Raw genomic sequence first — 54,633 nt, forward strand, 5'->3', positions numbered from 1 at the left:
GGTCTTCGAGGATGACAGCTTCGATTTCGTCGTCGCCTCGCATGTGATCGAGCATGTCCAGAACCCGACCGTGTTCTTCCAGGAGCTGATGCGCATCTGCAAGCCGGGCGGGCTGGCCTATATCGAGTCGCCCTCGGACAATGCCGCCCTGGTCAAGAGCGATCCGGACTACCGCAACAGGAACTTCTTCTCCTTCTGGGACGATCCCACCCATGTCCGGCCCTGGAGCCCGGCGGCCTTCTACCGGCTGGCGCTGTCCTTCGGCTGCGAGCTGCAGGACAGCCGGTATATCGGCGGGATCGCCGACAAGGTCGTGCTGCCCTTCGCGCGGGCGGCCAAGGCGGCCGGGATCATGGCGGGGGATATCACGCCCTATGTCTGGCGGGCGAACCGCTGGGCCTGCTACGGCGCCTTCCGCAAGCCCGAGGGGATGCGCGGCGCGCCGGGCTACGGCTATGTCTCGCTGAAACCGGACTGAGCCCTCCGGGAGGGGACAGGGACCAGCCGGACCGCGTGCATGCGAGTCTTGGGGGGAACTCTTCTTGCCGCCCGACTGGTCCCATCCTCGCCGGCGGCCGGAACCGCCGGCAGAGCTCGGGTTTTGGGACTTGGGGTCCGAGCCGCGCCATGAGCGCGACCGGCAGCAGCGGCCTGGGCCGCTGAGCGCGCGGGCGGCGTATCGGCACCGCCCGCACGCGGGGGATTACGCTTCGGCCAGCTCCGCCGCGGGCACTTCGGCCAGCAGCAGGCGCCAGCCGGCCGCGGTCGCGGCTTCGGCAAAGGCAGCGCGGCCCAGGGGGACGGGGGCGCTGCGGCCTTCGGCCAGGGCGAGGATCGCCTCGCGCCAGGCGGCCGGGGTCTGTTCCGCCACGGCGATCGCGCCGGCGGCGGCATGGTCGCAGAGCCCGTCGACCGGCGCGGCCAGCAGCGGACGGCCCGCGGCCATCGCCTCCAGCGCGACCAGGCCATAGGGCTCCCAGCGGGACGGCATGGCCACGGCATCCGCCCCGGCCAGCGCCGTGGCGACATCCTCGGCGAAGCCCTTGAAGACGATCCGCGGATCGCCCGCGGCGATCTCCTCGAGGCGGGCGCGCTCGGGCCCGTCGCCGATCAGGTGCAGGCGCAGCTCGGGGCCGGGCACTTCGCGGAAGGCGCGCAGCAGCAGGTCGAAGCCCTTCTGGCGGTCGAAGCGGCCGATCGCGGCCAGCACCCGCAGCGGGCCCTCGGGCCGCGGCAGCGCGCGGAACGGCGCGAGATCGACGCAGGGCGGGATCACGGTCAGCGCCTCGGGCGCGACCAGGCCGCGCCGCTCCAGCCAGCGGCCCTGGGTGCCGCTGACCGCCACGACCTGGTCGAAGAGCGCATAGGCGGTCTTCAGCAGCGTGCGGAAGCGGCGGCGCGAGCGGACGTTATGCGCGGTGAACCCGGCCGAGTAGCTGTGCTCGACATGGATCAGCCGCCGGTCGGCCGTGCGGGCGCGCAGCGCGATCAGCCCGGGCAGGCCGCGCCAGCTGATGGCCAGGTGCGAGACGATCACGTCGGCGCCCGAGAGGTCGGTGGCCGCCGGACGGCTGCGCGAGACGTGGCGGATCTCGTGCCGGGCGAGGCGGGACATCGCCGGATCGGCGGCGATGAAGTCGAGATAGCGGGTGACGCCGCCGGGATTGCGGTCATCGACGAGGTGGAGGACGGTCTGCATCGGCTTTCTCCTCGGGTTCCGGCTCAGCGGCTGCGGTGGCGGACGGGGACGGGCTGGAGCGCGGCGATCGCGCCGGGCCCGGCCAGGGACAGGAACAGGGCCGCCGCGGCGGTGACGGCGGTCTTGACGGGTTCCTCGGCCAGCGGCCGCAGCGAGGCGGCGAAGGACCGGGCGAGAAGCGCGCGCGCCTGGGTGGCGTCGCCGGCGCTGACCGCGCGGCGCGCCAGGTAGCGCAGCTGGTAGGCGCGGGCGGCCGGGGCGCGGCGGGCGAAGAAGTCCGGCGCGGCGGGCTCCAGCTTGGCGACCATGCGCTCCCAGGCGTCGAACTGGCGGCCGGTTGCCGCCGAGAGGCCGCCGCCGGCGATGCGGTAGCAGGTCAGCAGCCCGGGCACGCCCTCGATTTCCCAGTCGGTGGTCAGCGCCAGGCGCAGCCAGCACTCGATGTCCTCGGACTGGCGGAAGCTCTCGTCGAACCACCAGTCGCGCAGGGTCTCGTCCGCCGGGCGGAAGGCGATCGCGTCGAGCGCCTCGCGGCGCAGCACCGGCGCCGAGCCGTTGCCGACCGGGTTGCGCAGGAAGACATGCGCGGCGGTGATGCCCGCGAGGCGCGGCCGCTGGGCGCTGCGCAGCCGGGTGCCGGTCTCGTCGATCAGCGCCGAGCCGGAGAAGCTGAGCCCGACCTCGGGGCGCGTCTCGAGATGGCGGACATGCGCGGCCAGCTTGCCCGGGCGCCAAAGGTCGTCGGCATCGCAGAAGCCGATATAGCGTCCGCGCGCGGCGGCGATGCCGCTGTTGCGGGCACCGGCCAGGCCGCGGTTCGGCTGCTGCACCAGGCGGATGCGGCGGTCGCCGAAGGCGCGCGCGATGGCGGCGGTGCGGTCGGTGGAGCCGTCGTCGACAACGACGATCTCGTAATCGGAGAAGGTCTGCGCGAGCAGGCTCGACAGGGTTTCGGGCAGCGTCGCGGCAGCGTTGTAGGCGGGCACGACGATCGAAGCGATAGGCATGGTCATGTCTCCTGTCAGGATGCGAAGAGGCTGCGCCGGAGGCGCCGCGGGAGCAGCGGCGCCAGAAGGGCGCCGGAGAGGGTCAGGAGCCCGCGGCGGGGCTCCGAGAGGAAGCCGGCCGGGCTGGCGAAGAAGCCGCGCAGCGCCAGGCGGAGGGCCTCGCCATTCGGGGCGTCGATCCTCAGCGCGCGCCGCGCCAGGTAGCGGAAATGCACCGCCTCGTCCTTCCGGCGCGGGCGGAAGCCCAGCTCGGCGGCGCTGCGCAGGGCCGCCTCGCGCCCGGCGCGCATACGCGCCAGCTCCGAGGAGAGGCCGGTCGGCGAATTGCGGTACTTCACCAGAACCGCGTCGATCCCCTCGGCCCGGTGGCCGGTCCCGGCCAGCCGGATCAGCCATTCGAGGTCCTCGTTATGGACCATCCGCGTGTCGAAGCCGCCAGTGGCGCGGAAGACCGCGCGGCGCACGGCCAGGTTCGACATGGTGCAGACCGGGTTCTCGCCCAGCAGCATGCCGACCTCGAGCGGACCGGCGGGCAGCGAGGAGACCGTGCCGGTCTCTTCGCCGTCGTAGAAGGCGACCCGGCCGAAGCAGGCGTCGAGGCCGGGATCGGCGAAGGCCTCCGCGCAGGCGGCGAGCTTTTCCGGCGTCCAGAGGTCGTCGGCGTCGCAGAAGGCGAGGAAGTCGCCATCGGCCTCGGCGGCGGCTGCGTTGCGCGCGGCGCTCGGTCCGCGGCCGCGGCGGGCCACCTGGCGGAAGCGCGGATCGATCCGGGCGGCGGCGGCGATGATCTCGCCGGTCGCGTCGGTGGAGCCGTCATCGACAATCAGGCATTCCCAGTCGGCCAGGGTCTGGGCGCGGAAGCTCTCCAGCGTCTCGGCGAGCGTTCCGGCGGCGTTGAAGGCGGGGACGATGATCGAGAAGCGCGGCATGTCAGATTGCCTTTGCACGGAGGGGACGGAAGGCCGAGGCCAGCACCGGCAGCGCGGCGGCGACCTGGATCACGGTGGAGATGGCGAGGTAGCCCCAGGCGATGGCGGCGACGCCCGAAGAGGCCAGCAGCGCGGCATTCGCGGTCAGCGCCACCGACAGCAGCGCGGTCAGCGCCAGCTCGTCCTGCGGCCGGTCCTCGGCGCGCAGCCACTGGGCGGCCCCCTGCCACAGCACCGCGGGGATGGCGGCCAGGCAGAGCACGGAGACCACGGTCTCGATCCCGTCCCAGCCCTCGCCGAAGAGCAGCGGCACGTAATAGGGCGCGGCCAGGGCCTGCAGGATCACCGCCGGGGCGATCACGCAGAGGCTCAGCGTCACCGCCTGGCGCAGCGCCTGGGCGCGGTCGGGCGCCTGGCACAGATGCGGGAAGAGCGCGGTGGAGAAGGCCTGGGCGAAGGAGGCCGCGAGGCCCAGCCCGGCATTGAAGGCCATGAAGTAGAACCCCAGCGCCTCCGGTCCCAGCATTGCGCCGACCACCAGCTTGTCGGTCTGCGGCGCGGCGGCGCGGATCACCTCGGTGCCCAGCACGGCGCGGCCGTAGCGCAGGAAGGGAGCGAGCGGCGCGGGGCGCACCCGGCGGTCGGGCCGCCAGGGATGCAGCCGGCGCATCGCCAGCAGCCAGATCGGCGCGGCCAGCAGGCGCGGCAGCACCAGCGCCATCGGCCCGGGCATCGTGAAGGCCAGCGCGGCCGAGAGCAGGTTGGCGCCGACGACCTGGCCCGCCGCGATGGCGGCGGTCTCGCGCATCTTGCCGGCCCGCATCGCCAGCGCGCATTGCACCAGCCCCTCGGGCATGAAGAGGTACTCGCCCGCCAGGATCACGACGAGCATCGCCAGATGCGCGTTGCCGGTGGCAAGCCAGATGCCCAGGGCGACCGCGGCCTGCAGCGCGAAGAGCCCGCCGCACCAGAGGCGGAACAGGGTCTGCGCGGTGCGGCAGGTGGCTTCCAGCTCGTCCTCCGGGGCGGCGATGATGCGCTGGCCCACGCCGTTCTCGGTCAGGGCCTTGAGGATGTCGGCGGCGGCGATGGCCGCGGCGGCGATGCCGATCGCGCTGGCATCCATGGTCCGCGCCACCGCGACCACCACGAAGAGCCGCGAGGCCTTTGCCGCGACGCCCGACAGGCAGTAGGCTGCCAGGTGGCTGCCGAAGGAGCCGGGCCGCAGGCGGCATGCGATGCGGGACATGGTCGTGGGCGCGGTCATGGCTGCGGTCCTTTCGTGAGATTGCGTTTCGGGGCGGTGCTGCGGGGTGAAATTGCTGAACATGGTAATATCGCAGGCGGCGCGCCAAATCCGCTGCGCGGTGGGAGGGTGCAATGGCGCAACAGATCACGGACCTATCCGAACGGATTGCCGCGCTCCCCGCTGGGAGAGTGGACGGCCGGGTCCGGGCGGCGCTATCCAGTGGGGAGCGAGACGAAAAGAAGTGAAGATGTGAGCAGCCAGTCGAGCGGCCAGTTGAGCGGAAGGAGCCCCGAGCCTTGCCGGAGCGTCGCAGCACAGTAGGTGCCAGGGTCCTGGCGCTGTCTCTTCTCGCGGCCTGCTCCGCGCCGCGCGGCGCGCAGAATATCGAGCATGCCGATGCCGGGGCCGCCTATCAGGCGCAGTACCGCCAGTTCGAGGGCGTGCCGAAGGATTCCGTACCGGTGCTGCGCGCGCCCGCGCTGAATGCCCGCGCCTGCCGGGCGCCTGCCTCCGCGGCCGATGGCGGCGCGGCGGCGGCGGGCGGCAAGACCGTCCATGCCGGCGTGCCTGCCGCGCTTGCGGGCGAGGCGCTGTCGCGCGGCGACCTGCTGGATTTCCGCCTGCCCGAGGAAGACACCTTCACCGGCGAATACGTTGTCTCGCGCGACGGCTTCCTGAAACTGCCCTACCTGCCGCCGGTCCCCGCCCAGGGCCGCAGCACCGAAGCGGTGCGCGCCGATATCGAGGCGGCGCTGATCGATGGTGGCTTCTACCAGGTGCCCCCGGTCGCCTCGCTCCTGCTGATCGACTACGCGCCGATCCGGGTGACGGTCTCGGGCGCGGTCTTCGAGCCGCAGCCGCTGGAGATCGGCGGCGTGCCGGGCGACCAGGTGGACAGCCGCCGCCAGGCGGCGCTTGGCGCCTCGACGGAGGCGCGCAACCTCTCGGTCGCGCTGCGCAATGCCGGCGGCATCCGCCCCGATGCGGATCTGTCCTCGGTGCGGATCACCCGCGGCGGGCGCACCTATGCGGTCGATCTCGGCGGCATCACCCGCGGCCGCGCCTTCGACGACGTGATGCTGATCGCCGGCGACGCGGTGCATGTGCCCTCGCGCGGCTGCTTCCAGGACGAGCTGATGGCGCCGAGCCCGGTCAGCCCGCCCGGGATCTCGGTCTACCTGTCGAATGTCACCGTGCCCGCCACCGGCAATGCCGCCTCCGCCATCGGCCAGGAGGTCCGCCAGTATCCCTACGGCACGCGCTTCATGCAGGCGGTGGTGAACACCAACTGCGTCGGCGGCTCGCGCGCGACCAGCGCCGACCGCTATGCGGCGCTGTTCTCGCGCAATCCGGTGACCGATGTCTCGGTGGTGATCGACCGGCCCGTCGAGGTGATGCGCACCCGCGCTGACCGCGATGACTACGATCCCTATCTGCTGCCGGGCGACTCCATCGCCTGCTATGACAGCAGCGTCACCAATATCCGCGATGTCCTGCAGATCCTCGGCCTCGCCGGGGCGGTGGCGGTGCTGGCGCCCTGAGGCCCGGCAGGCTGCCGACAGGGGATTCCGCGGCGGTGCCGTTCGGGAAATCGGTCCGGATTCGGCAAAGGCAGGCCGGAGGATCGAAAGAGCATCGCCGCCTCCGGGACCATTTTGCGGATTTGCCCCGGCCCCTTTTGCCCCCGTCCCCTGTCGCCGAAAGGGCTATTTCGGCGCGCGGCGGGCGGCAGCCGCCTCAGGCGGCCAGCCGCTGCATCTGCGCCTCGCCCGCGGCGCGGCTGTCGGCCCAGAGCGCGGGAAGCGCTTCCAGCTCGGCGGGCGGGATCGGCCGCCCGGTCTTGGCCGAGGTCTCGATCCGCGCCAGCGCGCCGCGCAGCGCCGCCATGCCGAAGGTCGCGCAGCTGCCCGCGCAGCTATGCGCCGTCGCGGCAAGATCGGGCGAATCCGGCGCCATCCCGGCCAGCGTGTCGATCGTTCCGTCGGTCTCTGCCACGAAGCGCTCGAAGAGCTGGGCGGCGGCTGCCGCGCCGAGCTGGCTGCAGAGCGCGCCCAGCTGGCCCGCGTCGATCACCGGCTCCGCGACCGGTTCCGCGGCGGCGGGAACGCCGGAGAAGCCGCCCTCGGAAATCTCGGCCAGGGTGGCGGCCAGCGACTGGCGGTCGATCGGCTTCGACAGGCAATGCGCCATCCCCGCCTCGCGGAAGCGCGCGATCTCGGCGGGCAGCGCATGGGCGGTCACGGCGACGATCGGCACATTGGCCGAGGCGCCGCCGCCGGTGCGGATCCGCCGGGTCGCCTCGGGCCCGTCCATCACCGGCATCGAGATGTCCATCAGGATCGCGTCGAAGCGGTGCGCCGCGGCCCATTCCACCCCGGCGCCGCCATCGACCGCCTCGGTCACGCGGTGGCCGTCGGCCTCCAGCATCTGGCGGACGACGAAGCGGTTGATCTCGTTGTCCTCCACCACCAGCAGGTCGAGCGACCGTCCCGGCGAGGGGCGGAGCGCCACTTCCTCGGCCGGCCGCAGCGGCAGCTCGCGCAGCGGCGTGATCGGGACGCGCAGCCAGAACAGGCTGCCCTCGCCCGGCTCGCTCTCGGCGCCGATCTCGCCGCCAAGCAGCTCCGCCAGTCGGCGGGAGATGCCCAGCCCCAGGCCGGTGCCGCCGGCCTGGCGGGCATAGGAGGAGTCGAGCGTCTCGAAATCGTTGAAGATCCGCTCCAGATTGGCGGCCGAGATGCCGATGCCGGTATCGATGACGCGGATTTCGAGGATGCCGCCGCCGGGGCCGGTGATCTCGGCCTCGATATCGACGCTGCCGCCGCGGGTGAACTTGACGGAGTTGCCGACCAGGTTCAGCAGGATCTGGCGCAGCCGCCGGGGATCGCCGCTTGCGCCCTCGAGCGGCACGCTCGCCCAGTCCCAGCCGAGCGTGTTGCCATTGGCCGCGGCCAGCGGCGCGGCGGTCTCGACCACGCCGTCGAGCAGCCGGCTGATCGAGAAGGGCCGGTTCTCCGGCTCCATCTTGCCGGCCTCGAATTTCGCCAGGTCGAGCACGTCGTTGACCAGCGCCAGCAGGCTGCGCCCCGAGCTCTGCATCCGGTCGAGCAGCTCGCTCTGCCTCTCGGTCATCGCATGGTCGCGCAGCAGCTCCATCGAGCCGAGCAGCCCGTTGAGCGGCGTGCGCATCTCGTGGCTCATCACCGCCAGGAATTCCGCCTTGGTCCGCTCGCCCGCCAGCGCGCGGTCGCGCGCCTCGGTCAGCTCGGCCTCGGCCTCCTTGCGCCGGGTGATGTCGCGGATCAGCGCCACGAAGAAGTTGCCGCCCTCCTGCTCGGCGCGGTCGACCGAGAATTCCACCGGGACCGGGCGGCCCATGCTGTCGACGGCCGTCACCTCGATCTGCCGCTCGTTCGGCTCGGGGCGGCGGTCCTCGGAGAGGAAGTGCAGGCGGTTGCGGTTCAGGTCGTCGGCGGTGTCGGGCGGGAAGAGCAGCTCCACCGCGCGGCGGCCGCGCGCCTCGGAGCGGAAATAGCCGAAGATGCGCTCGGCGGCGGGGTTGAACTCCTCGATCCGCCCGGCGGCATCGGCGACGATGATCGCGTCATGCGAGGTCTCGACGATCATCCGCATCCGCGCCGCGGTCTGCTGCATCGCGCGGGTTCGGTCCTCGGCCATGCGGCCGAGCACGAAGAGCGTGGCGGCCATCACCGCCATCCCGCTGAGAAGCACGCCCAGCACCGCCGCGACCAGGGTCAGCGAGCGCGTCAGGTCGGTGCGTCGCTGGTCCGAGACCGCCGCGAAGATGGAGAGCCCGGCGATCGAGACGGTGCGCACCTGGTGCTCGACGGCATCCGCGTCCCTGACGAGATCGGGCAGGGAGGCCGCAAGCGCGGCATCGCCGGAATCGACTGCGGCGGCGGTGCGTTCGAGGAAGGCGGCGACCTTGGCCTGGGCGGCGGCGAATTCGGGATCCTCGCGCAGCTCGTAGAAGATCTCGCCGGTCTCAAGCGTCGTCATCCGGCTGTAGAAGATGTCGAAGCGGCGGCGGACGGCGCCGACATCGGCGCGGCCCGTCGCGGCACGCTCCAAGGTCCGCTGGAATCTCAGGAATTCCACGTCGGCCTGGGAGAAGGTCCATTGCAGGTTGTCGGAATTGGCGGTCGAGAGCTCGTCGATCTCGCGCAGGATCACGCCGGCCAGGCCAGCGACGAGTCCGATGCACAGCACCAGCGACAGTGCCGTGAGACCGGTCCATAGCCGGGACCGTGTCCGCTGCCTGCCGAGAGCGTCGGCCAGAGCATCGTCCTCCTCAACAGCCATTTCGACAGTACTTTTCTACTTCAGGACTTCGATCCTGTCGAGCTGCCAAATGCTGCGCGCATAGATCAGCTCGGACTGGAATGCGGGGTCGGAATCAAACGGGTAGATGATCCAGAGCGGGCCCTTGCCGCGCAGCGACATGGTGCTGCCGTTATGCAGGTAGGCGATGATCGGGCCGCCCTTCTCCCAGTCCTCCGAGGGGATCTCGACGGCATAGTCGTTGACCGCCGTGGCCTTGACGGCGCTGCCACTGGCGCCGACGGCTTCCAGCAGCGCGGCCAGCGGCACGCCGGTGAAGGTCTGCACGCCCTCGGTCCAGGTGGTGGTGGTCTCGATCTTCTCGACGGGCATGCCCTGGAGCATCGCCATGTCGAATTCCGCAGCGCCATTGGCGTTTGTCTGGGTGATCTGGCCGGTGACGCGCAGCACGATATCGTCTTCCGGAGAGGGCAGTTCGCCGGAGATGGCAGGGCTCAGGCCGAGGCAGAGCGCGGCCAGGACGGCGGAAGCGAAGCGGGTGCGGGTCATACGGGACTCCTTATCCTTGCACCGATATTTCTAGCACGGCCCCCGCCGGGAGGGCGGGAGGCATTGGCACAGACCGGCTATCCTTTCGGGTAGGACCGGTCCGGTGGGGGCGGACGGCGCCGTCAGTAGGCGCCGCGGCCGCCCAGGACCGCACGGGCGGTCATGCCGATCAGCAGCAGGTCGAGCAGCAGCGACCGGGCGGAAATCTGCGCCAGATCCATGTCGATCATCTTGTCGAAGCCGATTTCGGCCCGGCCCGAGACCTGCCAGAGGCCGGTCAGCCCCGGGCGCACGGCCAGCCGGCCGCGGGCGCGGCCGTCATAGGCGGCCACCTCTTCGGGCAGGGCGGGGCGGGGGCCGACGATCGACATCTCGCCGCGCAGCACATTGAGGATCTGCGGCAGCTCGTCGATCGAGTAGCGCCGCAGGAGCCGCCCGACGCGGGTGATCCGCGGATCGTGGCGGGCCTTGAAGCAGATGCCCTCGCGGTCCGACTGCGCCAGCAGCGCCGCGCGGCGCGCCTCGGCATCGGCATGCATGGAGCGGAACTTGAACATGGTGAAGTCCCGGCCGTCGCGGCCGACGCGGGTCTGGCGGAAGAAGACCGGGCCGCGGCTTTCGACGCGGATTGCGGCGGCGACCAGGAGGCCCAGCGGCAGCGCCGCGGCCAGGGCCGTCCCGGCGATGGCGATGTCGAGCCCGCGGCGCACCATCTCGCTGCGGTCGGCGCGGCCGGCGGCATGGCGGGCGGCGCGCGCCAGGAAGGCGGCATTGCCGGCCAGGTAGCGGCGCGCCAGGCGGCGCGGCTCGCCGGCCAGGCGCCAGGCCCATTCCAGCCGCGCCTTGCGCAGGGCCTCCGGGGCGCGGCGGACGCGGCCGGAGAGGAAGTCGAAGAGCGCGCCCACCCCCATCAGGATGCGGGCCCGCAGGCGGCGGGCATTGCGCGCCAGCCACAGGTCCTGGAACGGCACGCCGAGCGCGGCCAGCACGATGTCGGCGCCGCTGCGGTTGATCTCGTCGATCGCGTCCGCCTCGTCGCGCATGCCCTCGTAGCCGTCGCGGGTGCCGGCGATGCGCAGCCCCGGAATGTCGCGGCAGAGCCGGTCCGCGGCGTCGCGGGCCACGCCCGGAGCGGCGCCGAGCAGGAAGACGGTCATGCCGCGCTCTGCCGCCTCGCGCAGCAGGGCGGGGACGAAATCGGTGCCGTTGAGGTTCTCCTTCAGGCGCAGCCCCTGCATCCGCCCGGCCAGCTCGACGCCGATGCCGTCGGGCAGCAGCAGGTCGGCGGTCTCCAGCGCGTCGGCATAGCCGGGATCGCGGGCACGGACATTGCAGCAATGCGCGTTCACGAAGGCGACGCGGCTACGCCGTCCGGGGCGCAGCAGGTGGGCGATCACCGAAGCACCGGCATCCGAAACCAGATCCAGGTCGAGAATCCGGGCAGTTCCAAGCGATGCGGGCAGCGCCGGAGCGATGGCTGCGGGCATGGGGAAATCGGCGGAAAGACGGCTGGCGTAAGTCATCGGTTTCGGTCCTGCGTTAAAATCTGGCGGCAGACATGCGACAACGAGGCATCTTTGCTCAATGCCGCGACAGGACAGAAACAGCGCCCGGGCGGATCGCGGCGGCGCCATCCGCCCGGAGCCGAGACGGCGCGGATAGTCCTTTCTATCCAAAAGGATAGGAGATACTATCCGGACGGGTGCAGGAACGCACCGCTGCTGCGAGAGGGCCAAGTGAGGGAAAAACGCAGCAGGTGTGGCCACTTGCGCATTCGCCAGCTTGAGGCGGCCCCGAAAATCGTTAACATCTGATCGGACGCATTTTGCGTCTGCGGGCACATTCTACGGAGCCGGACATGCGCATTCTCATCGCCGATGATCACGACCTGCTGAGGGACACGCTTGTCATGTTCCTGTCGCAGGAGCACGGGATGGAGGCGGAGACGGCCCGCAATTTCGGCGAGGCCATCGAAATGGCGGAACAGCGCGAAGGCTACGACCTGGTTCTGCTCGACTATTCGATGCCGGGGATGGACGGGCTGGCGGGGCTCGACCGCATGCGCGCGGCGCCCGGTGCCACCCATGTGGCGATCATTTCCGGCACGGCGAGCCGCGACATCGCCGAAGAGGCGCTGGCCCGCGGCGCGGCCGGCTTCCTGCCGAAGACGCTCTCGGCGAAGTCGCTGGTCAACGCGATCCGCTTCATGGCGATGGGCGAGCAGTACGCGCCGCTCGACTTCATGCGCGGCGGCGGCGAGGAGGAGGCGGCCAATCCGCTCTCCGACCAGCTCTCGCGGCGCGAGATGGAGGTGCTCGAGGGGCTGACCCAGGGCAAGTCCAACAAGGAGATCGCCCGCGATCTCGACCTGCGCGAGCCGACGGTGAAGCTGCACATGAAGACGCTCTACCGCAAGATCGGCGCCTCGAACCGCACCCAGGCGGCGATGATCGCCAAGGAAGCCGGGCTCTTCTGACCGGCGCCGCCGGGGCGGGGGCACCTCTCGCGCCGGCTTGTCCCGCCTCCCGGAGCCGGAACGGCCCGCCAGCCTCTGGCGCGAGGCCCTGCCTTGGCGTTGGACAGGGGATCGGTCCCCGCCATAACAGAGCTGCCGCCGTCGGCCGTGATGTCCCGGACCGGCCGCCCGTGCAGGCGGGGGCGCGGGCACTGGGGACAATCGCGCTCATTGCCGCCGTGGACGGATGCCCCTAGACCGCCCGGGACCATCCGGGAGCCCGCCGCATGAAACTCCGTCCTGCACGACCGTCCGACGCGCCGGTCCTCGCCGCCATTTCCATCGAGGTCTGGCTCGGCACCTATATCCGCCGCGGCGTCAGTCCCGTCTTCGCCGAATTCGCGCTGAGCGAATTCACCGCGACCCGGTTCGCCGGCCTGCTCGCGGATCCGGACGAGCATGTGACCGTCTCCGAGAACGAGGACGGTCCCGACGGGTTCATCCGCCTCAGCCGCGGGCGCCCCGCTCCGGTGCCGGGCTGCTCCGACATGGAGATATCGACGCTCTACGTCCAGCCGCGCCATCATGGCAGGGGGCTCGGGCGGGCGCTCCTGCGTGCGGGGCTGGCGCATGCGCGGGAGGCGGGGGCGCCGGACGTCTGGCTGGCCACCAATTCCGAAAACGCCCCGGCGATCGGCTTCTACCTGAGGCAGGGATTCGAGCGGGTCGGGACCACCGCGTTCCGCATCGGCGGCGAGGCCTATCCCAACGACGTCTTCCGCTATCCGCTCATCCGCAAGGCGGGCCGGTAGCAGGCGGCTGAAACGCCCTGTGCCGGACCGGGAAGGCGGTCCCGGACCGTCAAGACGGTGCTGGAAAAGGAGTCCAGGGCGGAGCCGTGGAGGAAACCGTCCCGGATCCGGTCGGGAATGCTGCCCGAGTTGGGCAAGTCTCGCTGCCCACGGAAATTTCCCCGATTTCGCCTCGAGCTCCGCGGCCAGCCGGATTTTTTCACCGCCCTGCCGAGGGGGCTGCCATGTCCGGCACGGGCCGCGGCTGGACTCGGACCGATGGCCGCCCCGGTCTCCTTTTCCCGCGGCCGGCTGCCGGCGGCGGGGCGGACAGCCCGCGCCATGACCGTCGGGAAGAGGGCGCAGGCTCTCCCTCCGCAGGGCGCGGGTATCCGTCCGTATAGGGGCGCTGGCCCTATTTCCCCGGGGCCATCCCCCGGCGCGGACGCGCGGGCGGAGCGTCTGCGATAGGGAAGGGCGCACCGTTCCCCCAGCCCCGAGGATCGCCCGACATGCCCCGCCTGCCGAAGCTCTTCCGCCACAAGCCCGCCCAGATCTCCCCCGTCCGGCTGCTGCGCGGCGGGCGGCTGCTCGACCGCGGGCGGCTGCCGCGCTATGCGCTGATCTTCCTCCTGGGCTCCGCCGCGCTCTGGGCGCCGATCGGGCTCTACCTGGCGAAGGCGCCGCTGCGCTACCGCACCCAGATGTCGCTGATCCTGCCGGGCTCGGGCGCCTCGGCCTCGGTCAACCTGGACCGCATCGGCCAGGCCTCCTCCTCCTCCAGCTCGCCTTTCGCCAGCTCCTCGGTCAGCCCGACCGAGACCTACAAGCGCCTGCTCGGCGCCGAGCGCATCCTCGATGCCGCCGCCCTTTCGGTCGGCGTCGCGCCGGAGGCCTTCGGCAAGCCGCGGGTGGAGCTGGTCGACCAGACCGGGCTGATCCATGTCTCGCTGACCGATGGCAGCGCCGAGGGCGCGAAGGCCCGGGGCGACGCGCTGCTTGCCGCCTTCTTCACCGAGATCGAGGCGTTGCGCAGCGACGAGATCTCCATGCGCGAGATTAGCGCGGGCGACGCCATTTCCGAATACCGCACCTCGGTGCAGACCACGCGAGCCGAGATCTCGGCGCTGCAGCGCGCCACCGGGCTGGTCTCGGGCGAGCAGTACCGCGCGCTGGCGGCGGAGACCGATGCGCTTGGCGAAAGGCTGCGCGATCTCGCGGCGACGCTGGCGGAGAAGACCGAAGCGGTGCGCGCACTGCAATCCGCGCTGCGCACCACGCCCGCGCTGGCGGCGGCGGCGCTGCGGCTGCATGCGGATACCGAATTTGCCGCGCTGGCCACCCGCATGGCCGAGCAGGCCGCCGAGCTGTCGCAGGTCCAGGCGCAGTTCGGCGCCCGCCATCCGCTGGTGACCACCGCGCAGGGCGGCTTCGAGGCGGCGCAGCGCGAGACCATGCTGCGCGCCGCAGTGCTGACCGGGCTCGACCGCGACGCGCTCGGCGGGCTCGACCTGTCGCATGTCGGCAACCGCGCGGCGCTCCTGAGCGACCTGGTGACGGCCGAGGCCGAGCGCGCCGGGCTCGCAGCCGAGGTGGCGGCGATGTCCGAGCGGCTCGAGCGCGCCGAGGCGCGCCGCCGCGAATTGCTGGAGCCCGCCGCCCGGCTCGAGGATCTGCAGCGCGACTTCTCCGTGGCCGAGGCAGTCTTCGCCTCCGCGATGGCGCGCAGCCAGGCGACCAAGACCGATCTCTATGCCTCCTATCCGCTGGTGCAGGTGCTCGAGGATCCCTCGCTGCCCGATGCGCCCTCCTCGCCGAACCGGCTGATGGCCTTTGCCGCGGGCGTGGCGGGGACGATGTTCCTGGGCTTCGGCCTCTTCCTCGGCTGGGTGCGCCGCCCGCTGATCGACCGGCTGCTGGCCAGCGCGCCCGAGCGCGCCCCGGCCCCGATCCTGGCGGCCGCGGAATGAGCGCCGCCGCCGTCTCCCTCGCCCCGGCCGCTCCGGCGGCCGCGCCCCTGGTCCCGGCCAACCCGGCCGAGGCCATGGCCTTCGCCGCGCTGCGCTGGACCTGGCCCTTCTACTTCGTCGGCGCGCTCTACCTGGTCGGGCCGGTGCTCGGCTGGTGCCTGGCGGCGCTGGCGGTGCTCTCGCTCTATCTCGGCCCGGCGATCCGGGCCGACCTGCGCCCCACGGGGCCGGTGCCGCCGGTGGTCTGGGGCTGGTTCATCGGCATGGCGGCGATGCTGGTCGCGCTCTGGGCGGGCCATGCCGACTGGGGGCTCGGGACCAAGCAGACGATCAAGTCCTCGATCGGCTGGGCCAAGGGCTGGGCGCTGCTGGCGCTGTTTCCGCTGGCCGGCGCCGTGCTGCCGATCCGGCGCGAGATCCTGGTGCGCGGCCAATGCGTCGTCGGGCTCTGGACGCTGGCGCTGACGCCGATCCTTTTCGCCGCGCCGCAGCTCGGCCTGCCCGAGCGGATCTTCACCTCGCCCCTGAAGGCGGTGGGCGGGCCCGGGCCGGAATACTTCTCGGTCTTCCTCTTCACCTGGGATCCGGGCAGCTGGACGCCGCGCTGGCAGTTCTACGCCCCCTGGTCGCCCTTCGCCGCGCTCCTCGGCGTGCTGCAGGTCTGCTTCGCGCTGGAAGAGCGCAACATCCGCTGGCGCTCCATCGGCGTGGCCGCGGGGGTGACGATGATCCTGCTCTCGAAGTCGCGCATGGGGCTCGTCGGGCTCGTCGCCTGCACCGCCGGGCCGCGGCTGATGCCGCTGATCCTGCGCGGCTGGGCCTGGCAGGCGCTGGCCGCGGTGGCCGCCTCCTTCGCGGTGATCGGCTCGGCCGTGGGCGGGGCGGCGCTGGATGCGGTGGCCGCCTTCAAGGGCGCCCGCGCCGACAGCACCCGGGTGCGCGAAACGCTGCAGCGGATCGCGGGCGAGCGCTGGCAGGCCGAGGCGTTCTGGACCGGGCACGGCACCGTGCATCCCGGCCCGCATGTGGTCGAGTACATGCCGATCGGCAGCCATCACACCTGGTGGGGCCTGCTCTTCGTCAAGGGCGTGGCGGGCTTCGCCGCGCTTCTGGTGCCGCTCGTCTGGCAGACGCTGCTGGCGCTGACGGATGCGGCGCGGGGCCCGCGCGGGCGGCTGCCGCTCAGCGTGATGATGACGATCGTGCTGCTGTCCTTCGGCGAGAACCTGGAGATCGAGGCCTACATGCTCTGGCCCGGGCTGATCCTGCTGGGCATCCATGCCCGCGAGCTGGCGGCCCGCGGCTGAGCTGTCGCCGCCTCCGCCGCGCGATCTTCTATTCAAACCGCGCGGCGCCTCTCCTAGAGTGGGGCGGAAGAGCAGGGACAGCAGGAAGGCCGATGCCGCGCAGGAAAGTTCACGACCCGGTGGCAGAGGCCGCGCTCCGGACGCTGTCGCCGATCGCCAAGACGGCCGACATGCCCCTGAGCGACAAGGCCTACGAGGAAATCCTCCGCCTGATCGTCTCCGGCGCGGTGAAGCCCGGGCAGAGCCTGCCGACCGAGGCCGAGTTCTGCGCCGCCTTCGCGGTGTCGCGCACGGTGGTGCGCGAGGCGATGTCGCGGCTGAAGACCGACGGGGTGATCTCCTCCTCGCCGGGCAGGAAATGCGAAGTGCTCAAGCAGCCCGCGCGCGAGGTGCTCAGCGCGCCCGAGGCGGTCTCGGTCGCCGAGGTGCAGCGCTTTCTCGAATACCGCGAGCTGATCGAGCGCGAGGCGGCCGCGCTGGCCGCGCGCCGTGCCGAGCCCTCGGATCTGAAGCGGTTGCGCAAGGCCCATGCCGACCAGCAGGCCGCCTTCGCCGCGAATGACGTGGATGTCCGGCACGACCTGGAATTCCACTACGCGGTGCTGCGCGCGGCGCATAACAACTTCCTGTGGGATTCGATGGCGGCGCTGCGGCGCACCTATGCCGGGGCGATGACCTATGCCCGCCAGACCATGCCGAAGAACTTCGCGGCGCGCTCCGAGCGGGTGATGGAAGAGCATGCCGCCATCCTGCGCGCGATCGAGGCCCGCGATGCCGAGGCGGCGCGCAACTACATGGCCTATCACCTGCAGCGCGGCAAGGAGCGCATCTTCGCCCATGAGCGCGATCCGGCCCTGACGGGCGGCGGCGGCTGAGACCCGCCGCCACCGCCCTGGGAGGCGGGCTCAGCCAGGGAGCTGGCGGAACCCGTCATGGAGCAGCTGCCCCGGCCCCATCTCGGCCATGGACAGCAGTCCCATCATGCCCAGATCGGCGCGCAGCTGCGTGCGCATCAATCCGATGGCGTGGGCGACCCCGGCCTCGCCGCCGAGCGCCGAAGCATAGTTCATCGGCCGCCCGAGAAAGACGAAATCCGCGCCGAGCCCGAAGGCCTTGAGGATGTCGGTGCCGCGGCGGATGCCGCTGTCGAGCATCAGGGGCATGCCGCCCGAGACGGCCTTCGCCGCCGCCAGCACCCTGAGCGGCGAGATCGCGTAGTCGAGCTGGCGGCCGCCATGGCTCGACAGCACCACCGCGTCGCAGCCTGCCTCGCGCGCCAGCGCCACGTCGCCGGGATGCAGCAGCCCCTTGAGCACCAGCCGCCCCTTCCAGCGCGCGCGGACGCGGTGGAGCATGTCCCAGTCGAGGAACTCGCGCCCCGAGAAGTCGCGCACCGCCTGACGCGACAGCAGCGGCGCCCCGCGCCCCGGCCCGGCATTCTCGAAATGCGGATTGCCGTGGCGCAGGAAGGTCCGCAGGAAGGTGCCCGCGGCCCAGGCCGGATGGGTCAGCCCGTCGAGCAGAAGCGACAGGTTCGGCTTCAGCGGCGTCTTGTAGCCGGTGCGCAGGTTGTTCTCGCGGCTGGGCACCACGGCAGTGTCGACGGTGACGACCAGCGTGCCGATCCCGGCGCGCTCCACCCGGGCGAGCAGGGCGAGGATCTCCTCCTCCTCGCGCGGCAGGTAGGCCTGGTACCAGACCCTCGGCGCTGCGGCGCGGATCTCCTCCAGCGGAATGAGGCTGGCGGCGCTGATCACCATCGGGATCCCGGCCGCCTCGGCGGCGCGGGCGAGCGAGAGGTCGCCGCGGTAGCCGGTCAGGGCCGAGACCCCCATCGGCGCGATGCCGAAGGGCATCTCCCAGCGCTCGCCCATCAGTTCGGTCGCCAGCGAGCGCGAGGAGACATCGACAAGGATCCGCGGCACCAGCCCGATCTCTTCGAAGGCCGCGCGCGCGTCGCCGCGCGAGGCATTGGTCTCGGCGCCGCCCTCGACATAGCCGAAGATCGGCCGTGGCAGGAAGCGGCGGGCGGCGGGCTCCAGATCCTCGAGCGAGTAGATGCGGCGCATCCGGCGCGGCAGCCTGGGCGGCGGCGGCGGCGCCTCCTTCGCGGCGGGCAGCGGCATGGCCGGGGTGTCGTCTGTGGCGATGCTCATGCGGGGCGTCTCCGTCTTGCGGCCTGCCAGAGGTTGAGAAGGATCACCGCCGCGCAGGCCAGCGTGCAGGCCGCCGCCACCGGCTGGGTCAGGAAGGGCGTCAGCGTGCCGTCGGAATAGATCATCGCGCGGCGCAGGTTCTGCTCGAGGATCGGGCCGAGGACGAAGCCCAGCACCATCGGCGCCAGCGGGAAGTTCATCTTCTCCAGCCCGAAGCCGAGCAGCCCGACGCCCAGCATGATCCAGATGTCGAAGGCCCGGCTGTCCGCGCCGTATGCGCCGATCACCGACAGGACCAGCAGCACCGGCACCAGGAAGCGCTTGGGCGTCAGGAGCACCCGCGGGAAGATGCGGATGGTCGTCAGCTGCACGATCAGCACCATCAGCGCCGAGATCAGGAAGGCGGCATAGATTGCCGTGATCACGTCGGGCTGGTTGCGGAACAGCAGCGGTCCCGGCTGCAGCCCGTGGATCTGGAAGCCGCCGATCAGCATCGCGGTGACGGCGTCGCCGGGGATCCCAAGCGTCAGCAGCGGCAGCAGCGCGCCGCCGATCGAGGCGTTATTCGCGGATTCCGAGGCATAGATGCCCTCGACCGCGCCGGTGCCGAAGCGCTCGGGCGTCTTCGAGCGCTTGCGCGCCGCGGCATAGGCCACGAGGTTCGAGGCGCCGCCGCCGATCCCGGGCAGCACGCCGATCCCGGTGCCGATCAGCGAGGAGCGCAGGATGTTCCCGGCATTGGCGCGCAGTTCGGCGAAGGTGACGCCGATGCCGCGCTCGGTCACGTCGAGCTTCGGCCGGTTCGGCGGGCTCAGCGCCTCGGTGATCAGCTGCGGGATGGCGAAGAGGCCGATCATGAAGGGCACGAGCCCGATCCCCGCCATCATGTCCATCTGCCCGAAGGTGAAGCGCGGCGTGCCGTCGATCGGCGCGAAGCCGATCAGCGACAGCGCAAGGCCCAGGAGCGCGGCCAGCAGCCCCTTGACCATGTTGCGCCCGGCCAGCGCGCCGACCAGCGTCAGCGCCAGCGCGGTCATGGCGGTGTATTCGAACGGCCCGAAGCGCACCGCGACGCGGCTGATCGCCGGGGCGAAGGCGATCAGGATCGCCAGGCTGATCACCCCGCCGATGAAGGAGGCGACGATGCCGGTGCCGAGCGCCTTCACGGCCTTGCCCTGGCGCGCCAGCGGGAAGGCGTCGAAGGTGGTGGCGACCGAAGAGGGCGTGCCGGGGATGCGCATCAGCGCCGCCGAGACCAGCCCGCCCGAGATGCCGCCGACATAGGCGGCGATCAGCACCGCGAGCCCGGCCGCGGGCGACAGCACATAGGTCAGGGGCAGCATGATGACCACGGCCATCATCGCGTTCAGCCCGGGCAGCGCGCCGAAGCACAGCCCGATGGCGGCGGCGCCGAACATCAGCAGGAGCTGCAGCGGATGCAGGAGCGCCGCGAAGCTTTCGGCAAATTGCAGGAACATGGGTCAGGGTCCTTTCGCGCGGTCAGACCAGCACGCCGGGCAGGTAGACGCCCAGCACGGTCTGCAGCAGGAAGCCGAGGACAAGCGCCACTCCGGCGCCGGTCGCGGCCGCAACCGCGATGGCGCGCGGTCCGCGCGGCCCGAAGCAGAGGATGGCGGCGGTCAGGAAGCCCGCGGTGGAGAGGGTGAAGCCGATCCGCGAGAAGAGCAGCGCATAGCAGAGCGCGGCGGCAACCAGCCCGGCAATCGCGGGCAGGGGCAGCGCGGACGGGGTCGCGGGGGCAGGCGGCTCTTCGCCGGAGGCGGCGCGCGGCGCGGGGGCCAGCGCCAGCAGGACCGACAGCGCCAGCATCAGCCCGCCGACCAGCCGCGGCATCAGCAAGGGGCCCGGATCGCCCGCCATGTCGATGGTGCCGAGCGTGCGGTTGGACAGGATCAGGACCAGCGCCACGCCGAAGAAGGCGAGCGCGGCGAAACGGTTGGGGTTCATGACGGACCTCGCCGGAAGGCAGGGGGACCGGCCGGGCGGATGGGCCCGCCGGTCCGCCCCGTCAGTTGATCATGGAGTCGACGAAGCTGAATTCCTTCGCCACGAAATCCGCCGTCTCGTCGGGCGACAGGATATAGGGCGTCTGGCGGATGCGGTTCATCTCCTCGGCGAATTTCGGATCGGCGGCGATGGCCTGCATCGTGGCGGCGATCTTCGACATCGGCCCCTCGGCGATGCCCGGCGGGCCGTAGAGCTCCAGCGTCAGAGGGAAGTCGATATCGACGCCCTGGGACTGCGCCGTCGGCCAGTCGGGCGCGAAGGGGTCGGGCTTGGCGGTCGGCACGGCCAGCACCTTGATATCGCCCGATTCCACATATTGCTGCGCGGTGGCGACGCTCATCGAAGAGACCTGGACCTGCTCGCCGATCAGCGCGGCCAGCCGCTCGGCCTCGGGACCGGCATCGACGACTTTCAGCGTCCCGCCCGAGGCCTTGACCAGCGCGTCGCCCTTGACCTGGGTGGTACCGCCCATCTGGGAGGCCAGCATCACCTCGCCGGGATGGGTGCGGGCATGCTCGAAGAGCTCGGGCAGGGTGCTGAAGGGCGCGTCGGCGCGGGCGACATAGACGTCATTCGCCTGGCTCAGCGTCGAGATCGGGGTGAAGTCCTCGTAGGTGAAGGGCGAGCGGCCGAAGAGATGCGCGGCATGCAGCATCGCGTGGAAGATCAGCAGCGTGCTGCCATCCGGCCGGGCCGACGCCACGCTCTGCAGCGCGACCACGCCGCCGCCGCCGGTCTGGTTGACCACGGAGACGGTGACGCCCGCGGCGCGCTCCAGCGCGCGGGCGAAGGTGCGTGCCGAGGAATCGGTGATCCCGCCCGGCGAGGCCGGCACCAGGATCTGCACCCGCTTCACCGGCCAGGCCGCCTCATCGGCCCGGACGGGCAGGGCTTGTGCCGCGGCAATCGCCGTCATTCCCGCAAGCAGCTGTCGTCTGTGCATGGTTTCTCCTCCCTTGGAAAACGCGCTTCGCCGGTCCGCGGCCGGGCTCCCTCCTCCTGGGATTCCGGCCCGGCCGCTCCGGCCAGTATGATGTTTTTCTATAATGTCATAAATTATACCCGCAGGACAAGCCCGTCCTGCACGGGTTTGCACGCCCGCGCCTTCACGAGCCCGTCAGGGGGCAGAACAGTTAAGTATATTCAGGTGGTTGCGGGGAGTTCTGGTCACGAGTCCTGACACATTTTCCGCGGAAAAGGGCCGCTTCATGGCGCGGATCCGGGGTCGGCCGTGATCCCTCCGCCGCCCGCGACGGGCAACGGAACGAATAATGTCCGCCATTTTAGAATCTCTGCCGGTGACTCAGGGAAGCGGCGCTGCGGCGGAGAAATCGGGCTCGATGCGGATCAGCTCGGCCGGGGCGCCGACCCGCAGCGTGCCGCGCCCGGCAAGCGCCGGGATCTGCGCGGCGGGCAGGCGGGTGGCGGCGGCCAGCGCGGCCCCGGGCGGCAGGCCGGCCTCGCGGACCAGTCGGCCGACCGCATGGACCATCTGCAGATCTGCCCCCGCCAGCGTGCCGTCGGCCAGGGTCAGCCGCCCGTCCCGCCGCGCGATCCAGCGGCCGTTCAGGGTGAAGCCCGCCTCCCCGGTCCCCGCCGGCGCCATCGCGTCGGTGACGAGGAAGAGCGTCCCGGGCCCCTGCTTGGCGGCGAAGGCCAGGCGCAGCATCTGCGGATGGACATGCACCCCGTCGGCGATGATCCCGGCCGAGAGCTCCGGCAGCGACAGCGCGGCGCCTGCGAGCCCCGGCGCGCGATGGCCGAGCTGGCTCATCGCGTTGAAGAGATGCGTCGCCATCCGCGCCCCGGCGGCGGCATAGCGGCAGGCCGTGTCGTAATCCGCGTCGCTATGGCCGAGCGAGACGACCGCTCCGGCCGCGACCAGCCGCGCCACCTGCGCCTCGCTCGCCGATTCCGGGGCGAGCGTGACCAGAAGTGCGGGCAGCTCGGCAGCGGCCCGGCAGTAGAGCTCCAGATCGGCGTCTTCCATCGGCCGGATCAGCGCGGGATCATGCGCGCCCTTGCGCGACAGCGCCAGATGCGGCCCCTCGAGATGCAGCCCAGCGATCCCTTCGATGCCCGCGGCTACGGCCTCGCCGACGGCCGCGATGGCGCGGCGGGTTATATCGGGGCTGTCGGTAATCAGCGTCGGCAGGATCGAAGTGCTGCCCAGCCGGCGATGCGCGGCGGCCATGACGGCGAGGGTCCCGGTGCTGGGGTCGTCGTTGAACTGCCGCCCGCCGCCGCCATTGACCTGCAGGTCGACGAAGCCCGGCGACAGGATCCCGCCCGCCAGATCCAAACGCTCGCCTGCGGGCAGCGGGCCGTCGCCGATCGCGGCGATGCGGCCCGCCTCGACCGCCACCCAGCCCTCGGGGATCAGCCGCGTGCCGTCGAAGACCGGTCCTCCGGCCAGGATGCGGCGGGTCATGCGCGTCGTCCCTGCTGTTGCCCGGCCAGTTCGCGGGCGATGGCCAGCGCGCCGTCGAGCGGCGTGCCCGCGGGCTCGCGGAGCCCGGCCTGCAGACCGTCCGGAAGGTAGGGCGCGAAGGCCGGGCCGATCCCGCCGGTGAGGCAGAGCGGATCGCCGGGGCGGTGGCCGAGCGCGGCAAGCACTCGGGCGATGTGGCCTGCGCCCTCAGCGAGGATGCCCGCCGCGACCGGGTCGCCCTCGGCGGCGCGGGCGGTGACCTCGGGGGCGAGGCTGCCGAGCGCGGCGGGGCCTGCCCCGGCGGCGAAGGCGACGATCCCTGCGGACCCGCCGAGCCGCTGCATCAGGCCTTCGGTCAGTCCGCTCGGCGCGGTCAGCCCGTCGGCGGCATCGAGCGTGCGCGAGAGCGCGCGGCGGCCGGTCCAGGCGGCGGAGGCCTCGTCGCCGAGGATCGCGCCCCAGCCGCCGGCCAGCCGGATGCCCTCGGCACTGCGCCGCGCCAGGAAGGAGCCGGTGCCGCAATGCGCCAGCCCGCCCATGGCGCTGCCGAGCGCGCCGCGCACCGCGGCCGGGCGGTCATCCTCGACGGCGAGGACCGGGCAGGGCAGCTCTGCCGCGATCCTGCCGCCGAGCCCGGAGGAAAGGCAGCCCGCCAGCCCCAGATAGGCCGGGATCTCCGCCAGCGCGGCGGCGGGCAGCCCGGCGGCGTCGGCCAGATCGCCCAGCCCGGCGCGGAGCCGCGCGAGCGCGCCATGCGGGTCCGAGACGAGATTGGCCGGGCCGGTCTCCACCGTCACCCGGCCGTCGAGGCTCAGCCGGCAGCGCGTGCCGCCGCCATCGACCGCGATCACCGCGGGGCTCATCGCGCGGGGCTCCGGGTCATACCGTCTCCGTCACCTTGCGCAGGTTGCGCGGCGCGTCGGGATCGGTGCCGCGCATCTCCGCCAGCGCCTCGACCATGGCGTAGAAGGAGGCGATCCGCGCCACCCCGTCGGTCAGCGGATGGCCGGTCTCGACATGGGGCAGGGCGACCGCCTCGCGCACCAGCCCGGTGGTGGCGAAAACCTGCCCGCCCATCCCGGCCAGCCGGTCGGCGACCTCGGCCAGCCCCGGCGCAGCGGCGTCGCCCGCGGCGAGGCAGAGCACCGGATAGCCCTCGCCGACCAGCGCCACCGGGCCGTGCATCACCTCGGCCGAGGAATAGCTCTCCGCCTGGATCTGGACGACCTCCTTGAACTTGAGCGCCGCCTCCTGGGCGATGGCGTAGCAGGGGCCGCGGCCCAGGACGAAAAGCGCCGGCGCCTCGGCCACGGCTTCGCGGAAGCCGGGCCAGGTCTCGGCCACGGCGGTCTCCAGCGCCTCGGGCAGCCGCAGGAGCGCGGCATCGAGCGCGGCATTGCCGGTCCAGCGCGCCAGGATCATGAGCCCGGCAAGCACCGAATTGACGAAGGTCTTGGTGGCGGCGACGGCCAGCTCGGGCCCGGCGAGGATGTCGACCGCATGGTCGGAGGCGCGCGCCAGCGGCGAGTCGGCGGTGTTGGTCAGCGCCAGGCTCAGCGCGCCGCCGCGGCGCGCGGCGCTGGCCAGCTCGACGATGTCCGGGCTCTGGCCGGATTGCGACACAGCGAGGCAGGCCCCGCCCGCGAGCTTCAGCGGCGCGCGGTAGACCGAGGCGATCGAGGGGCCGACCGAGGCGACGGGGCGGCCGGTCTCGATCTCGATGGCGTATTTGAGGAAGCTGCAGGCATGGTCCGAGGTGCCGCGGGCGACGGTCACGAGGAAGGCGGGGTCGCGCTCGGCCAGCGCGGCGGCCGCGGCCTCGAGCGGCGCGCGGCCCTCGTCGAGCAGCCGCTGCGCCGCTGCGGGGATGTCGCGGATTTCCTGCCGCATCTGGCGGGTAGGGGGGGTCATGTCGGTCTCCGGTCTGCTCCGGGTCATGCCCGGTCAAGGGTGTCAGGCGGCGCTGAGCCGCGCAAGGTCGATGCGGCGGGGAAGGGCGGTGCCATCCTCGCGGAAGAGATGGGCGGCGCCCGGATCGAAGCCGAATTCGGCCGGCTGGCCCGGCTTCAGCCCGAAGCCGCCGGTGACGACCGCGCAGATCGGCTGGCCGTTCTCCAGGCTGCCATGGACGACGCTCTGGTTGCCGAGTTGCTCGACCACGTCTGGCAGGACGGCGAAGCGCAGCGCGCCCTGGCCGAGCTTCAGCTCGTCGGGGCGGATGCCCAGTTCCAGCGCCTCGCCGGGCTGCGCGGTGCCGTCGACCGGCAATTCCGCGCTGCCGCCGGCGGCGAGGTCGACCGTGACGCCGCCCGGGCCGCAGGCGGTGGCCGTGGCGGGCAGGAAGTTCATGTTCGGATTGCCGAGGAAGCCCGCGACGAAGCGGTTGGCGGGGCGGTGGAACAGCTCCAGCGGGCTGCCGGTCTGCTCCACCACGCCGCCGCGCAGCACGACGATCCGGTCGGCCATGGTCATCGCCTCTACCTGGTCATGGGTGACATAGACCATGGTGGCGCCCAGCCGGGCATGGAGCCGCGTCAGCTCCACCCGCATCTCGGCGCGCAGCGCGGCGTCGAGATTCGACAGCGGCTCGTCGAAGAGGAAGACCGCCGGTTCGCGCACGATGGCGCGGCCGATGGCGACGCGCTGGCGCTGCCCGCCCGAAAGCGCGGCGGGCTTGTGCGACAGCCGCTCGGTCAGCTTCAGGATCGCCGCCGCCTCCTCGACCCGCCGGCGGATCTCGGCCTCGGGCAGTTTCGAGACCCGCAGCGGAAAGGCGATGTTCTCGAAGACGGTCATGTGCGGATAGAGCGCGTAGGACTGGAAGACCATCGCGATGCCGCGGTCGACCGGGGCGGTGTCATTGACCACCCGCCCGTCGATCAGCAGCTCGCCCGAGGAGATCTCCTCCAGCCCGGCGATCATCCGCAGCATGGTGGACTTCCCGCAGCCCGAGGGGCCGACGAAGACGGTGAATTCGCCGTCTGCGATGCTCAGGTCGGTCGGGCGGATCACCTCGTGATGGCCGAAGAACTTGGTGATGGCCCTGAAATCGAGCTGTCCCATCAGTGGTCTCCCATGGCGGCTGCGGGGATGGGGGCGAGCGCGGCGTCGAAGGCGGCCCAGATCGGCGCCATGTCGACGAGGCGGCCCTCGGTGCGGGCGATGTCCATGGCCAGCGCGGCAAGCCCCGCCTCGAGCGCGTCGGTGACGGAGAGCGGCAGCTCGGGCAGGCGGCCCTCGACATGGGCGAGGATGTCGCGCGCCATGGCGGCATCGGCGCCGTAATGGCCCTCCTCCGCGCCCGAGCCGATGGCGGCCTCGTCGGCGACCCGCGCGCCGGTGTCCGACAGGGTCACGCGGAAGCTGTTGCGGATGAAATCGCCCTCGGCCATGCCGTCGGTGCCGATCACGCAGAAGCGGCGGAACTGGTCGGGGACGTTCAGGTTCGTGTGGAAGGCCAGCGTCGCGCCATTGGCGTATTCGACCAGCGCGGTCTGGTAGTCGATGATGTCCGCCTCGCCCGAGAAGGCGTCCCCGATCCCGTTCCAGCGCGGCAGCTTCTCGTCCAGATAGGCCGGCGGCGTGGACGGGCGGCGGGCGGGCAGGTACTTCTTGCGGCCGCCGAAGCTGGCGATCCGCATCGGCCGCGCGCCCGCCACCCCCTGGTAGAGGTCGATGTCGTGGCAGCATTTCTCCAGCATGAAGCCGCCGGTCATCGCGGTGGAGCGGCGCCAGTCGCGCATGAAGAACGACCCGTGGAAGGGGCCGATATGCTCGGAGGCCTCGATCGACATCACCTCGCCGATATGGCCCTCGGCCTGCGCCCGGCGCAGCGCGCGGTAGAGCGCCGAATAGCGCAGCACCAGCCCGACCATGATCCGCCGCCGGCCGTCATGGGCGGCGATCAGCCGGGCGAGCTCCATCGTCTCCTCGACCGAGATCACCACCGGCTTCTCGGCGAAGATGAAGGGCACGTCGCTTTCCAGCGCGATCCGCAGATGCTCCAGATGCAGGTGGTTGGGCGAGCCGATCATCACCATGTCCGGCTTTTCGGCGGCCAGCATCCCGGCCGGATCGGCATAGCGGCGCGGGCTGTCGCCGAGCGCCTCGATCGCCCCGAGATGGGTGGTGTCGGGGTCGCAGACCGCGCCGAAGCGCAGATCCGGCGCCGCGGCGCGGAATTCGGGCGCGATCGAGGCGATGCGGTGCCCCAGCCCGATGATGGAAACGTTGAGGCCGGTCATTTGGAGGCTCCTGCGGTCAGGCCTTCGATGAACTTCCGCTGGAAGATCAGGTAGACGATGATGATCGGGAAGATGACGATCACCGCCCCGGCGGTCAGGACCGGGATGTTGACCGTGTAGCGGCCCTGGAAGAACAGCATCCCCAGGGGCATGGTGCGCAGCGCGTCGTCATTGACGAGCACCAGCGGGATCAGGAACTCGTTCCAGGTCCAGATGAAGAGGAAGAGGCCCAGGGACGAGATGGCGGGCCCCATCAGCGGCAGGATCACCTTGCGCAGGATCATGCCGCGCGGCGCGCCGTCGATCCGCGCCGCCTCGAGGATGTCGCGGGGCAGCTGCTGCATCGCCGAGGCCATGAAGAGCGTCGCGAAGGGGACCGACATGGCGATCTGCGGCAGGATCAGCGCGGCATAGGTGTTCAGCAGCCCCAGCCAGCGCATCTCGTAGTAGAGCGGGATGATATAGGCCTCGCCCGGCACCATCATGCCCAGCGTCAGCATCACGAAGAGCGTCTTCTTGAACGGGAAGCTGAGGAAGGCGAAGGCGAAGCCGGTCAGCAGGCCCAGCAGGACGCCGATGCCCACGACCGGGATCACGACGATCACCGAGTTCCAGAAATAGACGCCGAAATGGCCGTCGACCCAGGCCGAGACGTAGTTTTCGAAATGCGGCCGGTCGGGCAGCACGAAGGCGCCGCGGAACAGGTCCTGCTTGGATTTCAGCGAGGTCAGCAGCAAGAGGCCGAAGGGGAAGACGGTCATCAGGGTGAAGCCCCACATGACCAGCCGGAAGGTGGCCGCCTGCGCGGCGCGGGAGGAGATCGCGGCCATGATTCAGGCGCCGTCCCGCGGCCGGATGGTGCGGTGGATGACGTAGTTCACCGCGAAGATCAGAAGGGCGCCGATGATGGCGACCGCCGCGGCATAGCCGTAGCGGCTGAGCTGGAAGCCGAGCTGGTACATGTAGATATTGGGCACGAGGGTTGCGTTCGCGGGGCCGCCGCGGGTCATGGTGAAGATCAGGTCGAAGCTCTTGATCGAGGCGATGATGGTCAGCAGAAGCACGATGCGGATCTCGGGCAGCAGGAGCGGGAAGGTGATGCGGCGGAACACATAGCCCGGCTTCGCGCCGTCGACGCGGGCGGCCTCGAAGATCGAGGGGTCGATGCGCTGCATGCCGGTGAGGAAGATCACCATGCAGAAGCCGAAATAGTACCAGACCGCGACCATCCCCACCGCGGGCAGCGCCCAGGTGAAATCGCCGAGCCACGGCAGCGCCAGCGCGCCCAGGCCGATCGCCTTGAGCCCCTGGTTGATCGGCCCGAAGGCGGGGTTGTAGAGCCATTGCCAGACGATGCCGATCACCGCCGAGGGCATGATGTAGGGCATGAAGAGCAGCGTCCGGATCGCCAGCTGCTCGCGCGAGCGGATCGAGGAGACCATCGCCGCCAGCGCCATGCCGACGATCAGCGGGATCAGGCAGTAGAAGGCCATCAGCATCGCGTTGTTCTTCAGCGAGGTGAAGAAGCGCGCATCGCCGAACAGCTCCGCGTAATTGCCGAGGCCCACCCATTCGGGGCGGCTGACGCCGTTCCAGGAGGTGAAGCTGAGCCCCACCGCCGAGAGGATCGGCACGAAGACGAAGGCCGCGTAGATCAGGAGGCCGGGCAGGACGAAGACGAGGTTCTTGCGGACCGGCCCGTCGAGGACGGAACTTTTCATGGCACTTTCCTGGCTGTCCGCGGCCGGAGGGGACCGGCCGCGGCATCGGGGGAGGGCGCGGCAGGCGCGCCCGGGTCAGTTCATCGTGGCGAGGTAGGACTCGTAATCGGCCTCCAGCAGCGCCAGGAACTCCGCCGGGGTCTGGCGGCCGGCCAGCAGCAGCGGCGTGTTGTCGTCGATGGTCTTCAGCATGGTCGGCGTCGACCAGTCCGGATAGTGGCCGATCGCGTCATTGGCGTTCAGCGCGTTCCACACGCCGATGCCTTCCTCCAGCAGGCCCGACAGCTCCAGCCCGTGATCCTCGGGCAGCGAGGTCGAGGGCAGGTAGCCCGCCGCCGCCCAGGCCTTGGCCGCGTCCTCGTTGACCATGTGGTTGATGAAGGACCCGGCCAGATCCTGCGTCTCCTGGTCCGCGGCCAGCGAGGTGATCGCCCAGGCCAGGTCGACGCCGCCGACCGACAGCGGATGCGCGACGCCCTCGGGCGCGGGCACGGCCATGAAATGGATGTCGGGATTCATCTGCATGTCGCCGAAATACCAGGTGCCCGAGGTCAGGAAGGCCGCCTGGCCCGCGATGAAGAGCTGCACCGCGTCATCGCCGGAAATGCCCTGGAAGCCGTCGAAGAAATAGCCGCCCGTGGCCCAGTCCTGCATCAGCGTTGCCGCCGTGAGGTTGCCCTCGGTCTCCCAGCTGCCGCCGCGGCCGTAGATCAGGTCGTCCAGCTCGGCGCGGTTCGGGGCGTCGATCTGCGCCTGGCTGATCGCCGCCATCAGATGCAGCGCCAGGTGCTGCTTGGCCGTGCCCATGGCGATCGGGGTGGTGCCGGCGTCCTTGACCTTGTCGAGCGCGGCGAGGAAGTCGCCGAAGGTCTCCAGCGGCAGCTCGACCCCGGCGTCTTCCAGGACCTTCTCGTTGTAGTAGAGCCCGACGATCTCGGCGAGGCCCGAGATGCCGTAGGTCGGGCCCTCGCCGAACTTGCCGTCCTCGGACCAGCGGTCGCGGTCCAGCAGCGACTGCGACTGCATCTTGTCCCAGCCGTATTCGGAAATGTAGCCGTCGACCGGCAGCAGCATCCCCTCGAGCGCCATCGTGCCCATGTCCTTGGCGCCCTGGTTGACCTTGGTCACCACCGGCCCGTCGCCCGCGCTGACCGCCAGCTTCAGCGTCAGCGCCAGGTCGTCGAAGGTCCGCTGGGTGCGGGTGACTTCGACATCGGGATTGGCCGCCTCGAAGCTCTCGATCAGCGACTCGATGACCGCGACCTGGCCCTCGTAGGAATAGTCGTCCCAGACCGGAAGATCGGCGGCCAGGGCCGGGGCGGCGGCAAGCGTCGCGCCGAGGGCGCAGAGGCTGGATCTGGTGAAGCTCTTTGTCATGGCAGTTTCCCTGTTGGTTCTGGTTTATGGTGTTCCCGTGACCCGCGATGCGGCGTCTGCCGCCGGCGGGATGCGCATTTTGTCGCGCGGTCTTCCCCGCGCCGCGGCGGCCGACCTAGGTTGCGGAGCCTGACGGCACAGCAGCGAGGTGAGCGCGCCATGACCCAGACCCATATCCGCCGGGCCCGCCCGCAGGACATTGCCCGGATCTACGAGATCTGCCGCAGGACGGCCGCGGCCGGAAAGGACGGGACGGCGCAGTTCTCCGATCCCGACCTGCCGGGGCTGCTCTTCGCCGGCGCCTATCCGGTGCTGGAGCCGGACTGCGCCTTCGTGCTGGATATCGGCGGCCAGGCGGCGGGCTACGTGATCGGCACGCCCGACACGGCCGCCTTCGAGGCCCGCATGGAGGCCGAATGGTGGCCACAGGTCCGCGCCCGCGTCGCGCAGATGGAGCTGGGGGCGGCGGAGAAGGACGCGATGGCGCTGGAGCGGATCGCGGCGCCGAAGCGGCAGATGCCCGAGATCCTCGCGCGCTTCCCGGCGCATCTGCATATCAACCTGCTGCCAGAGGCGCAGGGCGGCGGCTGGGGCCGGCGGCTGATCGAGACCCAGCTCGCCCATATGCGGGACCAGGGCGCGCGCGGGCTGCATCTGGGGCTCGACCCGCTCAACACCGCCGCGGCCGAGTTCTACCGCCATCTGGGCTTCTCCGATGTCAGCCGCGAGGGACAGGTGATCTACGGCATGGCGCTCGGCGGATGAGCCGGCGCGCAGGCTGAATTCCGGTCTGGTCTCTCGGCCGGACATCGCCCGATCCCTCCTGTCATCACGGCGCGCCGGCCGTTGTCAGCGCGACGCTACGAATGTGCGGCGCACTTTGTCAAGGCGCTAGACAAAGTCACGGAGCTCGTGCAGGTAGGAGTCGTTCCGGCATTATTTGTCGGCACGATGCACCTTTCTGCCTTCCAATGAGGCTCTGATGACAACGATCACGCCGATCCGCCTGCAGCCGGGCCCCGGGGACTGCACCGGGGCCCTGCAGGCGGCCCTCGACTCGCCCGCGCCGCGCCATGTCCTTCTCGCCCCCGGCCGCCATCCCTGCCGCGGGCTGAGGCTGCATGGCGGCACGGTGCTGGAGCTTGCCGAGGGCGCGGTGCTGGATTTCGAGCCTGGCTACGATCTCTATGCTGCCAACCGGGTCGGGGTGATCGCCGAGGACAGCGACCGCGCGCTGATCGTGGCGCAGGACGCAGACGGCATCGCGATCCGCGGCGCGGGCACGATCCGCGCGGGCGGCGCGGCCTACCATCAGGGCGATGACGGCGACTCCGGCACCCTCCTGCCCGCCGGATTCCGTCCCCGCGTGCTCGTGGCCGAGCGCTGCCGCGACCTCGAGATCACCGGCATCGCCGTCGAGGACTCGCCGATGTGGACGCTGCATCTGGCCGGGTGCGACCGGGTGCGGATCGCCCGCCTCCGGGTGCGCAACGACCGGCGGATGCCCAATACCGACGCGCTGGTGCTCGATGCCTGCCGCGACGTGACGGTCGAGGATTGCGACCTGGTGACCGCAGATGACGGCATCGTGCTGAAGACCTCTGCCGGGCTGGACGGTCCCCTGGGCGCCTGCGCCCGCATCGCCGTGCGCCGCTGCCGGGTGGAGAGCCGCTCCTGCGCGCTGAAGCTCGGCACGGAATCCCACGGCGATTTCCGCGACATCGTCTTCGAGGACTGCATCATCGCCGCCTCCAATCGCGGGCTCGGGCTGTTTTCCCGCGATGGCGGCGCGATGGAGCGTATCCGCTTCTCGCGCATCCGCGTCGACTGCCGCGAGACCCCGCACGGCTTCTGGGGGTCGGGCGAGGCGCTGACCGTCTCGGTGCTCGACCGCCGCCCAGGCCGGCCCGCGGGCAGTGTCCGCGACGTGACGGTGGAGGATCTCTCGGGCCGGCAGGAGGGCGCGGTCAATCTGGTGGCCGGGCGGCCGGGCCAGATCGAGGGGCTGCGGCTCGACCGGATTGACCTGGAGCAGCTGCCCGGGCGGCTCGGCACCGGCCAGTGCCACGACCAGCGTCCCGGCCCGGCCGATCTGGCGCCGGAGGAGGCCGCCGCGGTGGCCGGGCGCAAGAATGCCTGGCGCAAGGACGCCTCCGGCCGGGTGATCGGGCTCCATCCCTATCCCGGCGGCATGCCCGGGCTCTATGCCGCGCGGATCCGCGGGCTATCGCTCGGGCAGGTGGCGATCCGCCGCCCCGATCCGCTGCCCGCGGGCTGGTCGCCATCCCCCGTGGTGCTGGAGGAATGCGAACCCGGGGAGGCGCCGCAATGACGCCCGACCGCGAGACCGGGGCGCTGCGCCCGGCCGCGCCGCCGCGCGCTGCCTCCCATGCGCTGGTGCAGGCGATCGGGCTCGATCTCGGCGGCACGAAGCTGCTGGCCGGGGCGGCCGGTCCCGACGGGCGGCTCGGACCGGGCCGTGCCGAGGCCTCCCGCACCTGCAGCGAGGCGGCGCTTTTCGAGCAGCTCGCGCACGTGGTCGGGTCGCTGCGCGACGAGCGGCCCCGGGCGGTTGTGGCGCTCGGCGCGCCGGGCGCGGTCGATCCGCGCTCGGGCGGGCTCGATTTCACCCCGAATGTCCCGGTGACGCCGGGCCGGGCGCTGGGGCGCGACCTTGGCGAGGCGCTCGGCCTCGACGTGGTGGCCGAGAATGACGTCAACCTCGCCGCGCTGGCCGAGGCGCGGCTCGGCGCGGGGCAGGGGGCGGCGCTGTCCTGCTTCGTCTCCTTCGGCACTGGTGTCGGGCTGGGCATCGTCAGCGGCGGGCGCATCCTGCCGGGCGCGCATGGCCGGGCGGGCGAGATCAGCTACCTGCCGCTGGCCGCGGATGCGGTCGCGGCGGCGGCGCGCTCCGAGGCGGGGCAGTTCGAGGATCTGGTCGGCACCGCCGCGATCCGCCGCGCCTATGGCCGCGACGGCGCCGATGTCCGCACCATCTTCGCCCGCGCCGCCCGGGGCGAGGCCGCGGCCCTCGGCACGATCCGCGCGATTGCCGCCGAAGCCGCGCGCGGCCTGGCCAGCCTGCAGGCGATCCTCGATCCCGACGTGATCGTGATCGGCGGCGGCATCGGCACCCACCGGCTGTTCCGCGAGACGCTGGCCGCCGAGGCGGCGCGGCTCCTTCCCTTCCCCCTGCGCCTGGCGGCGCCGCGGCTCGGCGCCGCGGCGGGCATGACCGGCGCCGTGATCCTGGCCGCCGACCTGGCGGGCCTGCCGACGCCGCTGCCTGCCGGGCAGGCGGCCGAGACCGACGGAGAGACCCTGTGACCGAGTTCGACACCCTTCCGCTCCGCCCCGAAGCCGATGGACGGCTGACGGCGCCGCAGCCGGTGATGCTGCCCTTCATGGCGCCGCGGCTGCAGGGCGACCTGCATCCCAACGGGCGGCTGACGCTGTCGGTCTGGGGCTGCGGCCATATCGCGACCCTGTCGCTGAAACTGCCGGAGGGCCCCTTCGCCTACAGCCCGAACTGCGCCGAATGGACGGGCGGCGGGCTTTTCGTGGCGCAGTCGCGCCCGGTGCTGCTGCTGCGCGGCGCCCGGCTGACCCGCGCGGCCGCCGCGCGCCGCGGCGCCTGGTGGGCGCGCGAGGAGACCCCCGGCAAGGTCGAGCACCGCGGCGCCCGCCGGGTGATCCGCACCGCCTGGGGCATCGTCCTGCTGCTGCAGGCGGGCGGGGACCTGATCGTCGCCGCGGGAGAGAGCGAGGCCGAGGCCGAGGCCGCGCTGGCCCTGCCGCCCGAGGAGATCCGCGCCGAGGCCGCCGCCCATGTGGCGCGCTGCGACCAGGCGCCCGGGGCAGCGCCGCTGATGCGCACGATGGTCTCGCAGAGCACCCATGCCGGGCTGTCGGCGATCCGCCGCGACGCGGCGGGCGGCTTTGCCGGGCTGGCCGCGGGCCAGGCCTATTCGGCGCCCGCGCGGACATACTACCGCGACGGCTACTGGACGCTGCAGATCCTCCTGCGTCTAGCCCCCGAGGCGGTGGCGGGCCAGATCGAGATCCTCGCCCGCGGCATCCAGCCCGACGGCGAGACGCCGAGCGGCGTCATCCTGACCGGCCCGCGCCAGAGCGAGCGCTGGGAGGAGGTGCGCCGCAGCCATCCCAAGATCGTCATCGAGCACCTCCGCCCCGGCGACTGGTGGTCGGACCATTTCGACAGCCCGCTCTTCTTCGTGCTGACCGTGGCGGATTACGTCCGCGCCACCGGCGACCGCGCCGTGCTGGAGCGGCACTGGCCGGTCATCGCGGCGATCTACCGCCGCTACCGCGGCTTCGAGCGGAACGGCGTGCCCTTGCCCTACAAGCCGCGCAACGACCGGGACTGGGCGGACAATGTCTATCGCCACGGCTATGTCGCCTATGACCTCGGGCTGTGGATCGGCGCGCTCGACGCGATGGCCGAGCTCGGCGGGCCGCTCGATGCGAATCTCGCCGCGGAGGCGGCGGAGACCGCGGCGGCGGCCCGCGCCGCGATCGAGCCCGAGCTGCTGACCGAGGGCGGCTGGCTGGCGGATTACGGCGACCGGCGCGATTTCCGCGAGGACCACCTGACGCTCGACAGCCTGACGCTGCTGCGCTTCGGCGCGGTCAGCGAGGCGCGCGCGAAGACCGTGCTGGCCCGCGCCCGCGAGATGCTGGAGAGCCGCGGCAATGCCGAACAGCCCTATGGCGACTGGGGCGTGATGTGCGCCTATCCGCCCTTCGCTCGCCGCGGCGACACGCGCGAGAAGACGGTCTTCGCCTTCCGCTACCATAACGGCTCGGACTGGCCCTATCTCAGCGGGCTCTATGCCGAAGTGCTGGCAGATCACGGCATGGACCCGGTCTATCCGATGACCCGCTGGTGGCGGACCTGCCTGGAGAATGGCTGGGCGGGGGCGGTCGAGTATTTCGCGCCGCCCTGGGGGCGCGGCTCGCTGCTGCAGGGCTGGTCGGCGATGCCCGCCCATGTCTGGCTGAGCCGCGAGGGCGCCTGGAAGGCCGCGGCCGCGGCGGAGCTGGAGGGGGCCTGAAGCCCGTCCCGCGGCCCGGCGGCGGGAAGGGCGCCGGGCCGGCCCCGCTCAGCCGGGCGGCGGGAAGGGCCAGGGCTCGTCCATCCGGCGGCTGTCGATCCGGGGCGAGAAGACCTGGTTGTAGAGCCCGCTCAGCGCCAGGAAGGCCGCGCCGGTGACGGTCGCGCCGAGCCCCAGCCCGGCCGGTTCCAGCCGCGCCGGGCGCAGGCTGCGCCGCGCCAGCTCGTGCCGGGTCGCCTCCGCGACCTCGGGCACCAGCCCCAGCATGCCGCCGATCACCATGACCTCGGGATCGAACATCGCCTGCACCGAAAGCGCCAGCTTCGCCGCCAGCTCGGCGATCCGGCCCAGCACCTCCTGCGCCTCGGGCGACCCGGCGGCGAGCGCCTGGCGGAAGGCCTCGACCGTGGCGGCGGCGCCGCGCGGATCGCGGAACGGGGCCAGCGTCGTCTGCAGCCCCAGCGCGCGCTCCAGCGTGCCGCGCTCGATCGAGGCCGGGTCGAGGCTGTCCGCGCCGATCGGCAGATAGGCGACCTCGCCCGCCGCGCCGCCCGCCCCGCGCAGCAGCCGCCCGTCGGCGACGAGCCCCAGCCCGACCCCGGTGCCGATCCCCAGATAGGCGACATGCCCGGCATGGCGCGCGGCCCCCGCCCAGGACTCGCCCAGCACCGCGCAGTTGACGTCGTTCTCCACCATCGCCTCGGCGCCGAGGAGCGCGCGCAGCGCCGCGGCCAGGTCGATCCCGGCCAGCGCGGGAAGGTTCGGCGCCATCGCGATCTGGCCGGTCTCGGGATTGACCACGCCGGGCGTGGCGAGGCAGGCGAAGCGCAAGGGGCCCGCCCCGGGCGTTGCGGCGGCCAGCTCGCGGCCATGGGCGGCGATCTCCTCGGGCAGACGTTCGGGGCGCAGGTTGTCGGTGCGCATCTCGCGCGCGCCGAGGGGCCGGCCGAGCGCGTCCGAGAGCGAGAGGCGGAAGCGGCTGGCGCCGATATCGAGCCCCAGCACCGAGGCGGCGCCCGGATCGACCTCGTAGAGTACCGCCGCCCGGCCCATCCCGCCGGCGCTGCGCCCCGAGGCGCGCACCCAGCCGGCCTCTTCGAGCGCGCGGATCACGTCCGACATGGTCTGCTTCGACAGCGCCGTCTCGCGCGCCAGGTCCGAGCGCGAGCGGGCGCCCTGCACCAGGAGCGACATCACCGACTTGATCGAGATCTGGCGCAGGATCGGGGGCGATTTCTCGGTGTCGGCCATGCGCGCGCTGGGGCTCCGGACAGGGGCGGGTGCCGGGCGGGCGGGCCGGGTCCAACCAGTTGATCTGGGGGCAGGATAGGGCGGCAGCCGGGCGAGCTCAAGCCTCGCCCCCCCGTCGGCCCGCGGGGCGGGTCCCCGTCCGCGCTGGAATGGCGGCGGCCGCGCGGCGAAAGGCGGTTCAGCGCCGGGCCGAAAGGCCCTAGGCTTCGCGCGACCAGCCAGCCGGAACGGAGAGGGACGATGGGCGCAGCAGAGATCTCGGAGGGCCGTTTCGCCGTCCTGCGGCTCCTTCCGGGGGCGGATCTGGTGGCGGAGCTGCATGCCGCGCTTGCGGCCTCCGGGGCCGGGGCGGCGGCGGTGACAGCGGCGGTGGGCAGCCTGCAGCGGGTGGAGATCCGCCATGCCGACCGCGACGGGGCAACGCTCTACGAGGGGCGGTTCGAGATCGTGGCGCTGTCCGGCACGCTCGATCCCGGCGGGCAGCACCTGCATCTGGCGATCAGCGACGGCGAGGGGCAGGTCCGCGGCGGCCACCTCATGGCCAGGGGCGCGGAGGTCTACACCACTGCGGAGATCGTGCTGCTGCTGCTGCCGGAACTGCGATTCGAGCGGCTGCCCTGCGCGGTTTCGGGCTATCGCGAGCTGGCGATCCGCCGCCGCGGGAGCGGAGAAGGTCCGGGCTGAGGCGCCGCGGGACGGCGGGAAAGGAGACGACCGGGGCGCCGCGGGAGGGCGGAATACCGGGTGACCGCAGGTCGAGCGGAGAGGCGAGGCCCAGGGGGGGCGGGACGAGGGGCGATGCGGGCGGCAGGGCCGCCGCGGAAACCGGGGACGGGCAGGCTGAGCCGCCGCGGGACGGCTGGAAAGGCGATGGCCGGGGCTCCGCGGGAGGGCGGCAGACCGGGTCACCGCGGGTCCACCGGAGAGGCGACATCCCGGGAGGCGCGGGACGAGCGGCGATGAGGGCGGCCGGGCTGCCGCGGAAACCGGGGAGGGGCAGGCTGAACCGCCACGGGCCGATGGAAGAGGCGATGGACCGGGCGCCGCGGGAGGGCGGGAAGACCGGCTCATCGCGGGACGCAAGGAAGCGAGGGCGGCCCGGGCGCCTTGGGACAAGAGGAGAGAACGGCGGGACCGCTACGGAACGGAAACAAGGGCCGGCAGGGCCGCCGCGGGGCGTGAAGGAAAAGGGGGCGGCGGGGGCGCCGCGAGACATGAGGGACGGGGGCGGCGGGACCGCTACGGAACGGGAACAAGGGGCGGCAGGGGCGCCGCGGGACATGAGGGAAGGGGGGCGGCGGGGCCGCCCCCGGGGCCTCAGGCCTCCTCGGGCGCGCGCAGACCGGCGGCGAAGGCGCGCGGGTCGTAGTCGTAGACCCAGTCGGTATTGATCCCGGTCGTGCGCGGCTCCTCGCGGGCGCGGCGGGCGTATTCGGCGTCGCGCGCCGCCATCTCCTCGGGCGTCGGCAGATGGTAGGTGCGGCCGCGCTCGCGCGCCTCGAGCTGCACCCGCGCGGTGCGCGGCAGCCGCTCCGCCTCATAGCGCGAGAGCGCCAGCGGCACATCGGAGGGTGACGCGGCCAGCGCTTCGGCCAGCACCAGCGCGTCCTCGATCGCCATGCCCGCCCCCTGTGACAGGAAGGGCAGCATCGGATGGCAGGCATCGCCCAAGAGCGTGACATGGCCGCGGACCCAGCTTTCCATCGGGTCGCGGTCGAAGAGCCCCCAGGCGAAGACCTCGTCCACGTCGGCGAAGAGCCGGCCGAGCGCGCCGTTCCAGCCCTCGAAGGTGGCCAGCATCTCCTCGCGGCTGGTCTGCGTGCTCCAGCTTTCGGCGACCCATTCCGAGGTCTCGGCGACGGCGACGATATTCACCATCTCGCCGCCCTTCACGTAATAGGTGACGACATGGGCGTTCGGCCCCATCCAGAAGCTGCTGTCGGGGGAGACGTGGTCGACCACGCCGCCGGTCGGCACCAGCGCGCGGTAGCACATGTGCCCGGTCCAGCGCATCGCGGTCTCGCCGAAGACGCTGCCGCGCACGGCCGAGCGCACGCCGTCGGCGCCGACGATCACGTCCGCCTCGAAGGCCGAGCCGTCGGCGAAGCTGGCGCGGGCGCCGGTGGCGGTTTCCTCCACCCCGGTGCAGCGGGCGCCGAAATGGCAGATCCCGGCGGGCAGGCCGGTGGCGAAGAGCTCCAGCAGGTCGGCGCGGTGGATATGGATGAAGGGCGCGTCGTAATGGTCGCGGAACTCCTGGCCGAGCGGGATGCGGAAATTCTCCGCCGCGCTCTGCCAGTTCCGCCCGACGATGGCCTGCGGATAGAAGGCGCGGTCCAGCAGCTGGTCGTAGAGCCCCATCCCCTTGATCGCCTTGACCGCGTTCGGGGTGATCTGCACCCCGGCGCCGACCTCGCCGAAGGCGTCCGCCTGCTCGAAGATGGCGACCTCGATCCCCTTCTGCAGGAGCGCCCAGGCCAGGGCGGTGCCGCCGATGCCGCCGCCGATGATTCCGACTTTCATGATGTCTTTCCTTGTTGTCCGTGTGTCCCCGGGGGCGCGCAGGCTCAGGCGCGCCAGCGGAGCAGGCGTTTTTCCAGGCGTCCCAGCAGTCCGCGCTCGAGGAGCTGCATCGCCAGGATGAAGATGATCGCGGTGGCCGCGACCTCGCGCATTCGCAGGAGCCGGAAGCTCTCGAAGATCGAGGCGCCGATGCCGTCGGGCTGGCCGATCGCCTCGACCACCACGGCGAGCTTCCAGGAGAGCGCGAAGGAGAACCGTGCCGCGGTCAGCAGCGCCGGCACCAGCTGCGGCAGCAGCGACTCCCGCAGGAAGGCGCTTCGCGGCAGCCGGTAGATCCGCGCCATCTCGTCGAGCCCGCGGTCGCGGGCATGGACCGAGGAGCGCACGATATTCGACACGAAGGGCGCCACCGCCACGGTCAGCGCGACGAAGCCCGCGGTCTCGCCGGTGCCGAAGGCGAGGATGGCGAAGATGATGTAGACCGGATCGGGCACGGCCAGCGCCAGCGCCAGGAGCGGCTGGAAGAAGGCCTCGGCGCGCTCGGAAAGGCCGATCAGGATGCCGATCGCCGCGCCGAGCAGCGTCGCCAGGGCGAAGGCGCCGAGCACGCGGGCGAGCGTCAAGCGGAAGTCGTGCCAGAACTCCGCCGATTGCAGGTTCGCCCAGATCTCCACCGCGGTATCCGCGGGCGCGGGGATCCAAGGGAGCACGGCCATAGCGCCCAAATGCCAGATCAGCAGCATCGAGCCGAGCGCGATGACGAGCCCCGGCAGCTTCGCGCCCGCGAGGGCCGGGCCGGGCCGGGGGAGGCGCAGGAAGGGCATGGTCTTGGCGATCAGGTCAGGCACTCTGCCGCTCCTCCGCCGGGCCGAGCCCCCAGGGCGCCTGGATGCGGCGGATGATGTCGGCCTCCACCTCGGCGATGCGCGCGTCGTCATAGTCGCGCGGCCGCTCGATCGGCACGCGGTAGTCCTCGAAGATGGTCGAGGGGCCGCGGGTCAGGATCAGGATGCGGTCGGCCAGGTAGACGGCCTCGCGGATCGAATGGGTGACGAAGACCACGGTGGCGCCGGTGCGCTGGCAGATGCCGGTCAGCTCCTGGCGGAGCGAGCGGGCGGTGACCTCGTCGAGCGTGCTGAGCGGTTCGTCCATCAGGATGTAGGACGGATCGACCAGCAGCGCCCGCGCGATCGAGACCCGCTGGCGCTGCCCGCCCGAGAGCCGCATGGGCCAGCTGTCGCGGAACTGGGCGATATGCAGGATGCCGAGGATTTCGTCGATCCGCGCGTCCCAGGTCTCGCGGGGCACGTCCGAGGCGGCAAGCACGATTTCCAGGTTCTGCTTCACCGTGCGCCAGGGCAGCAGCCGGTGGGCCTGGAAGACATAGCCCAGCCGCGGGTCGCGGCTGCGCGGCAGGTAGAGCTCGTCGCCATCGACCACCACCCGGCCGCGGCTGGGCGCCATCAGCCCGGAAATGGCGTTCAGGAGGCTGGACTTGCCGCAGCCCGAGGGGCCGAGAATGGCGACGAATTCGCCGCGGCGGATCTCGAAATCCAGCCGCGAGATGGCGGTGGCGGCGCCGTAGGAGACGCCGAGATCGGCGACCTTGAGGACGGTGTCCGGTGCGGACATGGGTTCGCTCCTGTCAGGTAGGGGGGCGGGGGCGCTCATCCGCGCCACCGGAAGACGAAGGTTTCCAGCCGCCGGATGACGCCGTATTCCGCCAGGAGCACGATCGCCATGAAGACCAGCAGCCACAGATGCACCTCGACCATCAGCATGTAGTTCCAGGCATGCTCGAAGGCGGCGCCGAAGCCGGTGCGGGCGGCGCCGAAGATTTCGGCCACGACGATCACCTTCCAGGCCAGCGCATGGGCGTTCCTGAGCGCCGAGAAGATGAAGGGCGCGACGAAGGGGGCGGTGATGTGGCGGATCTGCGGCCAGAGGCCGAGATGGTAGATCTGCGCCAGCTCGTCGAGCTCGCGGTCGGCGCTTTCCAGCCCGTCGCGCAGCCCCACCGCCATGTAGGGGAAGGTGATGAAGGCGACGACGGCGATGTAGCCCGCCTCGCTGCCGCGGAAGATCGCGACGGCCAGGATCGCGGCGATCGCGCTCGGCGTGCGCAGCGCGCCGGTGACGTAGTAGCCCAGCACCTCGCGCAGCAGCCGGCTGTGGCGCATGGCGAAGGCGGCGAAGAACCCCGCCGCGACGCCAAGCGCCAGCCCCGCCGCCACCCGCCAGAGCGTGACGCCGATATTCAGCCAGGTGCCGGGATCGGCGAGGAAGCCCGGCAGATGCACGAAGACCTCGGCCGGGCTGGCGATGAAGGTGGTGCTCCGGTGGGCGATCCACCAGGCCGGAAGGAGGAGGAGCAGGGCCGAAACCGACCATGCCCGCTTTTCCGCTATGCGCATCGGCATGCTCTCCGGCTGCCCGTCAGGACCGCGGCCCGAGATAGTCCTCGAGCGTGATCATCACGTCGTCGGGGACGTTCTGGATCAGCGTGCCGTCCTCGGCGAGCTTCTGCAGGAACTCCTCGGCCTGGCCGATCTTCTCCGCCGACCAGTCGGAGGTGAAATAGGGCGTGGCCTTGCCGTTCTCGATCATGGTGTCGAGCACCGCGTCGCTGGTGATGCCCAGATTCTCGCGGATATAGGGCTTGCGCAGGATCTCGTAGTCGGAGTCCTCGAGCATCCGGATCGCCTCGTCATAGGCGTCGCGCACCGCATAGGCGAGCTCGGGGTTCTCCTGCAGCCAGGCATCCTGGGCGACCATGTTGGTGATCCAGGGCGCGAAGCCGCCGGTGAACTCGGAATAGGCCTGGTGCGCCTGCAGCAGGTAGCGCCCGTCGGTGCGGGTGATCGCCTCGCTGACGAAGGATTCGAAGTCGAAGATCGCGTCGACCTCGCCGGCCTCCAGCAGGTTGACCAGCGCCGCCGGGCCGACCTGCGAGAACTCGTATTCCTCGAGCACGTCGAAGCCGTAGATCTCCTGCACGATCAGCCGCAGGAAGGTGGTGGTGCCGCTGTCGGCGCCGAAATGGCCGACTTTCTTGCCGATCAGGTCCTCGGGCGTCTGCGCCTCGGAGCCGCCGGGGACGACGATGCCCAGATAGAGATTGCCGACCGGGTAGAAGGCGCTGACCTCGAACCCCTCGTCGCGGGCGATGGAGACGCCGAGGATGTCGTTGTCCATCGAGATCTGCGACTTGCCCATCAGGAAGTTCTGGAAGGCGCCTTCATGCGGCAGGAATTCGAAGGTGCCGTCGAAGCCGTATTTCTCGTCCAGCCCTTCATTTTCCATGATCATCATCGGCACGCCGCCGACGCTGCCGGCCAGGGCCTGCAGCGTGACCTTGGGCAGATCCTCGGCCTGGGCCAGGCCCGCGGCCATGCCGAGAGAGACCAGCGCCGCCGCGCCGGCATTCGGAAAAGTACGGAAAATCATGTTCTTGCCTCGTTTCCCGGGCGCCGGAACGGCCACCCGCCTGTTGACGATTCCTCGCTAGCCAAAAATTAATTAAATATCTATTTAAATAATGAGCGGCCGCAATCGGGGGGCGTCCGGACGGGAATTGCCGAACGGGAATGCATCAATTGCGGCGACATGCACAAATTGTGTGCGGAATGTGAAAACGGCCGCGAAACTTGACGCCGGACCGGGAGTCTGGGCCTAAGGAAGACCAAAATGGAACGGATCATGGCAAAGAAGCGCAACGGACCCGGCCGCCCCGGCGGGCAGACCAATCTCTCGGATTCGATCCTCGACGTGGCCGAGGTGCTGTTTGCCGACAAGGGCTTCGCCGGCACGGCCATGCGCCATGTCGCCGAGAAGATCGAGGCGAACCCGGCCCTGATAAACTACTATTTCTCCAACAAGGAGAACCTCTTCCGCGCCGTCTTCCTGCGCCGCGCGGAGAAGATCACCGAGGCGCGGATGGCGCGGCTGGCCGAGCTGGAGGCCGCGGGCGGCTACGGCATAGAGGATCTGGTGCGCGCCTTCCTGGAGCCCACCGCCGCGCTTCTGGAGACGCCGCAGGGCCGGTCCTTCCTCAGGCTGCATTCGCGGCTGCACATGGAGCCCGAGGAGATCGCCTTCGACCTGCGCCGCCAGGTCTACCAGGTTTCGACCCGCGCCTATGCCGAGGCCTTTGCCGCGCTGCTGCCGGGGATGCCGCGGCGGCGGGTCTACCACAAGGTCTCGCTGATGGTCGGCGCCTATCTCTACGCCTTCTCCGACACCAACCGGCTGGGCGAGCTGACCGAGGGGCTCGGCGCGCAGGAGGAGCAGGACGGGCTGATCGAGGATGTCGTCGCCTTCGTCTCGGCGGGGATGCGCGCGGGGCAGGGCTGAGCCCCGCCCGGCCGCAGTTCAGGCGGTCAGCGTGTCGAGCGGCAGCACGGTCTCGTTCTTCAGCCGCCGCGTGGCGAAATGCACCGAAAGCTGGCTGAGCTCGATCGCGTTGGCCAGCCGTTTGCGGACGCGCTCGAACTCCGCCATGTCGCGCACCACGATACGCAGCAGGTGGTCGTACTGCCCGGCCAGCTGATAGGCCTCCATCACCTCGGGGATCTCCGAGAGCACCTCTTCCAGCCGGTCCTGCCAGGCCGGCGCCTGGTCCGGCGCCGAGAGGCTGACGAAGACGGTCAGGCCGAAGCCGATCCGCTCGGGATCGACCAGCGCGACGCGGCCGCGGATCACGCCGCTGCTCTGCAGCTTGCGCACGCGCTTCCAGCAGGGGGTCTGCGACAGCCCCACCATCCCGGCCAGCCGCGCCAGCGGCAGGGTGGCATCCGCCATCAGCGCGGCCACGATCTTTCGGTCGATGCGGTCGAGTTCCATCGGGCTCTCCTGTGCGAGTCGGATCAAGCATGCCCTAAAATTCGATAAAATCTACCGTCTTTATCGTGTATAGGCGGAATGTCCGCTTTCCCTGCCGGGAAAATGCTGTTTCTACTGTCTGCATGATCACCCAGAAGACGAAATACGCCCTCAAGGCGCTGATGGCCCTCGGATCGCTGGGCAAAGACGGGGCGCTGACCATCGAGCAGGTGGCCAAGCGCAGCGGCGGGCCGAAGCGGTTCCTCGAGCATATCCTGCTCGACCTGCGCAAGGCGGGCTATGTCGGCGCCAAGCGCGGCCGGGCGGGCGGCTATTTCCTGATCCGCGAGCCCGAGCGGATCTCCCTGGGCGAGCTCCTGCAGCAGATCGACGGGCCGATCGCGCCCTTGCCCTGCCTGTCGCGCCGCTCCTACCGCAAATGCGACGACTGCGCCGACGAGGAAACCTGCCAGCTGCGCCATGTCTTCGGATCGCTCTTCTACAACTACCTGCTGCTGATCGAATCGCTGACCCTGCGCGATCTTCTGGAACGTCCTGAAACGATTGGCGAATCCCTTGGCGTCGAGGCCGGGGAGGCGCCCGCGCGGGAAAACGGCGCGTCGCGGCAGGGCGGCTGAGGAGAAAGCTCTTCTCTTCCGCGTGGGCAGAACGGCAGAAGCTTTCCCTCGATAACACGACAAAGACGGTAGATATTTAGGACATTCGACGGCGTGCCGTCATCCGCAAGGAGGTCCCGAATGTCACATCCCTTTGCCGACACTCCCGGACCGGGGGTCTACATGCTGGAAGTCGTCCGCCGCCAGACCGGGCGGCGGTTCCGCACCCGCAGCGGCGTGCTGCGGGTCCTGGCCAGAGATCCGGCCATGGCGGCCGACGAGCTGATGCGCAACCGCGACCCGGAGCTCTGGCAGGTCCGCGTCGCCGAACTCCCCAGATTCTGATCCCAGGAGAACCCGCATGAACGAACATGCCAATCCCCTCTGCGCCGCGCTTCTGGCCGGCGCGGTGCTGGCGCTCGGCGGCGCAGCCGCGGCCGAGACCCGCATCCTCAACGTGTCCTACGACCCGACGCGGGAATTCTACCGCGACTACAACCAGCTCTTCGCCACCTGGTGGCAGGAGCAGGGCCATGAGCCCGTCGCCATCGAGCAGAGCCATGGCGGCTCGGGCGCCCAGGCGCGGGCGGTGATCGACGGGCTCGGCGCGCAGGTGGTGACGCTGGCGCTGGCCTCGGATATCGACGCGATCGCCGCGCGCAGCGACGACCTGTCCCCGGACTGGCAGGCGGCGCTGCCGCACAACTCCGCGCCCTATACCTCGACCATCGTCTTCCTGGTGCGGGCGGGCAATCCCAAGGGCATCCGCGACTGGGGCGACCTGACCGCGAAGGGCGTGCAGGTGGTGACGCCCAATCCCAAGACCTCGGGCGGGGCGCGCTGGAACTTCCTGGCCGCCTGGGCCTGGGCGCTGCGCGGCAATGGCGGCGACGAAGAGGCGGCGCGGAGCTACATGGCCGAACTCTTCGCCCATGTGCCGGTGCTCGATACCGGCGCGCGCGGCGCGACCACGACCTTCGCGCAGCGCGGCGTCGGCGACGTGCTGCTGGCCTGGGAGAACGAGGCCTTCCTGGCGCTCGAGGAGCTCGGGCCGGACAGGTTCGACATCGTCGTGCCCTCGGTCTCGATCCTGGCGGAGCCGCCGGTGGCGCTGATGCCGGGAAACCAGGGCAGCGAGGAGCAGCGCGCCGCCTCGCAGGCCTATCTGGAGCATCTCTACAGCCCCGCGGCGCAGGCGCTGGCGGCCCGGCACTACTACCGCGCCTGGGACACCTCCGCCGCGGCGGCGGAGGATCTGGCCCGCTTCCCCGATCTGGAACTTGTCACCATCGCCGAGTTCGGCGGCTGGGCCGAGGCGCAGCCGCGCTTCTTCGGCGATGGCGGCATCTTCGACCAGATCTACGAGGAGTGAGGCCGATGCGGCGCGATACTTCCGCCCTGCCGGGCTTCGGCCTGGGGCTGGGCGTGCTCCTCTCGGCGCTGGCGCTGATCGTGCTCCTGCCGCTGGCCGCGCTGCTGGCGCGCGGCGCGGCGATGGGCCCGGCGGAGCTGGCCTCCCATCTCGGCTCGCGCCGGGTGGCCAATGCGCTGGCGCTGTCCTTCCGGGCGGCGCTGGTCGCCTCGGCGGCGAACCTGGTCTTCGGGCTGCTGCTGGCCTGGGTGCTGTCGCGCTACCGCTTCCCGGGGCGGCGGCTGATCGATGCGGCGGTGGATCTGCCCTTCGCGCTGCCGACTGCCGTCGCGGGGATCGCGCTGACCGCGCTCTATGCGCCGGCCGGGCTCTTCGGCCGGGTGCTGGAACCGCTGGGCCTGCGCATCGCCTATGCCGAGCCGGGCATCTGGCTGGCGCTGGTCTTCGTCGGCCTGCCCTTCGTGGTCCGCACCGTCCAGCCGGTGATCGACGAGATCGACCCGGAATGGGAGGAGGCCTCGGCCACGCTCGGCGCCTCGCGGCTGCGCACCCTGCGCCGCGTGGTGCTGCCGGTGCTCGCCCCGGCGCTGCTGACCGGCTTTGCCCTGGCGCTGGCGCGGTCGGTCGGCGAATACGGCTCGGTGATCTTCATCGCCGGGAACCTGCCCAACCTGACCGAGATCGCGCCTCTGCTGATCGTCATCCGGCTCGAGGAATACAATTACGACGCCGCCGCCGCGATCGGCCTGGCGATGCTCGGCATCTCCTTCGCCATGCTCTTCGTCATCAACAGTCTCCAGGTCTGGAGCCGCAGGAGGATCGGCCATGCGTGATCCCTTTCCCGAACATCCCCGCCCGGCCACGGGCTTCGTGCTGGCTGCGCTCGGCGGCGCGGCGGGCTGTATCGCCGCGATCCTCCTGCTCCTCGCCGGGGCAGGGCCCTGGGCGGCGCTCGGCGCGGCGCTCTTCCTGGGCCCGGCCGCCGCGGCGCTGGCCACGCTGCCCCGGCCGAGGCAGCGGGCGGGAGGCCGCAGATGAGCGGTTCCGCCCTGGCCTCCGCCTCCGCCGCCATCACCGAGCCGCGGCCCTGGCGGCTGCTGCTCACTCTGTCCGCCGTCGCGCTGGCCGCGCTGCTGCTGCTGGCGCCGATCGCGGCGGTCTTCGCCGAGGCGCTGCGCGAGGGGCCGCTGACCGCGCTGCGCTCGCTGGGCGCGCCCGACGCGGTCTCGGCGATCCTGCTGACCCTCGGCATCGCCCTGGTGGCGGTGCCGGTCAACGCGGCCGCCGGGATCGCCGCGGCCTGGGCCATCGCCAAGTTCGACTTCCGCGGCAAGGCGGCGCTGGTGACGCTGATCGACCTGCCCTTCTCGGTCTCGCCGGTGGTGGCGGGGCTGGCGCTGGTTCTGCTCTACGGCGCGAACGGGCTCTTCGGGGGCTGGCTGGCGGCGCATGAGCTGAAGATCGTCTTCGCCCTGCCGGGCATCCTGCTGGCGACGCTCTTCATCACCTTCCCCTTCGTCGCGCGCGAGCTGATCCCGGTGATGGTCGAGCAGGGCCGCGCCGAGGAGGAGGCCGCGCTGACCCTCGGCGCCTCGGGCTGGCACATGTTCCGCACCGTGACCCTGCCGAATATCCGCTGGGCGCTGCTCTACGGGGTGCTGCTCTGCAATGCCCGCGCGATGGGCGAGTTCGGCGCGGTCGCCGTGGTCTCGGGCAAGATCCGCGGCCAGACCACGACCATGCCGATCATGATCGAGATGCTCTACAACGAGTATCTCTCGGTCGCCGCCTTCTCCATGGCGGCGCTGCTGGCGGTGCTGGCGCTCGTGACGCTCGCGCTGAAATCGCTGCTCGAATGGCGCCATGCCGGGCTCCTGGCCGCGACGCGCCGCCACTGACCCTCCCACCGCGAAAGGATTGCGACATGCATATCGAGATCGACGAAATCGCCAAGAACTTCCGCGGCACGGCCGCGCTCCATCCGGTGTCGCTCGCCATTCCCTCCGGGGCGATGGTGTCGCTCTTGGGCCCTTCGGGCTCGGGCAAGACGACGCTCCTGCGGATCATCGCCGGGCTCGAGCAGCCGAGCTCGGGGCGGCTTCTGCTTGACGGGCGCGACGCCACCGGCGTGCCGGTGCGCAAGCGCCGCGCGGGCTTCGTGTTCCAGAGCTACGCGCTCTTCCGGCACATGACCGTCTTCGAGAACATCGCCTACGGGCTGCGCGCCCGGCCGCGCCGCAGGCGCCCCGCCGAAAGCGAGATCGCCCGCCGGGTCGGCCATCTGCTGGAGCTGATCCGGCTGCCGCAGATCGCCGGTCGCTTCCCCTCGCAGCTCTCGGGCGGCCAGCGCCAGCGGGTGGCGCTGGCACGTGCGCTGGCGACCGAGCCGGGGATGCTGCTGCTCGACGAGCCCTTCGGGGCGCTCGACGCCCAGGTCCGCCGCGAGCTGCGCCAGGGGCTGCGCGACATCCATGACGAGACCGGGCTGACCACGGTCTTCGTCACCCATGACCAGGAAGAGGCGCTGACGCTCGCCGACCGGGTGGCGGTGATGTCGATGGGCCGGATCGAGCAGGCCGGCACGCCCGAGGAGATCCGCCACCGCCCGGCGACGCAATTCGTCCGCGACTTCATCCTCGACGCGCAGCCCGCGCCCGCGCGGATTGACAGCGGCCCCGCCTTCGCCGAGAAAGACGGGGCCGGACTGCTCCGGCCGTAAGCGTTCAACGTCAATCAACGCACTCATCGACCCCGTCGGTCGGAGTGCGTTCGCTTGCGCAACTGGGGACGGGGTGCTGCTGCGGAGCACAGCCATGGTCCCGACCCGGACGCAACGGCCCCAGGATGGCCGCCTCTACCTCCTGATCCTGATCCTCTTCGTCTCCTATCTCTGCGTGGCGATGTCGCTGCCGGTGGTGCCGCTGATGGTGACCGGCCAGCTCGGCCTTGCGAATGGCTGGGCGGGGCTGGCGGTCGGCATCGTCTTCCTCGCCACCATCCTCAGCCGCGGCCCGGCCGGGCGTTTCGCCGATGCGCGCGGCACCAGGCCCGCGGCGCTTCTCGGGCTCGGCTGCTATGTCGCCGGGGCGCTGATCTCGGCGCTGGCCGGGCTTGCCGCTGGGGCAGGGACCGGCGCGGCCTTCGCGCTGCTGCTGGCCGGGCGGCTGGCGATCGGCCTCGGCGAGAGCCTGGTCGCCGTCGCCGTGATCGGCTGGGGCATCGGCCTGGCCGGGCCCGAGCGCGCGGGCCGGGTGATGGCGCTGGTCGGCGCGGCGATCTATGGCGGTTTTGCCGCGGGCGGGCCGGCGGGGATGGCGCTCCATGGCCATCTGGGCTTCGCCGGGACGATGGCGGCGGGGGCCGTCCTGCCGCTCGCCGGGATTGCGGCACTGGCATGCCTGCCCGGCATCCCGCCCGCCGAGCAGGGCGGCACCGCGCGGCCGGGCTTTGCCGCCGTGCTGGGGCGCATCCGCGGTCCCGGCGCCGTGGTCGGGCTGCAGGGGATCGGCTTTGCCGCCATCGGCGCCTTCTTCCCGCTCTATTTCCTGGCCGAGGGCTGGGACGGGGCAGGGCTCGGCCTGACCGCCTTCGGCACCGGCTTCGTGCTGGTGCGCCTGGTCTTCGGCGGGCTCCCCGACCGGCTGGGCGGGCTGCCGGTCGCGATCGTCTCGCTCGCAGTGGAGGCGGCCGGGCAGTTCCTGGCCTGGAGCGCGCCGGGGCCCGGCCCGGCGCTTCTCGGCGCCTTCCTGACCGGTCTCGGCTGCTCGCTGATCTTTCCCGGCATGGGGCGCGAGGTGGTGCGCCGCGTCCCGGCCGGGCTGCGCGCCACGGCGCTCGGCGGCTTCGCGGCCTTCCAGGATCTGGCCTACGGGCTGACCGGGCCGCTGGCGGGGATCCTGGCCGACCATGCGGGCTACCGGCCGGTCTTCCTCTGCGGCATGATCGCCGCCGGGCTGGGCCTCTCGGTGGCGCTGGGGCTGCAGCGGACGGCGCGCGCCGCGGCGCATTCTTGAAGCCAGTTCACAGCTCATGTGCGCCTGCCCGCAATTCACATGCCCGGCAGGGACGCTAGTCTATGACGCCAACGCAACTCCCACCGGGCGCCGTCCTCCCCTCCTCCCCAAGCGGCGCCGCATGAGGCTGACATGACAACTCCTTCCCGCGGAAGCGGCCCCAACTGGCCGCTCCTGGCGCTTGCCGTGGGCGCATTCGGCATCGGAACCACGGAATTCTCCCCCATGGGCCTGCTGCCCGTGATCGCCGAGGGGGTCGACGTGTCGATCCCCAAGGCCGGGCTGCTGGTCAGCGCCTATGCCGCCGGCGTGATGGCCGGGGCGCCCTTCATGACGCTGATCTTCGCCCGCTTCGGGCGGCGCGCGGCGCTGATGTCGCTGATGGCGATCTTCACCCTGGGCAACGTGATGGCGGCGCTGGCGCCGAGCTACGGCACGCTCCTGGCGGCACGGATCGTCACCAGCCTCAACCACGGCGCCTTCTTCGGGCTGGGCGCGGTGGTCGCGGCCAACCTGGTGGCGCCGGAGAAGCGCGCCAGCGCCGTGGCGACCATGTTCATGGGGCTGACCATCGCCAATATCGGCGGCGTGCCGCTGGCCACCTGGGTCGGCCAGGCGATCGGCTGGCGGATGTCCTTCGCGGGCACGGCCGTTCTGGGCCTGCTGACCATCGCGGCGCTGCGCCTCGCGCTGCCCGCGGGCGGCGGCGGCCAGTCCGTCGATGTGCGGCGCGAGCTCTCCGTGATCGTCCGGCCCGAGGTGCTTAACGCGCTTTTCACCACGGTGCTGGGCGCCGGGGCGATGTTCACGCTCTACACCTATGTGGCGCCCTTCCTGGCCGAGATGAACGGCGCGCCGGGCAGCTTCGTCACCCTGTCGCTGGTGCTGATCGGCGCGGGCTTCACGCTGGGCAACTGGGCGGGCGGCCGTCTGGCCGACTGGTCGCTCGACGGCGCCGCGGTGATCTTCCTTGCCGCGCTGGCGGCGATGATGGCGCTGATGCCGCTTCTGGGGACCGCCCGGATCACCGCGGCGGCCGGGCTGTTCCTGTGGGGCGCGGCGGCCTTCGCCATTGTGCCGCCGGTGCAGATGCGGGTGATGCAGGTCGCCGCCGAGGCGCCTGCGCTGGCCTCCTCGGTCAATATCGGCGCCTTCAATCTCGGCAACGCGCTCGGCGCGGCGCTTGGCGGCGCGGTGATCAGCGCCGGGCTCGGCTATGCCGCGGTGCCGGTCGCGGGCGGTCTCCTGGCCGCGGGCGGGCTCGGCCTCGTCTGGCTCGGACGCCGCCGGGCCGCGCGGATCGCCGCGGCTTGACGGAATGCCGGGCGGGCGGGGCGCGATGCCCCCGCCCGTCATGCGGCGGCGCTGCAGGATCATCAGCGCCAGCAGCCCGGCACTGATCGGGCGCAGCACGAACCGGGTCCGGTCCCCGCCGGAAAGCAGCATCCCGCGGCGCAGGTCCGCCTCGGTCAGGCTGCCAAGGATCAGCCCCGGGATCACCGGCGCGGTGCTGTAGCCGACGCGGCTGAGGCAATGGCCCGGCCCGCTGGATAACGGCATCCGCGGCACCAGGAGCCCGCTGGGGCGCGCCGGAGATGCGCAAGAAGGCGCGGATGCCGAACCATTGCAGCGCGACCATCGCCAGAATGGCCAGGATGAAGGCGAAGAGGATGCTGTGGAAGATCGCGGCCTGCTGTTCGAAAAGCGCCGTCCCGGCCTCGCCGCGCCATCGGGAAGCCGTCGAGCGTGGTCGCCACCGAAGAGGGCGTGCCGGGGATGTTGCGCAGGATCGCCGGCGCCGCACCGCCGACGATGGCGCCGAGCAGCAGCCCCATGCCGAAGGTCAGCGGGATCAGCCGCGCGATCGCCATTGCCGCGGTCAGCCCGGGGAGCGAGCCTGTCATCAGCTCCAGGAGAGGGCCCGCGGCGACGCCCGCGAGTACCTGCAGATCCGCCCGCATCGCCAGCGCGTCGGTCGGGATGTCCATTCCGGATCCGCTGCGTCGTCAGTGAGCGGTGCGGCGGCTCAGCGGAAAACCAGCCCGCGGCCGTTGGCGAAAGGCGCGTCGGCCATTCCGCTGGCGGCGAAGGCGGCAGCGTGCGCCCGGGCGGCGCGGCTCTCCGGCGGAGCGAGGAGCGCGGTGCGGGCCAGCACCGTCAGGAACGGGAAGGCGCTGGCTGAGACCGGGACGCCCGCCCGCTCGATCAGCGCGACATAGCCCGCGAGCAGCGCCAGCACCGCGGCCGCTCCGGCGAGCCGCGGCGCGGCACCCGCGGGGGCCTCGGCCGCCGGGCCGGGAAGATCCGGCCAGGACCGCCGCCATGGTGGCCGGCATCAGCCCGAACATCGCCCCGCCGGGAAGCGGCCCGGCAGCTCCAGCGCCCGGCCAGGGCCACCGGCAGCAGGTCGAAGCAGAGCCGGCCATTCAGCCGTTCCATCGCATCATCCTCCTTGCCGGGCGCCGGGGCTCAGTTGCCCGCGACGTCACGCGCGAGGGGCACGACGAGCGCATCGCCAGCTCCACGCCGGGATTGGCCAGCGTCTTCCCAACCCGGGATTCTCGGCGGCCTGCTGAATCGCCGCGGGCCAGACGGCTGGGACTTCCGGGTCCAGCCCCTTCGGTGCGGCGACGCCCCGCCATTGCACAGTCGCTGGATCCAGCCCGGTCTCTGAGAAAATCTGCACGCCGGGCCGCGGCGCCGAGGGGCGAGGTGCTGGCCAGCGCGGTCAGCCGCTCTTGCCTTCGAGCGCCGGGGCGGCATCCGAGGGCTGCCGCACCACGCTGTCGAATTGCCCGCCAAGGGCGGCGGCGCCGTCATAGGGGATCATCGGCGCCTCGAGCCCCAGCGCGTCCGCCCTGGCCAGGGTCATGACATGCGAGGCGGAAATCACCTCGGCAGAGGCCGGCGTCCCCGGACCCTCCCGCGAGGCGGCGAAGACGCTCGCCAGGGCGCTCGAGCGGTCGGACTGGGTGACGGCCAGCGCGCAGGGCTCCGAGGCGATATAGTCGCAATATCTCGACCGCGAAGGCCACCGGGCCCGAGAGCGTGCCGAGCGCATTGAGCGGCACGGTCGCGGCATGGCCGTCGGGCCTCGCTGCCAAGGGTCTGGACATGGCCGGACGCGCCGCCGCCGGGGGCATCGCGCATCACCGCATCGGTGCCGCGGGCCTTCTCCAGCGGCGGCGCCAGGGCGCGCATCAAGGTGTCGCTGCCGCCCCCGGCGCGAAGGGTGCGCTGACGGTGACGGCTTGGCGGGCAACTCGGCCGCCAGCGCGGCAAAGGGAAAGACCCCGGCCAGGATGGTTTCGCTGGTCAATGGATGTCCGCCCTCTGGGGGAGGCGCGCCCGGCCCCCTCCGGCCTGCCGGTTCCGTATGTGGAACACATAGTTGCAGAACGCGACACATGATCATGGTCATTCTCAAATCGCGCACAGGCGTCCCTCCGGCGCCGCTCCGGGGCGGGCGCAGGCCGGGCAGGCGGAAGAGATCAGGCGCGCGGCATGCCCTTGGGCGGGGCCAGGCGCTTCTGCGCGGCGATGCGGAAGGGCGCGTTCGGCGCGCCGTAGCCGCGATAGCCGCGGCGCTCGACGATCTCGAAGAAGAACCCGCCGTCGAAAGGGCGGCCGTAGATCTGCAGGAAGGCGCCGTGCGCGTCCTCGTCATAGAGGATCTGGCGGCGCTTCATGCCGGCCAGCAGCTCGGGGTCGAGCTCGAAGCGGCTGGCGATGTCGTCATAGTAGTTGCCGGGGATCTGCAGCGGCTGGAAGCCCTTGGCCACCAGCGCATCGGCGGTGGCGAAGAGGTCGGCGCAGGCGAAGGCGATATGCTGGACCGGCGCGCCGAAGCTCTCGGCCAGGAAGGCGCCGGCCAGCGTGCGGTGGGTCTCGGCGCCGTTCAGCGTGATGCGGAACTGGCCCGGGGGCGTGGCCAGCGCCTGCGAGCGCACCAGCCCGTCGGGGTCGATTACGTCGACCATCGGCGCCACCGCCATGTCGAAGAGCGAGCTGTAGAACAGCGTCCAGCTCAGCATCTCGTCATAGGTCATGGTCTGGGCGACATGGTCGACCCGCTGCAGCCCGGCGCCGGCGGGCCCTTCGCGCGGAACGCCGAATTCGGTCTCCCAGACGCCGGCATGGCCGGGATCGAGGAAATGCAGCAGGCTGCCGCCGAGGCCGCGGATCGCCGGGATGTCGAGCTGCCCGACCGCCGGGGGCTGGGCGAAGGGCTTCGCGCCAAGCGCCACGGCGCGGTCCAGCACCTCCTCCGAGGAGGCGACCGAGAGGCCGATATCGCAGACCGCGGTGCCGCGCAGATTGTAGGCGGAGGCGGCGTAGTCGCCCGGCTGCTCGTTCAGCACCAGGCGGATGTCGCCCTGCTGCCAGAGCGAGATCGCCTTCGAGACATGCCGCGCGGTCTCGGCGAAGCCGAGCGTGGCCAGCTGGGCGCGCAGCGCGTCGCCCTCGGCGCCGCGGGTGGCGAATTCGACGAAGCTGGTGCCGGTGACCTCCTGGCGCGGCGGGATCACGGGCAGGTCGGCCTCGAGCTCGGGCTCGGCGATGCGGGTGTCGTCGAGCAGCGTCACCAGCGAGCGGTAGCCGTCCTGGGCGATGCCGCGCGGCGCGCCGCCGCGGAACTGGTCGTTGAAGATCTCCAGGCTGACCGGGCCTCGATAGCCCGCCGCCAGAACGGCGCGCATGAAATCGGTGACCGGCAGCCCGCCCTCGCCCGGCATGCAGCGGTAG

General features: G+C 71.5%; 52 protein-coding genes (2 of these 52 cut by a window edge). 22 read left to right on the forward strand and 30 right to left on the reverse strand.

Annotated features, from left to right (window positions below):
- A protein-coding gene (locus FGX59_RS08885; protein ID WP_206078326.1) for a bifunctional 2-polyprenyl-6-hydroxyphenol methylase/3-demethylubiquinol 3-O-methyltransferase UbiG crosses the window boundary here: on the forward strand, positions 1-478 show its 3' portion. Its footprint begins 245 nt before the window's first position; the window shows 478 of its 723 coding nt (coding positions 246-723); the start codon falls outside the window, past its left edge; it ends in the stop codon at positions 476-478.
- Positions 479-703: 225 nt separating this feature from the next.
- Here FGX59_RS08885 and FGX59_RS08890 read toward each other — a convergent pair whose 3' ends face one another.
- From FGX59_RS08890 to FGX59_RS08905, 4 genes are read right to left on the reverse strand one after another with little or no spacing between them, the layout of a single operon-like run.
- A complete protein-coding gene (locus FGX59_RS08890) occupies positions 704-1,699 on the reverse strand; it encodes a glycosyltransferase (protein WP_138466176.1) in 996 nt (331 codons plus the stop codon).
- 23 nt (positions 1,700-1,722) lie between these two features.
- Positions 1,723-2,706, reverse strand: a complete 984-nt coding sequence (locus tag FGX59_RS08895) for a glycosyltransferase family 2 protein (protein ID WP_138466177.1) — start codon at positions 2,704-2,706, stop codon at positions 1,723-1,725.
- Between the two features lie 14 nt (positions 2,707-2,720).
- The gene (locus FGX59_RS08900; RefSeq protein ID WP_138466178.1) at positions 2,721-3,635 is read right to left on the reverse strand and encodes a glycosyltransferase family 2 protein; all 915 of its coding nucleotides are present in this window, start codon (positions 3,633-3,635) and stop codon (positions 2,721-2,723) included.
- 1 nt (position 3,636) lies between these two features.
- Positions 3,637-4,902 (reverse strand): oligosaccharide flippase family protein, encoded by a 1,266-nt coding sequence (locus FGX59_RS08905; RefSeq protein ID WP_138466179.1) that lies wholly within the window; start codon positions 4,900-4,902, stop codon positions 3,637-3,639.
- A 278-nt stretch (positions 4,903-5,180) separates the two neighbouring features.
- Here FGX59_RS08905 and FGX59_RS08910 point away from each other — a divergent pair, with 278 nt between their 5' ends.
- Positions 5,181-6,425 (forward strand): polysaccharide biosynthesis/export family protein, encoded by a 1,245-nt coding sequence (locus FGX59_RS08910; RefSeq protein WP_138466180.1) that lies wholly within the window; start codon positions 5,181-5,183, stop codon positions 6,423-6,425.
- Positions 6,426-6,621: 196 nt separating this feature from the next.
- Here the strand turns inward: FGX59_RS08910 and FGX59_RS08915 are convergent, their stop codons facing one another.
- From FGX59_RS08915 to FGX59_RS08925, 3 genes are all read right to left on the reverse strand, one after another.
- Positions 6,622-9,207 (reverse strand): PAS domain-containing hybrid sensor histidine kinase/response regulator, encoded by a 2,586-nt coding sequence (locus FGX59_RS08915; RefSeq protein WP_138466181.1) that lies wholly within the window; start codon positions 9,205-9,207, stop codon positions 6,622-6,624.
- Between the two features lie 15 nt (positions 9,208-9,222).
- Positions 9,223-9,735 (reverse strand): oxidoreductase, encoded by a 513-nt coding sequence (locus FGX59_RS08920; RefSeq protein WP_138466182.1) that lies wholly within the window; start codon positions 9,733-9,735, stop codon positions 9,223-9,225.
- Between the two features lie 122 nt (positions 9,736-9,857).
- On the reverse strand, positions 9,858-11,258 hold the full coding sequence (locus FGX59_RS08925) for a WecB/TagA/CpsF family glycosyltransferase (protein ID WP_240722338.1): 1,401 nt from the start codon (positions 11,256-11,258) through the stop codon (positions 9,858-9,860).
- A 335-nt stretch (positions 11,259-11,593) separates the two neighbouring features.
- On the opposite strand from FGX59_RS08925, the gene FGX59_RS08930 reads away from it, so the two are divergent.
- The 5 genes from FGX59_RS08930 to FGX59_RS08950 all read left to right on the forward strand — a co-directional run bounded on the left by FGX59_RS08930 (position 11,594) and on the right by FGX59_RS08950 (position 17,133).
- The gene (locus FGX59_RS08930) at positions 11,594-12,211 is read left to right on the forward strand and encodes a response regulator transcription factor (protein WP_138466183.1); all 618 of its coding nucleotides are present in this window, start codon (positions 11,594-11,596) and stop codon (positions 12,209-12,211) included.
- A 266-nt stretch (positions 12,212-12,477) separates the two neighbouring features.
- On the forward strand, positions 12,478-13,002 hold the full coding sequence (locus tag FGX59_RS08935; protein WP_138466184.1) for a GNAT family N-acetyltransferase: 525 nt from the start codon (positions 12,478-12,480) through the stop codon (positions 13,000-13,002).
- A 491-nt stretch (positions 13,003-13,493) separates the two neighbouring features.
- Entirely contained in the window at positions 13,494-14,951 is a 1,458-nt protein-coding gene (locus FGX59_RS08940; protein ID WP_138466185.1) for a hypothetical protein, read from the forward strand.
- Positions 14,948-16,258 carry an O-antigen ligase domain-containing protein gene (locus FGX59_RS08945; RefSeq protein WP_240722340.1) on the forward strand — a complete coding sequence of 437 codons (1,311 nt, stop codon included), beginning with the start codon at positions 14,948-14,950 and terminating at the stop codon, positions 16,256-16,258. The genes FGX59_RS08940 and FGX59_RS08945 overlap by 4 nt, the downstream gene beginning before the upstream one ends.
- Before the next feature lie 92 nt (positions 16,259-16,350).
- A complete protein-coding gene (locus FGX59_RS08950; protein ID WP_138466186.1) occupies positions 16,351-17,133 on the forward strand; it encodes a FadR/GntR family transcriptional regulator in 783 nt (260 codons plus the stop codon).
- A 30-nt stretch (positions 17,134-17,163) separates the two neighbouring features.
- On the opposite strand, the gene FGX59_RS08955 is transcribed toward FGX59_RS08950, so the two are convergent.
- The 12 genes from FGX59_RS08955 to FGX59_RS09010 form a co-directional block, all read right to left on the reverse strand.
- Positions 17,164-18,414, reverse strand: a complete 1,251-nt coding sequence (locus tag FGX59_RS08955) for an alpha-hydroxy acid oxidase (RefSeq protein ID WP_138466187.1) — start codon at positions 18,412-18,414, stop codon at positions 17,164-17,166.
- Positions 18,411-19,892 (reverse strand): tripartite tricarboxylate transporter permease, encoded by a 1,482-nt coding sequence (locus FGX59_RS08960; protein WP_138466188.1) that lies wholly within the window; start codon positions 19,890-19,892, stop codon positions 18,411-18,413. Before FGX59_RS08960 ends, FGX59_RS08955 begins: the two co-directional genes overlap by 4 nt.
- 22 nt (positions 19,893-19,914) lie before the next feature.
- Complete coding sequence (locus tag FGX59_RS08965) at positions 19,915-20,382, reverse strand: tripartite tricarboxylate transporter TctB family protein (RefSeq protein WP_138466189.1); 468 nt, start codon at positions 20,380-20,382, stop codon at positions 19,915-19,917.
- 61 nt (positions 20,383-20,443) lie between these two features.
- A complete protein-coding gene (locus FGX59_RS08970) occupies positions 20,444-21,385 on the reverse strand; it encodes a tripartite tricarboxylate transporter substrate binding protein (protein ID WP_138466190.1) in 942 nt (313 codons plus the stop codon).
- Positions 21,386-21,745: 360 nt separating this feature from the next.
- Positions 21,746-22,873, reverse strand: a complete 1,128-nt coding sequence (nagA, locus tag FGX59_RS08975; protein ID WP_138466191.1) for an N-acetylglucosamine-6-phosphate deacetylase — start codon at positions 22,871-22,873, stop codon at positions 21,746-21,748.
- Positions 22,870-23,736 carry a BadF/BadG/BcrA/BcrD ATPase family protein gene (locus FGX59_RS08980; protein ID WP_138466192.1) on the reverse strand — a complete coding sequence of 289 codons (867 nt, stop codon included), beginning with the start codon at positions 23,734-23,736 and terminating at the stop codon, positions 22,870-22,872. Before FGX59_RS08980 ends, nagA begins: the two co-directional genes overlap by 4 nt.
- 16 nt (positions 23,737-23,752) lie before the next feature.
- Positions 23,753-24,784 (reverse strand): SIS domain-containing protein, encoded by a 1,032-nt coding sequence (locus FGX59_RS08985; RefSeq protein ID WP_138466193.1) that lies wholly within the window; start codon positions 24,782-24,784, stop codon positions 23,753-23,755.
- A 42-nt stretch (positions 24,785-24,826) separates the two neighbouring features.
- Positions 24,827-25,936 (reverse strand): ABC transporter ATP-binding protein, encoded by a 1,110-nt coding sequence (locus tag FGX59_RS08990; RefSeq protein WP_138466194.1) that lies wholly within the window; start codon positions 25,934-25,936, stop codon positions 24,827-24,829.
- The gene (locus FGX59_RS08995) at positions 25,936-27,117 is read right to left on the reverse strand and encodes a Gfo/Idh/MocA family protein (RefSeq protein WP_138466195.1); all 1,182 of its coding nucleotides are present in this window, start codon (positions 27,115-27,117) and stop codon (positions 25,936-25,938) included. The genes FGX59_RS08990 and FGX59_RS08995 overlap by 1 nt, the downstream gene beginning before the upstream one ends.
- Positions 27,114-27,947, reverse strand: coding sequence for a carbohydrate ABC transporter permease (locus tag FGX59_RS09000; RefSeq protein ID WP_138466196.1), 834 nt, complete (start codon positions 27,945-27,947; stop codon positions 27,114-27,116). The genes FGX59_RS08995 and FGX59_RS09000 overlap by 4 nt, the downstream gene beginning before the upstream one ends.
- A 3-nt stretch (positions 27,948-27,950) precedes the next feature.
- Positions 27,951-28,838, reverse strand: coding sequence for a carbohydrate ABC transporter permease (locus tag FGX59_RS09005; protein WP_138466197.1), 888 nt, complete (start codon positions 28,836-28,838; stop codon positions 27,951-27,953).
- A 75-nt stretch (positions 28,839-28,913) separates the two neighbouring features.
- A complete protein-coding gene (locus FGX59_RS09010) occupies positions 28,914-30,215 on the reverse strand; it encodes an extracellular solute-binding protein (RefSeq protein ID WP_138466198.1) in 1,302 nt (433 codons plus the stop codon).
- 159 nt (positions 30,216-30,374) lie between these two features.
- On the opposite strand from FGX59_RS09010, the gene FGX59_RS09015 reads away from it, so the two are divergent.
- The 4 genes from FGX59_RS09015 (at position 30,375) to FGX59_RS09030 (ending at position 35,290) form a co-directional block, all read left to right on the forward strand.
- Entirely contained in the window at positions 30,375-30,980 is a 606-nt protein-coding gene (locus tag FGX59_RS09015) for a GNAT family N-acetyltransferase (protein ID WP_138466199.1), read from the forward strand.
- Between the two features lie 217 nt (positions 30,981-31,197).
- On the forward strand, positions 31,198-32,547 hold the full coding sequence (locus tag FGX59_RS09020) for a glycoside hydrolase family 28 protein (protein WP_138466200.1): 1,350 nt from the start codon (positions 31,198-31,200) through the stop codon (positions 32,545-32,547).
- The gene (locus tag FGX59_RS09025) at positions 32,544-33,542 is read left to right on the forward strand and encodes an ROK family protein (RefSeq protein WP_171060577.1); all 999 of its coding nucleotides are present in this window, start codon (positions 32,544-32,546) and stop codon (positions 33,540-33,542) included. The genes FGX59_RS09020 and FGX59_RS09025 overlap by 4 nt, the downstream gene beginning before the upstream one ends.
- A complete protein-coding gene (locus tag FGX59_RS09030) occupies positions 33,539-35,290 on the forward strand; it encodes a GH116 family glycosyl hydrolase (protein ID WP_206078327.1) in 1,752 nt (583 codons plus the stop codon). Before FGX59_RS09025 ends, FGX59_RS09030 begins: the two co-directional genes overlap by 4 nt.
- Positions 35,291-35,338: 48 nt before the next feature.
- On the opposite strand, the gene FGX59_RS09035 is transcribed toward FGX59_RS09030, so the two are convergent.
- Positions 35,339-36,541, reverse strand: coding sequence for an ROK family protein (locus tag FGX59_RS09035; protein WP_171060578.1), 1,203 nt, complete (start codon positions 36,539-36,541; stop codon positions 35,339-35,341).
- Between the two features lie 240 nt (positions 36,542-36,781).
- Here FGX59_RS09035 and FGX59_RS09040 point away from each other — a divergent pair, with 240 nt between their 5' ends.
- Positions 36,782-37,225, forward strand: coding sequence for a PCC domain-containing protein (locus FGX59_RS09040; protein WP_138466203.1), 444 nt, complete (start codon positions 36,782-36,784; stop codon positions 37,223-37,225).
- 633 nt (positions 37,226-37,858) lie between these two features.
- On the opposite strand, the gene FGX59_RS09045 is transcribed toward FGX59_RS09040, so the two are convergent.
- The 5 genes from FGX59_RS09045 to FGX59_RS09065 are packed head-to-tail and all read right to left on the reverse strand — an operon-like array spanning position 37,859 to position 42,511.
- Positions 37,859-39,064: an FAD-dependent monooxygenase gene (locus FGX59_RS09045; protein WP_138466204.1), complete on the reverse strand. Its 1,206-nt coding sequence runs from the start codon at positions 39,062-39,064 to the stop codon at positions 37,859-37,861.
- A gap of 44 nt (positions 39,065-39,108) precedes the next feature.
- Positions 39,109-39,912 carry an ABC transporter permease gene (locus FGX59_RS09050; protein ID WP_171060579.1) on the reverse strand — a complete coding sequence of 268 codons (804 nt, stop codon included), beginning with the start codon at positions 39,910-39,912 and terminating at the stop codon, positions 39,109-39,111.
- The gene (locus FGX59_RS09055) at positions 39,905-40,696 is read right to left on the reverse strand and encodes an ABC transporter ATP-binding protein (protein WP_171060580.1); all 792 of its coding nucleotides are present in this window, start codon (positions 40,694-40,696) and stop codon (positions 39,905-39,907) included. The genes FGX59_RS09050 and FGX59_RS09055 overlap by 8 nt, the downstream gene beginning before the upstream one ends.
- 35 nt (positions 40,697-40,731) lie before the next feature.
- Positions 40,732-41,478, reverse strand: coding sequence for an ABC transporter permease (locus FGX59_RS09060; RefSeq protein ID WP_171060581.1), 747 nt, complete (start codon positions 41,476-41,478; stop codon positions 40,732-40,734).
- A 22-nt stretch (positions 41,479-41,500) separates the two neighbouring features.
- Positions 41,501-42,511, reverse strand: coding sequence for an ABC transporter substrate-binding protein (locus FGX59_RS09065; RefSeq protein WP_138466208.1), 1,011 nt, complete (start codon positions 42,509-42,511; stop codon positions 41,501-41,503).
- A gap of 240 nt (positions 42,512-42,751) precedes the next feature.
- Between FGX59_RS09065 and FGX59_RS09070 the strand changes: the two genes are divergently transcribed.
- Positions 42,752-43,417, forward strand: a complete 666-nt coding sequence (locus FGX59_RS09070) for a TetR/AcrR family transcriptional regulator (protein ID WP_138466209.1) — start codon at positions 42,752-42,754, stop codon at positions 43,415-43,417.
- Positions 43,418-43,435: 18 nt separating this feature from the next.
- Here FGX59_RS09070 and FGX59_RS09075 read toward each other — a convergent pair whose 3' ends face one another.
- The gene (locus tag FGX59_RS09075; RefSeq protein ID WP_138466210.1) at positions 43,436-43,906 is read right to left on the reverse strand and encodes an Lrp/AsnC family transcriptional regulator; all 471 of its coding nucleotides are present in this window, start codon (positions 43,904-43,906) and stop codon (positions 43,436-43,438) included.
- A gap of 122 nt (positions 43,907-44,028) precedes the next feature.
- On the opposite strand from FGX59_RS09075, the gene FGX59_RS09080 reads away from it, so the two are divergent.
- From FGX59_RS09080 to FGX59_RS09120, 9 genes are all read left to right on the forward strand, one after another.
- Positions 44,029-44,523: an Rrf2 family transcriptional regulator gene (locus tag FGX59_RS09080; protein ID WP_138466211.1), complete on the forward strand. Its 495-nt coding sequence runs from the start codon at positions 44,029-44,031 to the stop codon at positions 44,521-44,523.
- A gap of 120 nt (positions 44,524-44,643) precedes the next feature.
- The gene (locus FGX59_RS09085; RefSeq protein ID WP_138466212.1) at positions 44,644-44,847 is read left to right on the forward strand and encodes a hypothetical protein; all 204 of its coding nucleotides are present in this window, start codon (positions 44,644-44,646) and stop codon (positions 44,845-44,847) included.
- A 16-nt stretch (positions 44,848-44,863) separates the two neighbouring features.
- On the forward strand, positions 44,864-45,874 hold the full coding sequence (locus tag FGX59_RS09090; protein WP_138466213.1) for a sulfate ABC transporter substrate-binding protein: 1,011 nt from the start codon (positions 44,864-44,866) through the stop codon (positions 45,872-45,874).
- 5 nt (positions 45,875-45,879) lie between these two features.
- The gene (gene cysT, locus FGX59_RS09095; protein WP_138466214.1) at positions 45,880-46,707 is read left to right on the forward strand and encodes a sulfate ABC transporter permease subunit CysT; all 828 of its coding nucleotides are present in this window, start codon (positions 45,880-45,882) and stop codon (positions 46,705-46,707) included.
- Complete coding sequence (locus FGX59_RS09100) at positions 46,700-46,912, forward strand: hypothetical protein (protein ID WP_138466215.1); 213 nt, start codon at positions 46,700-46,702, stop codon at positions 46,910-46,912. The genes cysT and FGX59_RS09100 overlap by 8 nt, the downstream gene beginning before the upstream one ends.
- Positions 46,909-47,772, forward strand: a complete 864-nt coding sequence (cysW, locus tag FGX59_RS09105; protein ID WP_138466216.1) for a sulfate ABC transporter permease subunit CysW — start codon at positions 46,909-46,911, stop codon at positions 47,770-47,772. Before FGX59_RS09100 ends, cysW begins: the two co-directional genes overlap by 4 nt.
- A 26-nt stretch (positions 47,773-47,798) precedes the next feature.
- Positions 47,799-48,593: a sulfate/molybdate ABC transporter ATP-binding protein gene (locus FGX59_RS09110; RefSeq protein WP_171060582.1), complete on the forward strand. Its 795-nt coding sequence runs from the start codon at positions 47,799-47,801 to the stop codon at positions 48,591-48,593.
- A 94-nt stretch (positions 48,594-48,687) separates the two neighbouring features.
- The gene (locus FGX59_RS09115; RefSeq protein WP_138466218.1) at positions 48,688-49,887 is read left to right on the forward strand and encodes an MFS transporter; all 1,200 of its coding nucleotides are present in this window, start codon (positions 48,688-48,690) and stop codon (positions 49,885-49,887) included.
- A gap of 132 nt (positions 49,888-50,019) precedes the next feature.
- Positions 50,020-51,201: an MFS transporter gene (locus FGX59_RS09120; RefSeq protein ID WP_138466219.1), complete on the forward strand. Its 1,182-nt coding sequence runs from the start codon at positions 50,020-50,022 to the stop codon at positions 51,199-51,201.
- 182 nt (positions 51,202-51,383) lie between these two features.
- On the opposite strand, the gene FGX59_RS09125 is transcribed toward FGX59_RS09120, so the two are convergent.
- The 4 genes from FGX59_RS09125 to FGX59_RS09140 all read right to left on the reverse strand — a co-directional run.
- Entirely contained in the window at positions 51,384-51,875 is a 492-nt protein-coding gene (locus FGX59_RS09125) for a tripartite tricarboxylate transporter permease (RefSeq protein WP_138466220.1), read from the reverse strand.
- 38 nt (positions 51,876-51,913) lie between these two features.
- Complete coding sequence (locus FGX59_RS09130) at positions 51,914-52,126, reverse strand: hypothetical protein (protein ID WP_138466221.1); 213 nt, start codon at positions 52,124-52,126, stop codon at positions 51,914-51,916.
- A gap of 489 nt (positions 52,127-52,615) precedes the next feature.
- Positions 52,616-52,948 carry a hypothetical protein gene (locus FGX59_RS09135; RefSeq protein WP_138466222.1) on the reverse strand — a complete coding sequence of 111 codons (333 nt, stop codon included), beginning with the start codon at positions 52,946-52,948 and terminating at the stop codon, positions 52,616-52,618.
- 430 nt (positions 52,949-53,378) lie between these two features.
- Positions 53,379-54,633, reverse strand: partial view of a bifunctional sugar phosphate isomerase/epimerase/4-hydroxyphenylpyruvate dioxygenase family protein gene (locus FGX59_RS09140; protein WP_138466223.1) — the 3' portion only. Its footprint extends 623 nt past the window's final position; only the last 1,255 of its 1,878 coding nucleotides appear in the window; the start codon falls outside the window, past its right edge — the gene reads right to left on this strand; its stop codon occupies positions 53,379-53,381.

Source organism: Poseidonocella sp. HB161398, assembly GCF_005870025.1.
Taxonomy (GTDB): Bacteria; Pseudomonadota; Alphaproteobacteria; order Rhodobacterales; family Rhodobacteraceae; genus Mangrovicoccus.

What these genes read in the sequence shown, in the direction of transcription:
- FGX59_RS08895 (WP_138466177.1), bottom strand. Translation starts at nt 2,706, where the DNA reads ATGCCTATCGCTTCGATCGTCGTGCCCGCCTACAACGCTGCCGCGACG.
- FGX59_RS09110 (WP_171060582.1), top strand. Translation starts at nt 47,799, where the DNA reads ATGCATATCGAGATCGACGAAATCGCCAAGAACTTCCGCGGCACGGCC.
- FGX59_RS09010 (WP_138466198.1), bottom strand. Translation starts at nt 30,215, where the DNA reads ATGACAAAGAGCTTCACCAGATCCAGCCTCTGCGCCCTCGGCGCGACG.
- FGX59_RS09070 (WP_138466209.1), top strand. Translation starts at nt 42,752, where the DNA reads ATGGAACGGATCATGGCAAAGAAGCGCAACGGACCCGGCCGCCCCGGC.
- FGX59_RS08915 (WP_138466181.1), bottom strand. Translation starts at nt 9,207, where the DNA reads ATGGCTGTTGAGGAGGACGATGCTCTGGCCGACGCTCTCGGCAGGCAG.
- FGX59_RS09055 (WP_171060580.1), bottom strand. Translation starts at nt 40,696, where the DNA reads ATGTCCGCACCGGACACCGTCCTCAAGGTCGCCGATCTCGGCGTCTCC.
- FGX59_RS09040 (WP_138466203.1), top strand. Translation starts at nt 36,782, where the DNA reads ATGGGCGCAGCAGAGATCTCGGAGGGCCGTTTCGCCGTCCTGCGGCTC.
- FGX59_RS08950 (WP_138466186.1), top strand. Translation starts at nt 16,351, where the DNA reads ATGCCGCGCAGGAAAGTTCACGACCCGGTGGCAGAGGCCGCGCTCCGG.
- FGX59_RS09085 (WP_138466212.1), top strand. Translation starts at nt 44,644, where the DNA reads ATGTCACATCCCTTTGCCGACACTCCCGGACCGGGGGTCTACATGCTG.
- FGX59_RS09090 (WP_138466213.1), top strand. Translation starts at nt 44,864, where the DNA reads ATGAACGAACATGCCAATCCCCTCTGCGCCGCGCTTCTGGCCGGCGCG.
- FGX59_RS08935 (WP_138466184.1), top strand. Translation starts at nt 12,478, where the DNA reads ATGAAACTCCGTCCTGCACGACCGTCCGACGCGCCGGTCCTCGCCGCC.
- nagA (WP_138466191.1), bottom strand. Translation starts at nt 22,873, where the DNA reads ATGACCCGCCGCATCCTGGCCGGAGGACCGGTCTTCGACGGCACGCGG.
- FGX59_RS09000 (WP_138466196.1), bottom strand. Translation starts at nt 27,947, where the DNA reads ATGGCCGCGATCTCCTCCCGCGCCGCGCAGGCGGCCACCTTCCGGCTG.
- FGX59_RS08900 (WP_138466178.1), bottom strand. Translation starts at nt 3,635, where the DNA reads ATGCCGCGCTTCTCGATCATCGTCCCCGCCTTCAACGCCGCCGGAACG.
- FGX59_RS08990 (WP_138466194.1), bottom strand. Translation starts at nt 25,936, where the DNA reads ATGGGACAGCTCGATTTCAGGGCCATCACCAAGTTCTTCGGCCATCAC.
- FGX59_RS09065 (WP_138466208.1), bottom strand. Translation starts at nt 42,511, where the DNA reads ATGATTTTCCGTACTTTTCCGAATGCCGGCGCGGCGGCGCTGGTCTCT.
- FGX59_RS08920 (WP_138466182.1), bottom strand. Translation starts at nt 9,735, where the DNA reads ATGACCCGCACCCGCTTCGCTTCCGCCGTCCTGGCCGCGCTCTGCCTC.
- FGX59_RS08965 (WP_138466189.1), bottom strand. Translation starts at nt 20,382, where the DNA reads ATGAACCCCAACCGTTTCGCCGCGCTCGCCTTCTTCGGCGTGGCGCTG.
- FGX59_RS08925 (WP_240722338.1), bottom strand. Translation starts at nt 11,258, where the DNA reads ATGACTTACGCCAGCCGTCTTTCCGCCGATTTCCCCATGCCCGCAGCC.
- FGX59_RS08995 (WP_138466195.1), bottom strand. Translation starts at nt 27,117, where the DNA reads ATGACCGGCCTCAACGTTTCCATCATCGGGCTGGGGCACCGCATCGCC.
- FGX59_RS08930 (WP_138466183.1), top strand. Translation starts at nt 11,594, where the DNA reads ATGCGCATTCTCATCGCCGATGATCACGACCTGCTGAGGGACACGCTT.
- FGX59_RS08945 (WP_240722340.1), top strand. Translation starts at nt 14,948, where the DNA reads ATGAGCGCCGCCGCCGTCTCCCTCGCCCCGGCCGCTCCGGCGGCCGCG.
- FGX59_RS09015 (WP_138466199.1), top strand. Translation starts at nt 30,375, where the DNA reads ATGACCCAGACCCATATCCGCCGGGCCCGCCCGCAGGACATTGCCCGG.
- FGX59_RS09060 (WP_171060581.1), bottom strand. Translation starts at nt 41,478, where the DNA reads ATGCGCATAGCGGAAAAGCGGGCATGGTCGGTTTCGGCCCTGCTCCTC.
- FGX59_RS08980 (WP_138466192.1), bottom strand. Translation starts at nt 23,736, where the DNA reads ATGAGCCCCGCGGTGATCGCGGTCGATGGCGGCGGCACGCGCTGCCGG.
- FGX59_RS08960 (WP_138466188.1), bottom strand. Translation starts at nt 19,892, where the DNA reads ATGTTCCTGCAATTTGCCGAAAGCTTCGCGGCGCTCCTGCATCCGCTG.
- FGX59_RS09005 (WP_138466197.1), bottom strand. Translation starts at nt 28,838, where the DNA reads ATGAAAAGTTCCGTCCTCGACGGGCCGGTCCGCAAGAACCTCGTCTTC.
- FGX59_RS09020 (WP_138466200.1), top strand. Translation starts at nt 31,198, where the DNA reads ATGACAACGATCACGCCGATCCGCCTGCAGCCGGGCCCCGGGGACTGC.
- FGX59_RS09075 (WP_138466210.1), bottom strand. Translation starts at nt 43,906, where the DNA reads ATGGAACTCGACCGCATCGACCGAAAGATCGTGGCCGCGCTGATGGCG.
- FGX59_RS08970 (WP_138466190.1), bottom strand. Translation starts at nt 21,385, where the DNA reads ATGCACAGACGACAGCTGCTTGCGGGAATGACGGCGATTGCCGCGGCA.
- FGX59_RS09120 (WP_138466219.1), top strand. Translation starts at nt 50,020, where the DNA reads ATGACAACTCCTTCCCGCGGAAGCGGCCCCAACTGGCCGCTCCTGGCG.
- FGX59_RS08955 (WP_138466187.1), bottom strand. Translation starts at nt 18,414, where the DNA reads ATGAGCATCGCCACAGACGACACCCCGGCCATGCCGCTGCCCGCCGCG.
- FGX59_RS09100 (WP_138466215.1), top strand. Translation starts at nt 46,700, where the DNA reads ATGCGTGATCCCTTTCCCGAACATCCCCGCCCGGCCACGGGCTTCGTG.
- FGX59_RS09035 (WP_171060578.1), bottom strand. Translation starts at nt 36,541, where the DNA reads ATGGCCGACACCGAGAAATCGCCCCCGATCCTGCGCCAGATCTCGATC.
- FGX59_RS09045 (WP_138466204.1), bottom strand. Translation starts at nt 39,064, where the DNA reads ATGAAAGTCGGAATCATCGGCGGCGGCATCGGCGGCACCGCCCTGGCC.
- FGX59_RS09025 (WP_171060577.1), top strand. Translation starts at nt 32,544, where the DNA reads ATGACGCCCGACCGCGAGACCGGGGCGCTGCGCCCGGCCGCGCCGCCG.
- cysW (WP_138466216.1), top strand. Translation starts at nt 46,909, where the DNA reads ATGAGCGGTTCCGCCCTGGCCTCCGCCTCCGCCGCCATCACCGAGCCG.
- FGX59_RS08890 (WP_138466176.1), bottom strand. Translation starts at nt 1,699, where the DNA reads ATGCAGACCGTCCTCCACCTCGTCGATGACCGCAATCCCGGCGGCGTC.
- cysT (WP_138466214.1), top strand. Translation starts at nt 45,880, where the DNA reads ATGCGGCGCGATACTTCCGCCCTGCCGGGCTTCGGCCTGGGGCTGGGC.
- FGX59_RS09135 (WP_138466222.1), bottom strand. Translation starts at nt 52,948, where the DNA reads ATGCGCTCGGCACGCTCTCGGGCCCGGTGGCCTTCGCGGTCGAGATAT.
- FGX59_RS09125 (WP_138466220.1), bottom strand. Translation starts at nt 51,875, where the DNA reads ATGGACATCCCGACCGACGCGCTGGCGATGCGGGCGGATCTGCAGGTA.
- FGX59_RS08985 (WP_138466193.1), bottom strand. Translation starts at nt 24,784, where the DNA reads ATGACCCCCCCTACCCGCCAGATGCGGCAGGAAATCCGCGACATCCCC.
- FGX59_RS09080 (WP_138466211.1), top strand. Translation starts at nt 44,029, where the DNA reads ATGATCACCCAGAAGACGAAATACGCCCTCAAGGCGCTGATGGCCCTC.
- FGX59_RS09115 (WP_138466218.1), top strand. Translation starts at nt 48,688, where the DNA reads ATGGTCCCGACCCGGACGCAACGGCCCCAGGATGGCCGCCTCTACCTC.
- FGX59_RS08905 (WP_138466179.1), bottom strand. Translation starts at nt 4,902, where the DNA reads ATGACCGCGCCCACGACCATGTCCCGCATCGCATGCCGCCTGCGGCCC.
- FGX59_RS08940 (WP_138466185.1), top strand. Translation starts at nt 13,494, where the DNA reads ATGCCCCGCCTGCCGAAGCTCTTCCGCCACAAGCCCGCCCAGATCTCC.